The organism is Prevotella sp. kh1p2, assembly GCF_900111525.1.
Lineage (GTDB): Bacteria > Bacteroidota > Bacteroidia > Bacteroidales > Bacteroidaceae > Prevotella.
In genome coordinates this window covers 57672-115342 of record NZ_FOHY01000010.1, presented here as the reverse complement: position 1 = coordinate 115342, position 57671 = coordinate 57672, and the positions used below count along the sequence as shown (strand labels likewise).

General features: G+C 48.4%; 43 protein-coding genes and 7 tRNA genes (2 of these 50 cut by a window edge). 17 read left to right on the top strand and 33 right to left on the bottom strand.

Going from position 1 to position 57671, the window contains the following annotated elements; all coding sequences use genetic code 11:
* On the top strand, nucleotides 1-161 hold the final stretch of the coding sequence (locus BMW31_RS07645; protein WP_091823519.1) for a hypothetical protein. It extends 628 nt beyond the left edge of the window; 161 of the gene's 789 nt are visible here — the last part of the coding sequence; its start codon lies beyond the left edge, outside the window; its stop codon occupies nucleotides 159-161.
* A 179-nt stretch (nucleotides 162-340) separates the two neighbouring features.
* Here the strand turns inward: BMW31_RS07645 and BMW31_RS07640 are convergent.
* The 8 genes from BMW31_RS07640 to BMW31_RS07605 form a co-directional block, all read right to left on the bottom strand.
* Nucleotides 341-412: transfer RNA gene (locus BMW31_RS07640), tRNA-Glu, on the bottom strand.
* Nucleotides 413-447: 35 nt separating this feature from the next.
* A tRNA-Ser gene (locus BMW31_RS07635) sits at nucleotides 448-535 on the bottom strand.
* A gap of 464 nt (nucleotides 536-999) precedes the next feature.
* A complete protein-coding gene (gene nqrF / locus BMW31_RS07630) occupies nucleotides 1000-2268 on the bottom strand; it encodes an NADH:ubiquinone reductase (Na(+)-transporting) subunit F (protein ID WP_091823514.1) in 1269 nt (422 codons plus the stop codon).
* 8 nt (nucleotides 2269-2276) lie between these two features.
* Nucleotides 2277-2903, bottom strand: coding sequence for an NADH:ubiquinone reductase (Na(+)-transporting) subunit E (gene nqrE / locus BMW31_RS07625; protein ID WP_091823510.1), 627 nt, complete (start codon nucleotides 2901-2903; stop codon nucleotides 2277-2279).
* A gap of 26 nt (nucleotides 2904-2929) precedes the next feature.
* Nucleotides 2930-3559, bottom strand: coding sequence for an NADH:ubiquinone reductase (Na(+)-transporting) subunit D (locus tag BMW31_RS07620; protein WP_091823507.1), 630 nt, complete (start codon nucleotides 3557-3559; stop codon nucleotides 2930-2932).
* A gap of 23 nt (nucleotides 3560-3582) precedes the next feature.
* The gene (gene nqrC, locus BMW31_RS07615) at nucleotides 3583-4308 is read right to left on the bottom strand and encodes an NADH:ubiquinone reductase (Na(+)-transporting) subunit C (protein ID WP_091823568.1); all 726 of its coding nucleotides are present in this window, start codon (nucleotides 4306-4308) and stop codon (nucleotides 3583-3585) included.
* Between the two features lie 7 nt (nucleotides 4309-4315).
* Nucleotides 4316-5479 carry an NADH:ubiquinone reductase (Na(+)-transporting) subunit B gene (locus tag BMW31_RS07610; RefSeq protein ID WP_091823503.1) on the bottom strand — a complete coding sequence of 388 codons (1164 nt, stop codon included), beginning with the start codon at nucleotides 5477-5479 and terminating at the stop codon, nucleotides 4316-4318.
* Between the two features lie 5 nt (nucleotides 5480-5484).
* Entirely contained in the window at nucleotides 5485-6837 is a 1353-nt protein-coding gene (locus BMW31_RS07605; protein WP_091823500.1) for a Na(+)-translocating NADH-quinone reductase subunit A, read from the bottom strand.
* A 1221-nt stretch (nucleotides 6838-8058) separates the two neighbouring features.
* Here BMW31_RS07605 and BMW31_RS07600 point away from each other — a divergent pair.
* The 3 genes from BMW31_RS07600 to rho all read left to right on the top strand — a co-directional run bounded on the left by BMW31_RS07600 (nucleotide 8059) and on the right by rho (nucleotide 15951).
* A complete protein-coding gene (locus tag BMW31_RS07600; RefSeq protein ID WP_255404887.1) occupies nucleotides 8059-11496 on the top strand; it encodes a translocation/assembly module TamB domain-containing protein in 3438 nt (1145 codons plus the stop codon).
* Nucleotides 11497-11954: 458 nt separating this feature from the next.
* Entirely contained in the window at nucleotides 11955-13724 is a 1770-nt protein-coding gene (rpsA, locus tag BMW31_RS07595) for a 30S ribosomal protein S1 (protein WP_091823493.1), read from the top strand.
* 265 nt (nucleotides 13725-13989) lie between these two features.
* Nucleotides 13990-15951: a transcription termination factor Rho gene (gene rho, locus BMW31_RS07590; protein WP_091823488.1), complete on the top strand. Its 1962-nt coding sequence runs from the start codon at nucleotides 13990-13992 to the stop codon at nucleotides 15949-15951.
* Nucleotides 15952-16393: 442 nt separating this feature from the next.
* Here rho and queC read toward each other — a convergent pair whose 3' ends face one another.
* Entirely contained in the window at nucleotides 16394-17047 is a 654-nt protein-coding gene (queC, locus tag BMW31_RS07580; RefSeq protein ID WP_091823480.1) for a 7-cyano-7-deazaguanine synthase QueC, read from the bottom strand.
* 177 nt (nucleotides 17048-17224) lie between these two features.
* Between queC and BMW31_RS07575 the strand changes: the two genes are divergently transcribed.
* The 6 genes from BMW31_RS07575 to BMW31_RS13290 all read left to right on the top strand — a co-directional run bounded on the left by BMW31_RS07575 (nucleotide 17225) and on the right by BMW31_RS13290 (nucleotide 23708).
* Nucleotides 17225-18475, top strand: a complete 1251-nt coding sequence (locus BMW31_RS07575) for a phosphoglycerate kinase (RefSeq protein ID WP_091823478.1) — start codon at nucleotides 17225-17227, stop codon at nucleotides 18473-18475.
* Nucleotides 18476-18725: 250 nt separating this feature from the next.
* Nucleotides 18726-20420, top strand: coding sequence for a putative transporter (locus BMW31_RS07570; RefSeq protein WP_091823475.1), 1695 nt, complete (start codon nucleotides 18726-18728; stop codon nucleotides 20418-20420).
* A gap of 189 nt (nucleotides 20421-20609) precedes the next feature.
* Nucleotides 20610-21563, top strand: a complete 954-nt coding sequence (locus tag BMW31_RS07565; RefSeq protein ID WP_091823472.1) for an OadG family transporter subunit — start codon at nucleotides 20610-20612, stop codon at nucleotides 21561-21563.
* Between the two features lie 6 nt (nucleotides 21564-21569).
* Nucleotides 21570-22025, top strand: coding sequence for an acyl-CoA carboxylase biotin carboxyl carrier protein subunit (locus tag BMW31_RS07560; RefSeq protein WP_091823469.1), 456 nt, complete (start codon nucleotides 21570-21572; stop codon nucleotides 22023-22025).
* A 3-nt stretch (nucleotides 22026-22028) separates the two neighbouring features.
* Nucleotides 22029-23186, top strand: a complete 1158-nt coding sequence (locus BMW31_RS07555; protein ID WP_091823466.1) for a sodium ion-translocating decarboxylase subunit beta — start codon at nucleotides 22029-22031, stop codon at nucleotides 23184-23186.
* A gap of 270 nt (nucleotides 23187-23456) precedes the next feature.
* The gene (locus BMW31_RS13290) at nucleotides 23457-23708 is read left to right on the top strand and encodes a hypothetical protein (RefSeq protein WP_094149000.1); all 252 of its coding nucleotides are present in this window, start codon (nucleotides 23457-23459) and stop codon (nucleotides 23706-23708) included.
* Between the two features lie 526 nt (nucleotides 23709-24234).
* Here BMW31_RS13290 and BMW31_RS07545 read toward each other — a convergent pair.
* From BMW31_RS07545 to dnaN, 6 genes are all read right to left on the bottom strand, one after another.
* Nucleotides 24235-24309: transfer RNA gene (locus BMW31_RS07545), tRNA-Arg, on the bottom strand.
* A 135-nt stretch (nucleotides 24310-24444) separates the two neighbouring features.
* Nucleotides 24445-26127, bottom strand: a complete 1683-nt coding sequence (locus BMW31_RS07540) for a tetratricopeptide repeat protein (protein WP_143049172.1) — start codon at nucleotides 26125-26127, stop codon at nucleotides 24445-24447.
* A 13-nt stretch (nucleotides 26128-26140) separates the two neighbouring features.
* Nucleotides 26141-27799 carry a DNA repair protein RecN gene (gene recN / locus BMW31_RS07535; RefSeq protein ID WP_091823460.1) on the bottom strand — a complete coding sequence of 553 codons (1659 nt, stop codon included), beginning with the start codon at nucleotides 27797-27799 and terminating at the stop codon, nucleotides 26141-26143.
* A gap of 11 nt (nucleotides 27800-27810) precedes the next feature.
* On the bottom strand, nucleotides 27811-28686 hold the full coding sequence (locus BMW31_RS07530; protein ID WP_410524435.1) for a type IX secretion system protein PorD: 876 nt from the start codon (nucleotides 28684-28686) through the stop codon (nucleotides 27811-27813).
* Between the two features lie 73 nt (nucleotides 28687-28759).
* Nucleotides 28760-29614 carry a 3'-5' exonuclease gene (locus BMW31_RS07525; RefSeq protein WP_091823454.1) on the bottom strand — a complete coding sequence of 285 codons (855 nt, stop codon included), beginning with the start codon at nucleotides 29612-29614 and terminating at the stop codon, nucleotides 28760-28762.
* A 98-nt stretch (nucleotides 29615-29712) separates the two neighbouring features.
* Complete coding sequence (gene dnaN / locus BMW31_RS07520; protein ID WP_091823451.1) at nucleotides 29713-30837, bottom strand: DNA polymerase III subunit beta; 1125 nt, start codon at nucleotides 30835-30837, stop codon at nucleotides 29713-29715.
* A gap of 187 nt (nucleotides 30838-31024) precedes the next feature.
* On the opposite strand from dnaN, the gene BMW31_RS07515 reads away from it, so the two are divergent.
* A complete protein-coding gene (locus BMW31_RS07515) occupies nucleotides 31025-31435 on the top strand; it encodes a DUF3127 domain-containing protein (protein ID WP_091823448.1) in 411 nt (136 codons plus the stop codon).
* A 548-nt stretch (nucleotides 31436-31983) separates the two neighbouring features.
* On the opposite strand, the gene BMW31_RS07510 is transcribed toward BMW31_RS07515, so the two are convergent.
* The 10 genes from BMW31_RS07510 to nspC form a co-directional block, all read right to left on the bottom strand.
* Nucleotides 31984-33009 carry an esterase-like activity of phytase family protein gene (locus BMW31_RS07510; protein ID WP_091823445.1) on the bottom strand — a complete coding sequence of 342 codons (1026 nt, stop codon included), beginning with the start codon at nucleotides 33007-33009 and terminating at the stop codon, nucleotides 31984-31986.
* Entirely contained in the window at nucleotides 33002-33607 is a 606-nt protein-coding gene (locus tag BMW31_RS07505; protein WP_091823442.1) for a 4'-phosphopantetheinyl transferase family protein, read from the bottom strand. Before BMW31_RS07505 ends, BMW31_RS07510 begins: the two co-directional genes overlap by 8 nt.
* Before the next feature lie 2 nt (nucleotides 33608-33609).
* A complete protein-coding gene (gene gldE, locus BMW31_RS07500) occupies nucleotides 33610-34875 on the bottom strand; it encodes a gliding motility-associated protein GldE (RefSeq protein ID WP_410524434.1) in 1266 nt (421 codons plus the stop codon).
* An 80-nt stretch (nucleotides 34876-34955) separates the two neighbouring features.
* Complete coding sequence (locus BMW31_RS07495; protein WP_091823436.1) at nucleotides 34956-35369, bottom strand: single-stranded DNA-binding protein; 414 nt, start codon at nucleotides 35367-35369, stop codon at nucleotides 34956-34958.
* A 45-nt stretch (nucleotides 35370-35414) separates the two neighbouring features.
* Nucleotides 35415-35966, bottom strand: a complete 552-nt coding sequence (locus BMW31_RS07490) for a hypothetical protein (RefSeq protein ID WP_091823434.1) — start codon at nucleotides 35964-35966, stop codon at nucleotides 35415-35417.
* A gap of 28 nt (nucleotides 35967-35994) precedes the next feature.
* Nucleotides 35995-36067, bottom strand: a tRNA-Gly gene (locus BMW31_RS07485).
* Nucleotides 36068-36081: 14 nt separating this feature from the next.
* Nucleotides 36082-36165 (bottom strand) — tRNA-Leu (locus BMW31_RS07480).
* Nucleotides 36166-36189: 24 nt separating this feature from the next.
* Nucleotides 36190-36274, bottom strand: a tRNA-Leu gene (locus BMW31_RS07475).
* 45 nt (nucleotides 36275-36319) lie between these two features.
* A tRNA-Gly gene (locus BMW31_RS07470) sits at nucleotides 36320-36392 on the bottom strand.
* 110 nt (nucleotides 36393-36502) lie between these two features.
* Nucleotides 36503-37657, bottom strand: coding sequence for a carboxynorspermidine decarboxylase (nspC, locus tag BMW31_RS07465; protein ID WP_091823565.1), 1155 nt, complete (start codon nucleotides 37655-37657; stop codon nucleotides 36503-36505).
* Between the two features lie 144 nt (nucleotides 37658-37801).
* Here nspC and BMW31_RS07460 point away from each other — a divergent pair, with 144 nt between their 5' ends.
* The 3 genes from BMW31_RS07460 to BMW31_RS07450 all read left to right on the top strand — a co-directional run bounded on the left by BMW31_RS07460 (nucleotide 37802) and on the right by BMW31_RS07450 (nucleotide 39985).
* Nucleotides 37802-38410 (top strand): thiamine phosphate synthase, encoded by a 609-nt coding sequence (locus BMW31_RS07460; RefSeq protein ID WP_091823431.1) that lies wholly within the window; start codon nucleotides 37802-37804, stop codon nucleotides 38408-38410.
* Between the two features lie 44 nt (nucleotides 38411-38454).
* Nucleotides 38455-39393 carry a ribose-phosphate pyrophosphokinase gene (locus BMW31_RS07455; protein WP_091823428.1) on the top strand — a complete coding sequence of 313 codons (939 nt, stop codon included), beginning with the start codon at nucleotides 38455-38457 and terminating at the stop codon, nucleotides 39391-39393.
* A gap of 202 nt (nucleotides 39394-39595) precedes the next feature.
* Nucleotides 39596-39985, top strand: a complete 390-nt coding sequence (locus tag BMW31_RS07450) for a DUF1573 domain-containing protein (RefSeq protein ID WP_091823425.1) — start codon at nucleotides 39596-39598, stop codon at nucleotides 39983-39985.
* Between the two features lie 449 nt (nucleotides 39986-40434).
* Here the strand turns inward: BMW31_RS07450 and BMW31_RS07445 are convergent, their stop codons facing one another.
* The 8 genes from BMW31_RS07445 to rmuC all read right to left on the bottom strand — a co-directional run bounded on the left by BMW31_RS07445 (nucleotide 40435) and on the right by rmuC (nucleotide 51817).
* Nucleotides 40435-41076 (bottom strand): hypothetical protein, encoded by a 642-nt coding sequence (locus BMW31_RS07445; protein ID WP_091823422.1) that lies wholly within the window; start codon nucleotides 41074-41076, stop codon nucleotides 40435-40437.
* Nucleotides 41077-41081: 5 nt separating this feature from the next.
* Nucleotides 41082-42725, bottom strand: a complete 1644-nt coding sequence (locus BMW31_RS07440) for a dipeptidase (protein WP_091823419.1) — start codon at nucleotides 42723-42725, stop codon at nucleotides 41082-41084.
* An 8-nt stretch (nucleotides 42726-42733) separates the two neighbouring features.
* The gene (locus BMW31_RS07435) at nucleotides 42734-44380 is read right to left on the bottom strand and encodes a M23 family metallopeptidase (RefSeq protein ID WP_091823415.1); all 1647 of its coding nucleotides are present in this window, start codon (nucleotides 44378-44380) and stop codon (nucleotides 42734-42736) included.
* 22 nt (nucleotides 44381-44402) lie between these two features.
* Nucleotides 44403-45395, bottom strand: coding sequence for a DUF4296 domain-containing protein (locus BMW31_RS07430; RefSeq protein WP_091823412.1), 993 nt, complete (start codon nucleotides 45393-45395; stop codon nucleotides 44403-44405).
* On the bottom strand, nucleotides 45392-46057 hold the full coding sequence (locus BMW31_RS07425; RefSeq protein WP_091823409.1) for a lipoprotein signal peptidase: 666 nt from the start codon (nucleotides 46055-46057) through the stop codon (nucleotides 45392-45394). The genes BMW31_RS07430 and BMW31_RS07425 overlap by 4 nt, the downstream gene beginning before the upstream one ends.
* Before the next feature lie 3 nt (nucleotides 46058-46060).
* The gene (locus BMW31_RS07420) at nucleotides 46061-46441 is read right to left on the bottom strand and encodes a TraR/DksA family transcriptional regulator (RefSeq protein WP_091823406.1); all 381 of its coding nucleotides are present in this window, start codon (nucleotides 46439-46441) and stop codon (nucleotides 46061-46063) included.
* Between the two features lie 27 nt (nucleotides 46442-46468).
* Entirely contained in the window at nucleotides 46469-50110 is a 3642-nt protein-coding gene (ileS, locus tag BMW31_RS07415) for an isoleucine--tRNA ligase (protein ID WP_091823403.1), read from the bottom strand.
* Nucleotides 50111-50383: 273 nt separating this feature from the next.
* Nucleotides 50384-51817, bottom strand: a complete 1434-nt coding sequence (gene rmuC / locus BMW31_RS07410) for a DNA recombination protein RmuC (protein WP_091823400.1) — start codon at nucleotides 51815-51817, stop codon at nucleotides 50384-50386.
* A gap of 733 nt (nucleotides 51818-52550) precedes the next feature.
* On the opposite strand from rmuC, the gene BMW31_RS07405 reads away from it, so the two are divergent.
* The 3 genes from BMW31_RS07405 to BMW31_RS07395 form a co-directional block, all read left to right on the top strand.
* Nucleotides 52551-53423, top strand: a complete 873-nt coding sequence (locus BMW31_RS07405; RefSeq protein WP_091823397.1) for a sigma-70 family RNA polymerase sigma factor — start codon at nucleotides 52551-52553, stop codon at nucleotides 53421-53423.
* Nucleotides 53424-53541: 118 nt separating this feature from the next.
* A complete protein-coding gene (locus BMW31_RS07400) occupies nucleotides 53542-55581 on the top strand; it encodes a DUF5686 family protein (protein WP_091823394.1) in 2040 nt (679 codons plus the stop codon).
* A gap of 55 nt (nucleotides 55582-55636) precedes the next feature.
* Nucleotides 55637-57671, top strand: partial view of a UvrD-helicase domain-containing protein gene (locus BMW31_RS07395; protein ID WP_091823392.1) — the 5' portion only. It continues 1283 nt past the right edge of the window; 2035 of the gene's 3318 nt are visible here — the first part of the coding sequence; it begins with the start codon at nucleotides 55637-55639; its stop codon lies beyond the right edge, outside the window.

Here is a 57671-nt window from a genome sequence, read left to right as displayed (position 1 = left end):
ACTTCTTCTCTTTTGTGATGTATCTGCTTGACTGCGGGGTACAAGAAGCTCTCTATCTGGATTTGGGCAAGGGTTTCTGGCATGACAACGCAGGAGCCACACACCCACTGAAGAGCAATGGGAAAAGCTACAATACCAACTGGATAGTTTTCTATAAATAAAGCTATCTGCCAGCAATCAAACAATAGGAACAGAGAAGCGGAAAGGAAAAGCAGGCAGTAGGGAAACCCTACTCCTGTGCCAGGATTGAGTATCACGTAGCCAAACAGTTACGTAAACCAGCCTTATCTTATAGAAAGAAGAAACCTCTGCTACCGGCTAATGGTTGCAGAGGTTAATGTAGTCGATAGGGGAATCGAACCCCTATGCCAAGATTGAGAATCTTGTATCCTAACCATTAGATGAATCGACCGCATGTTGCATTCTCGACAGCCTGACTTCCCGAAGCGGAAGGAGGGGGATTCGAACCCCCGGTACAAGAAATATGTACGGCAGTTTAGCAAACTGCTGGTTTCAGCCACTCACCCATCCTTCCAGTCAGGGCTCGCAAACCGAGTTGCCAAGCATATTATCTCAAATGCGTGTGCAAAGGTAACGGTTTTATTTTGTTCCGCCAAATGTTTTGCGATAATTTTTCTCTTGTCTTCCTTTTTTCCGGGTACAGGAAAGCAACTGCTTATCCCCTATCCTATTCTTTGCGGAAACAAAAGTGCAGTGAGGTTTTCCGGCCTCACCCAAAAGCCTTTCCATGAGGTTATGATGCGGCAGGTTCAGGGTTGTGGAAAATCGCTTGACGGAACTTTCGACAAGTGTAGAATAATCGTGTGACAAGTGTCAAACAATCGTGCGACACCTGTCGAAAGTTCGCGAAGCATATCTTTAATGCCTCTGATGGGCACATTCGGCACACAGACAAACAGAAAAAGGCGCACAACCTGTTTAAAGTCGTGCGCCTTTGTGGATTGTAGGCTCGTTGCAGCATTGAGCCTGTGGGGGTGCTTATCCGAAGTTATCGTACATAATACTGTCCTGTTCAACGCCCAGGCTGTCGAGATAGTCGGTAACGGTCTTTATCAGCATTGGAGGCCCGCAGAGGTAATACTCGCAATCTTCCGGTGCCTCATGGTCCTTGAGATAAGTATCACGGATGCAATTCACGGCAAAACCGGTGTAATAGTTCACGCCAGCTTCGTCGGCCTTTGGGTCTTGCCGGTCAAGCGACAAATGGAAATGGAAATTGGGATATTCCTTTTCCAGCTCCCAGAAGTCTTCCAGGAAGAATGCCTCGCCCAATGCACGCGCACCGTAGAAGAAGTGCATCTCGCGGTCACGGGTGTGGAGGGTCTTGAGCATGTGCATAATCTGCGAGCGCAAAGGGGCCATGCCTGCACCACCGCCAATCCATATCATCTCCTTGCCTGAGGTGAAATCAGGATGGAAATCGCCATAAGGACCGCTCATCATCACCTTGTCGCCGGGCTTCAGCGAGAAAATATAGGAAGAACCTATGCCTGTAGGAACATTCTGAAATCCTACTTGCGGACGGGGGAGGAACGGTGTGGTGGCAATACGCACGGTGAGGGTTATGATGTCGCCTTCGGCCGGATAATTGGCCATGGAATAGGCACGGGTGGTTGCTTCGGGGTTGTGGGCCTTCAGGCTAAGGATGTTGAAGTTCTTCCATGCGCCAATATAGTCATCGCCAATATCGTTCTTGTCGAAGTCCTTGTCGTAGTCAATCGTATCGTATTCGGGTATCTTAATCAACGCATACGAACCGGGAACGAAGTCGAGATGTTCACCGGGAGGCAGCGCAACCTTGAATTCCTTGATAAAGCTGGAGACGTTCTTGTTGGAAATGACCGTGCACTCCCACTCCTTAACGCCCAGTATGCTCTCCGGAATCTTGATGCTGAAATCTCCCTTTACCTTGCACTGGCAGCCCAACCTCCAGTGATCCTTGATTTGTTTGCGTGTAAAGTGCGGCCGCTCGGAGTCCAAAATCTCTCCACCACCTTCCAGCACCTGCACTTTACACTGTCCGCAGCTGGCCTTGCCGCCACAGGCAGATGAGAGGAAGATGCCATTTTCATTCAAGGTTGACATCAGGCTATTGCCCTGTTCCACACTTAGAGTTTTGTCGCCGTTGATGAGGATGTTTACCTTACCGCTCGGCGAAAGATATTTCTTGGCTACAAGCAGTATAACAACCAGCAGCAGTATTGTTAACAGGAATACTCCTATACTTAATAATATAAACTGTCCCATACCTTATTTTAGATTTTAAGTCCGGAGAAACACATCATGGCCATAGCCATGAGGCCTACCGTGATAAATGTAATACCCAATCCCTGGAGCGGTTTGGGAACATCACTGTACTGCAGTTTTTCCCTGATGGCGCCCATCGAAACAATGGCCAGTGTCCATCCCAGACCACTACCGATGGCGTAGGCTATGGAATCCCAAACGCTACCTATGTACTGGGTGTTGGCCGGGTCGAGGTTAATGCGCTGCTGCATGAAGAGCGATGCGCCCATGATGGCACAGTTTACGGCTATAAGCGGCAGGAAGATACCCAGCGCACTGTACAGTGTGGGCGAATACTTTTCTACGGCCATCTCTACCAGCTGGACAATGCCGGCTATCACTGCGATGAAGAGAATGAAACTCAGATAGGATAGGTCTACGCCTGGAATAAGGCAATCGGGTCCCAGAACTTTGGTCTGGAGCAGATAGTCTACAGGCACGGTAACAAGCAACACAAATGTAACTGCCAGGCCTAAACCCAGCGAGGTCTTTACGTTTTTACTTACCGCAAGGAATGAGCACATTCCAAGGAAGTAAGCAAAAATCATGTTATCGACAAATATCGACCTGAAGAATAAACTTATAACATGTTCCATGATGAAATTCTATTGTCGTAACTACTTTATTCCTGATTTTCTTTATAGAAGAATGCACGATGCACCCATATTACACAACCAATGAGAATGAGCGCCATAGCCGGCATTGTCATCATTCCGTTGTTGATGTAACCGGCATCGTAAAAACTCTGCGGAATAATCGTAAAACCAAGTAAGGTTCCCCTGCCAAGCACTTCGCGTACGGCACCTACAATCACCAGGATTATCGCATAGCCTAATCCGTTGCCTATTCCATCCAAGAATGAGGGCCAAGGCTTGTTCATCATGGCGAAAGCTTCCAGTCGCCCCATGAGAATACAGTTGGTAATGATAAGGCCAACGTATACAGACAACTGTACGCTTACATCATAGGCAAATGCTTTCAGCACTTGTGACACAATGGTTACCAAGGCTGCTACGACTACCAGCTGCACGATGATGCGGATGCGCATTGGTATCGTGTTGCGGATAAGAGAAATAATCACGTTCGAGAAAGCGGTGATAACCGTTACTGCCAATCCCATTACAATAGCGGGCTTAAGCTGCGAAGTGACCGCCAACGCCGAGCAGATGCCAAGCACCTGCACCATAATGGGGTTGTTGATGTTTAACGGTTCGAGGAGTACCGCATTATTTTGTTTTGAAAAAAGTCCCATACAAATACTGTTAATGATTTGGTTTACTTATCTTGAAAGAACTTCAAATATTTGGAAAGACCATCGTGCAGCATCTCTGTTACACCGTTTGAAGTCAGGGTTGCACCGGTAACGCCGTCTACTTGCGTAGTCGGGTCATCAACCTTCTTGCTAACCGACAGGGCTATGCCCGCAGTGCCGGCGCTGGAAAAGAGCTTCTTGCCGGCAAACTTTTCTTGCCAGGACTGATTGTCTTTTATCTCCGCACCCAGTCCTGCAGTTTCGCTTTCATGAGTGAAATAAGCCCCGTACACGGTAGCCTTATCTTCATTGATGGCAATATAACCACTGATAGGCCCCCAGAGCCCCATACCGTAAACGGGTATTACATATTTTGTTTTCCCTTTTACGTTACAAATGTAAAGAGCCAGTTTACCAGCCTTGAAGTCGGCACTGTTCAAGGTAAAGCCGTCTTTCTCGCCGCCGGCAGTACCGGGCTTGAGGACCTTGCCTGATGCGTCAATTATCTCGTCGGCAATAATTACCTCTTTATACATTTTGGCTGCATCGGCATCATTGAGTCCTCTAAGGTTCAGTGAATTAAGTATCTGCTTTTTCTTGTCAAGCGCCACGTTAGCATCCTGAACAGGCTTCAAGGCTTGAAAGACGAACGCCAGCAAGAAAGCAACCACTACGACTATTATCGTAGAATAAACAATAGTATATGTATTTGAATTAGTATTCAAACTCTTTTTCTTTTCTTCTGCCATAGTTCGGTTACTCATTAGTAGTTAAACGGTTCAAGCGCTTGCTGATGTTGCGCTGCACGACACAATAGTCAATCAGAGGAGCCAACATGTTCATCAGCAGGATAGACAGCATCATGCCTTCCGGATAACCCGGGTTAAGAACACGAATAACGATGCCCATTGCACCTATCAGTGTTCCATATATCCATTTACCCGCTTCGGTACGGGCAGAAGTTACGGGGTCGGTAGCCATAAACACAGCTCCGAAAGCAAAGCCTCCCAGTACGAGATGCTCATACCAATGGATAGGCGTTGCTCCGTCAAGCTCAAACAAAGCTGCCACGACACTTCCACCAAGGAAGACACTCAACATGGTTTTCCAACTTGCAATATTAGTCCACAAAAGAATGAATGCTCCTATTGCAATGGCTATGATGCTGGTTTCGCCAACCGAGCCAGGGATAAATCCTAATATAGCATCACTCAACGTAGCATCAGGCGTGATGCCTTGTCCTATCTGTCCTAAGGGAGTGGCTGCGGTGAAAGCATCTGGCAACGTATTGCCAAGTCCAAAAATCTTGTCAGTAGCTACCCAGACAGTATCACCACTCATCTTGGTCGGATAAGAAAAGAATAAGAAAGCTCGGGCAATCAAGGCAACATTGAATATATTCATACCTGTGCCACCGAATATCTCTTTTCCAAAGATGACTGCAAACGCTATGGCAATAACAAGAATCCACAGTGGCGTACTAACCGGGATAATCAAAGGAATCAGAATACCCGTAACAAGATAGCCTTCTTGGATTTCTTCTCCTTTCCACTGCGCCCATGCGAATTCAATGCCAAGTCCTACTATATAGCTAACAAGTACCTGAGGCAAAACAGCCAGGAAGCCATAGCCGAAGATTGACCAAAAGCCAGCTTCATTCAATGTACCAGCAGCAGCATAGTTCTGATATCCTACATTGTACATACCAAATAGTAATGCCGGGATTAGCGCCATTACCACAATACTCATAATTCGCTTCGAGTCGATCGAATCGTGAATGCTGACTCCTGTTTTGGAAGTATCGTTGGGTACATACAGGAATGTTTCAAAGCCATCATAAACGCTCTTAAAGGCATGAAACTTTCCACCTTCTTCAAAAGAAGGTTTTATCTTATCAAGATAATTTTTTAATGCGCTCATATATTTTATGCGTTTTCTTTACGTAACATGTTTAATCCGTTCCGAACTATCTTCTGAAGTTCGAGCTTGGAAGAATCCACAAATTCAGCGACAGCAAAATCTTCGGGAGCAACTTCATAAATTCCCAGTTGTTCCATTTTGTCTATATCACCGGCAATGATAGCCTTGATAAGATACTCTCCATAGATATCCATAGGAAGAACCTTGTCATATTCCCCGCTCATAATCATGTGCCGCTCACCTCCTTTTATGCGAGCATCAAGGTCGTATTCCCTATTCTTGCCAGCAAGCCAGGAGAAATAACTGTGCGAAGTGGAGAATTGTTTTGTACGTGGAAGCATCCAGCCAAACATCTCGTCGGCATTATCACCTTCGGGTATGGCCGTAACTTCAGAAGTATGAGCGCCTAAATAATCTGCCATATCGGTAATTTTGCCCGTTAACGGATTTCCGTTAATGAGCCTGACATGCTCTGATGATTTCAGTTTCCCATTCAATATATGATCTAAGGATGTTCCAACCAACACATCTACATATTCCGGGCTTGTAATCTCACTGCCGGCAACAGCTACCGTGCGGGTTAAATCAACTCTGCCTGTTAGAAAGAGGCGACCGAAGAATATCACAGATGTTGGCTCAACCGTCCACACAACTTCGCCCTTATTGACTGGTGACAGATGATTTACCTGTACTCCTACATTGCCAGCGGGGCAAGGACCATCAAAGATATTGATTTCAACATTCTTGGCAGATGTCAACGTTTCTGATTTCTGCTTGCTGCCTATTCCCAGGAAAGTCTTGGCAACCTTCGACAGTGCTGATAGTCCTGTCTGAAACGCAAGCTCGTTTCCTTTAAGTTCGATCTCAAAATCTCCGGCCAGAGGCATATCTCTCAATGCAGATACAAAGATTGCCTTAGGCTTGCTTTGGGGATTTGCAGACACAGCATAAGGCAATTGATTGATATATCCGAACAAGCCAGCATCAAGCAAGGTCTGCACAACTTCATCTGCACTCAGCGCATCGACGTTCTTTTGTCCGAACTCTGCATACTGTTGCTCGTCATCTGCCTTTACTTTGACAAAGAGAACTTTTCGTCTCTCGCCCCGCAAAACCTCCGCAACAGTTCCACTAACAGGAGAAGCGAACTTCACTTCGGGATACTGTTTGTTTACGAACAAGGCATCTCCAGCTTTGACAGTGTCACCTTCATGGACGACAACTTTCGGAATTACCCCCGTAAAGCTGTCTGGTGTAAGCGCATATTCGACAGCCGGCCCCAATCTCCGCCTCTCTCCTTTTGCTTTCCCTTTCAGGTTAATGTCTAAGCCTTTACGTAACTTAATTACATTCGCCATAAAATATGATTTATATTATTTGTGATTTATTTCTTGTTCCAAATCCATCTTGTTTGTCGTTGCAAATATAATATAATTTAGGCATTCATAAAAGAAAAAAATGTGAATTATTTCCATTTGAGATATTTTTAATGTAAATTTGTGCCGCCTATATAAAAGTAGGAATAGCAAATTTATTAAACATATTTATTGAGAAGACTAAAACATATCATAACTGCGATTATTTGGATAGTAGCATCCATCTATTTCGCAGCTGTCATTTTGCTGCACATTCCGGCAATACAAAGCATTGTTGGAAAACAGGTTGCCGCCATGATTTCTGCAAAATTAGGCACAGAGGTTACAATTGGCAATGTCAGCCTTGGCTTTTATAACCGCATCATTATTGATGACATAGATATAAAAGACCAAGATAAAAAGGACATGCTGGCTGCTACACGCATCTCTGCAAAGTTCGATTTTATCAGGCTATTCAAAGGAAAAATAGCCATAACGTCTGCCCAGCTGTTTGGTTTGAATGCGAAGCTAAGCAAGAAAGACCAAGAAGCAAAGCCTAATTTTCAATTTGTTTTAGACTCTCTGGCTTCCAAGGACACCACTTCCCACACACCGTTGGATTTGGAAATCAACTCTCTTGTCATTCGCCGTGGCAGAATCAAATACGACCAACTCGATGTTCCAGTTATTCCGAATGACTTCAATTCAAATTCAAAACATCTTGATATTGAAGGATTAAGCGGCCATTTCATTGTAAACAAACTGACAGACGACTCAATCAATGTAAACGTAAGGAAGCTGAGCTTAAAGGAGAAAGCGGGCTTCGAGCTCAAATCTTTAACTTTTAAATTCCTTGCCAACAAACAGACTGCCTCCGTTCAGGGTTTCCGCCTGGAATTACCGCACTCTCTCATCGCTTTGGATAGCATCCAGGCAGTGTACAGATTTGATGGAAAGAGACTACAATTTCCCACTTTAGAGTATCAGGGAAGTATATCTCCATCTACTATAACTCCTTCAGATTTAAGCTATTTTACATCCTCACTCAAGAATTTCAGAAACCCGATTACACTGTCTTCTGATTTCTCAGGTACCAGTACATCTATCCGAATCAAGAATTTACAAGTCGGTTCCAAGACTAACAGCATCAACCTGCAAGCCGATGGCTCTGTCAGCAATTGGGATTCCAAAGCTCGTTGGGCAGCACTCATTACGCATTTAAGGATGAGTGCTGCCGGCATTAAATTTGTAACAGACAACTTAGGCCAGAAGTTTGAGATACCCGTTTTCGTGACCCGATTGGGCAACATCCACTTTCAGGGCAACGTAGGCGGGTACGGTGCCGACATTGCTGCGAAGGGTATTCTGCATACCGAAGCTGGAAATGCCAATGTTGCCATAGGCAAGCATAACAGGCATTTCTCCGGAAGAGTGGAGACGCAAGGACTGAATTTAAAGCAAATACTTGCCGACAACAAATTCGGGCACATTGCTACAAGAATTAACGTAGACGGTACTTTGCCTGCAAACAAGCACCAGAGCCCTTTGATAAAAGCTAAAGGAGACATTTCGCAATTTACATATAACTCTTACACTTATAGGGATATAACGGTTGACGGTACCTATCATGATGACATACTGGACGGCCTGTTCCGAATGGATGACCCCAATGGAAGAGTTGATGTAAAAGGTAAGCTCAACCTGTCTGCCAAGAGTGCTGCCGCTAACCTGACAGCGCACGTAACGCATCTCAATCCTTCTGCACTTAAAATCAGTAACAGATGGCCCGGCGCAGTCTTCGGTTTTGACTTAAAGGCAAATGTTACGGGCAAGAACTTAAATACGGCAAAAGGCACCGTTGACTTGGATAACTTCTCCATGACGGCACCCGAGAATAATTACCAGCTGGCCAAACTGCACATTGACTTACACGAGCAATCGGGCGTTCACAATATCCTGATGAGCAGTGATTTCGGCCATGTGGATATCAGTGGCCAGTATGATTACAACACCATTGCCCAAAGTCTGACCAATCTCGTTGGTAGCAAGTTGCCAACTCTGCCCGGTCTTCCGAAGCTCACATCAAGAAGAACCAACAATTTCGTTATAAACGCAACAATTGAACAATCGGACTGGCTTCAGCAGATATTCAATATACCCATTAATTTGCGGTCTCCTTTAACCGTAAAAGGTTTCCTTGACGACAAGAAACGCGAAACTGATATCGTGTTGCAGGCTTCCGACTTCAGCTACGGCAACCATGTGTTCGAGAAAGGATACTTGCATATCACGACACCCGAAGACACACTTCGGCTCAACGCCCATGTCAGAAAACTTGACCTCCAAGGGCATGGCTTCTATTGGAACGTGCAGGCCGCAGCAGCAGATAACACGCTTAAAACAGCCATCACCTTTAATAACAAAAGCAAGAACCTGTTTAAAGGGCAGGTCAATGCCGAGTCGCAATTCTACAAAAACCCGGCAGGAGTTTCAACGGCTCACGTCAACATACTCCCTTCACATATCTTGGTCGGGGATTCTACATGGCAAATCAAGCCTTCGGAGATTTATTACAGCCAAAATCATCTGGATGTAAGGCGTTTCCTCATAGAGCGTAACGGCCAGCACTTGCTTGTATATGGAACTGCAACCAAAAACAGAACCGACAGTCTGACGGCCGAACTCAAAGACTTGGATATCAGCTATTTACTTAACTTGGTTAATTTCCATGCCGTCAGCTTCGGCGGCCTTGCAACCGGCAAAGCCTGCGTATCGTCCGTATTCTCAAAGCCCGAAGCCCGCGCCGAACTCATGGTAAACGACTTCACCTTCGAAAACGGCCGGATGGGTGTACTGGAGGCAAAGGTTAACTACGACAACAAGAAGGGGCAGATAGACATCAGCGCCCTGGCCAACGACACGATTAATCGCAGCACGCTGATAGCGGGCTACGTATCGCCGCAACGCAACTACATCGATTTGGATATCACTGCAAGGAATACCCGGGCAGAGTTCATCGAGAGTTTCTGCGGCAGTTTCATGCGTGATACGGATTTGAGCGCCGACGGAACCGTAAAACTCTACGGGCCGCTCGATAACATCAATCTTGTCGGTGAGCTGGTTGCAAACGGTAGCCTGTGGATTACGCCCCTGAACACGAGGTACTGGCTCAAGAATGACATTATCAGGATGGTGCCCGATGAAATCGTCTTTTCCGGCGACAACATCTACGATCGCAATGGCAACCTCGGCATTGTTCAGGGCAAACTCAAGCACCAGCATCTTACGAACCTAAGCTACGATCTGAACATAGCAGCCGATAACCTCCTGGCCTACGATTTTCCCACTTACGGCGACGAGGTTTTTTACGGCCGCGTTTACGCCACCGGCAACTGTGCCATCAAAGGTAAAAGCGGAGAAGTTAGTTTAGACATCAACGTTACTCCCGAAAAGAACTCCTTTATAGAATACAATGCGGCAAGCCCCGATGCCATCAGCAGCAACGAATTCATACACTGGAGCGAGCGCGACAGCCTTGGTGATGACGGCCAATCGCCGGATGGAGATTCGATAAAAGAGAACCACCGCACGCCCGAAGAGGATGATTTTGTTGATATTCCGACCGACATACGCCTCAATTTCCTCATAAACTGCACCCCTGACGCAACCTTGAGAGTGCTGATGGATAAGCAATCGGGTGATAAGATTACGCTCAATGGCAACGGAGTAATACGTGCCACCTATTATAATAAGGGGGCTTTTGACATGTATGGCACCTATCTGGTAGACCACGGTTCCTATGGCTTGACTATTCAGAACGCCATTCGCAAGAATTTCCAGTTCAACCAAGGCGGAACAATCGTCTTTGGCGGCGACCCCTACAACGCTACTCTCAACCTCCAGGCACAGCACATAGTGAGCGGCGTCAGCCTCTCCGACCTGAACATAGGCCGCAGTTTCTCCAACAACAACATCCGTGTAAACTGCCTGATGAACATCTCAGGAACTCCCGGCATGCCCAAGATAGACTTCAACTTCGACCTGCCAACTGTGAACAGCGATGCCAAGCAGATGATTTACAGCCTCATCAACAGCGAAGAGGAAATGAACCAGCAAGTTCTTTACCTGCTTGCCATTGGCAGATTCTACTCCCAGACGGGCAACAACGCCGCTGTAAGCGGAGGGAGTCAGCAAAGTCAGACATCACTGGCCATGCAGAGTCTGCTGAGCGGTCAAATTACCCAGCAACTTAACAACATGCTCTCTACCGTGGTAAAGAACACCAACTGGAACCTCGGCGCCAACATTTCTACCGGCGATGAGGGTTGGAACAACGCCGAGTACGAGGGGTTGCTTAGCGGCCGGATGCTCAACAACAGGCTGCTGTTCAATGGGCAGTTTGGCTATCGGGACAATGCCAATGCCACCACAAGCTTCATCGGCGACTTCGACCTTCGCTACCTTCTCTTCCCCAACGGCAACTTTGCCATCAGAGTCTATAACCAGACCAACGACCGTTACTTCACCCGTAACAGCCTGACCACCCAAGGATTGGGTCTTATCCTTAAAAAGGATTTCAATGGTTTCAGAGACTTGTTTGGCTGGAAGAGGAAGAAAAAGGTACAGCTGCAACCAGATACGCTGCAATTTAAAGCGAAATAACAGCTCGGTTGCTTCTCCCCCTCGCGCCCGTTGGCACTTCCTCCTTTATCAGCATCACTGCCTTCTTGGTGCAAAAGCTATGCTTCGTGAACTTTTGACAAGTGTCGCACGATAGTTTGACACTTGTCACACATGAATACGACACTTGTCAAAAGTTGCGGCAAATGGCTTTCTGCACCTTAATTCTATTCTCTTCAAACCCACGGAGATGCCATTCGGGCGCACGGTTCCCGTATTCTGCGCTCCACACGCTACACCCTGCGACAGTTGCAAACCTCGGTTTTGCCGTTCAACTTGGTTGTTAAAAAACCATAATACTACCAAAACTCCGCTTAAGTAATTGAATACAAACCAGATAAAATAAGTAACTTTGCACCCGATTTGGGCACAGAAGGCTCATTTCAACAGAGTTAATTAACATAAAGTCCAACTTTATTAATTTAAAACATTTATTTTTTATGTCAGAATTAAAGAACGAAGGTCTTCAAGACTTCAACTGGGAAGAATTTGAAAATGACCAGAACGTAAACGTCAACAAGAATGAGCTTGAGAAAGCTTATGATGAGACACTCAACAAAATCCAGGAACATCAGGTAGTTGAGGGCACCGTAATCTCTATCGACAAGAAAGAGGTTGTTGTCAACATCGGCTACAAGAGCGACGGCATCATTCCCGCTTCAGAATTCCGCTACAATCCTGAACTCAAGATTGGAGACAAGGTTGAGGTTTACGTAGAAAGCCAGGAGGACAAGCGCGGACAGCTTGTGCTCTCCCATAAGAAGGCCCGTCTGGCCAAGAGCTGGGACAAAATCAACGAAGCTCTGGAGAAAGAAGAAGTTATACAGGGTTACATCAAGTGCCGCACTAAGGGTGGTATGATTGTTGATGTGTTCGGTATTGAAGCATTCTTGCCCGGCAGTCAGATTGACGTTCATCCTATACGCGACTACGATGTGTTCGTAGGCAAGACCATGGAATTCAAGGTGGTTAAGATTAACCAGGAGTTCCGCAACGTCGTTGTTTCTCACAAGGCTCTCATTGAGGCTGAGTTGGAAGCACAGAAGAAAGAGATTATCTCACATCTTGAAAAGGGTCAGGTACTCGAAGGTACCGTTAAGAACATTACTTCTTACGGTGTATTCGTTGACCTCGGTGGTGTTGACGGACTCATCCACATCACTGACCTCTCTTGGGGCCGCGTAAGTGACCCGCATGAAGTGGTGAACCTCGACGAGAAAATTAATGTCGTAATTCTCGACTTTGATGAAGAGAAGAAGCGCATTGCCCTGGGTCTCAAGCAACTTACACCGCACCCATGGGATGCTTTGGATGCTAACCTCAAGGTGGGCGACCACGTCAAGGGCAAGGTAGTTGTCATTGCCGACTACGGAGCATTTGTAGAAATACAGCCGGGTGTTGAAGGTCTCATCCACGTAAGTGAAATGTCGTGGAGCCAGCACCTGCGTTCTGCACAGGAGTTCATGCACGTTGGCGACGAGGTTGAGGCAGTTATCCTTACTCTCGACCGCGAGGAGCGCAAGATGAGCCTGGGTATCAAGCAGCTGAAGGAAGACCCTTGGGAGACTATCGAGCAGAAGTATCCTATCGGCAGCAAGCATACGGCCAAGGTTCGCAACTTCACCAACTTCGGTATCTTCGTTGAACTGGAAGAAGGAGTTGACGGACTTATCCACATCAGCGACCTCTCTTGGACCAAGAAAGTAAAGCATCCGTCAGAGTTCACCACTGTTGGTGCCGACATCGATGTAGTAGTTCTTGAGATTGATAAGGAGAATCGCCGCCTGTCTCTCGGCCACAAGCAGCTGGAGTCCAATCCTTGGGACACCTACGAGACCATCTACACTCCCGGCTCTGTTCATGAAGGCAAGATTACAGAGATGATGGATAAGGGCGCTGTCGTAACACTCAACGAGGGCGGCGAAGGCTTCGCCACTCCCAAACACCTTGTTAAAGAGGACGGAACTCAGGCCCAGCTGGGCGAGGAACTTCCCTTCAAGGTTATTGAGTTCGTTAAGGAGACCAAACGCATCATCCTCTCCCACTCCCGTACTTTTGAGGAGGGCAAGGATGACACCAAGTCTGCACGTCGCCACAATGCACCTAAGAAGGCTGATGCTCCTGCCATCAACAACGTTGCAGCTGGTACATCTCTGGGCGATCTGGATGTTCTTGCCGAACTGAAAGAGAAGATGGAGAAAGGTGAATAATCCGTTTGCCTGTCCAAATTGAGATGTCAGACTGGACTGCTTACCGGCAACCGGCTTCCGTTCTCAATTTTACAACATAGCTTAAGGGCTGATTCTTACAAAGAGTCAGCCCTTTACTTTTAATGAATGTTAACCGTCTCATATTTCTGTTGGTGAAGAGCAACTATCTCAACTAATTTTACTAACTTTGCGTCCGATTTAATACGTATCCGTTGTTTCTGCTCTGGAAACAGCGCTTTCAATCAAAACATTCATTATACAATATATGTATAGCAAAGAAGAACTATTATCTAAAGATATCTCCGAACTCGAAGATATTGCTACAAAACTTGGTGCCAAATTTGAAAAAGACTCCGATACAGAGCAGCTTACCTACACTATTCTGGACAAGCAGGCTGAGGATGAAGGCAACAAGAACCCCTTGGGGACAAACCGAAAAAGAAGAACCCGCATCATGAAGAAAGAAACCGACCGCGTTTATACGGTGAATGGCAAGGAAGGAGAGAACTTTGACTTGAAGAAAAACAAGGTCTCTGCCGAACAGCCTGCACTTTTCAAGGACGAGTCCGAGCAGCAGGCTGCCGCCTCAAAAGCATCCTCACCAGAGGAACAACTGGCCGCCCTGCCCAAGCACAGAGGCCGCAAGACAAAGAAAGAGCTTGAGTTGCTGGCTAAGATTGAGGCAGAGAAGACCAATCCGGAGGAAGAAGAAACGCAGGCTGAAGAGCCAAAGTATGCCGAAGAACCAGCAGATAAGGAAGTTGATATTATTCCGGAAGCAGTACCAGAAGCGGCCTTTGCCACCCCCGAAGGCGACAATGCAGACGACGACAAGGAAAACCTCATAGCTCAACTTCAGGCCAAAATCAATGCTCATAACGAAACAGCAGACGACAAACATGAGGCTATTGCCGAGGGTATATGGGAGGATGACCCGGGCGACGGAACTGATTTTATCGTAACGGTCGACCTGCCCATCGAAGATCAAGGCATCGTTCCCAATTACGACATGTTCGACAATCCCACTTCTCCAGTGGCCTCTCCCGCTCCGTTCTACCAGCAGCCTGTTCCCCAGTCGGCAGCTCCATCGTCGCAGTTATATGATTTTTCCGACATCATTACGGCCAATGGCGTCATCGAAATCATGCCCGATGGCTATGGATTCCTGCGTTCCAGCGATTACAACTACCTCTCATCGCCCGATGATGTCTACGTGTCGGTCAATCAGATTAAGCACTACGGCCTCAAGACCGGCGACGTAGTGCAGTGCCATGTGCGTCCGCCGCATGAGGGAGAGAAGTACTTTCCACTCACAAGTATCGACAAGATTAACGGCCGCAACCCTGCTGAAATCAGGGACCGGATACCCTTCGAGCACCTTACTCCCCTCTTCCCCGACCAGAAGTTTACGCTGTGCGGCGAGAAGAAAACCACTAATCTCTCAACGAGAGTGGTCGACCTCTTCTCACCTATCGGCAAAGGACAGCGTGCCCTGATAGTAGCACAGCCCAAGACGGGTAAAACCATCTTGATGAAAGACATTGCCAACGCCATAGCCGCCAATCATCCGGAGGCTTACCTCATGATGTTGCTCATCGACGAACGCCCGGAAGAAGTAACCGACATGGCCCGTACCGTAAACGCCGAAGTCGTGGCTTCCACGTTCGATGAGCCTGCAGAGCGCCACGTAAAGATTGCCGGCATCGTGTTGGAGAAAGCCAAACGAATGGTAGAATGTGGCCACGACGTGGTTATCTTCCTCGATTCCATTACCCGACTGGCACGTGCCTACAACACTGTAAGCCCTGCCAGCGGCAAGGTTCTTACGGGTGGTGTAGATGCCAACGCCCTGCAGAAGCCCAAAAGGTTCTTTGGCGCAGCCCGCAATATTGAAGGCGGAGGCTCGCTTACCATCATAGCAACGGCCTTGATAGACACAGGCTCCAAGATGGACGAAGTTATATTTGAGGAGTTCAAGGGTACAGGTAACATGGAATTGCAGCTCGATCGCTCGCTTTCTAACAAGCGTATCTTCCCGGCTGTTAACCTGGTTGCCTCCAGCACACGCCGTGACGACCTGCTGCAGGACAAGACGACGCTCGACCGCATGTGGATTCTGCGCAAGTATATTTCTGACATGACACCTATCGAGGCCATGAACACCATTCACGACCGCATGGAGAAAACGCGCGACAACGAGGAATTCCTGCTGTCCATGAACGGCTAAGCATGGCTTGCCGGTTACAGGAAAATAAAAAAACTCCTGATATCACATCAGGAAGCGACGGATATAAAACCATTCCCGACATCAAAAGGGAATGGTTTTTATTTTTGATTGCCGTCATGAAGCTATGCCTCGGGAACTTTCGACAAGTGTCGCACGATCGTGTGACACTTGTCGAATTCATGTGCGACACTTGTCGAAAGTTCCCGGAGGTATATCTTCGGCCCTCTGAAGTGTATCGGAAAGCACTCCTCATCTATTTGTCAATCCGTCTGTTGAATGTCAACTGACATCAGATTAATGCCGAGTGGACAGAAACAAAACTCCGGCTTTGAGAACGCGCAACCGGAGTCAGATGTCTTGCAGGCACCAGCCGACTGCTGTATTTGGTATGAAGCTGCGTTTTCGCAGGGCTTGCAGCTTCTCTCAAAGCTACATCTCTACCCTACTCCTCGTATTCCGTTGTATCGGCAATTCCGGCATCATGCAGCGCTTCCTTTCGTTCCCGGCAGGTACCGCACTTGCCGCAATGCTTCTCGCCGCCCTTGTAGCAGCTCCATGTTTCGGCATAGTTAATTCCGAGAGCGTTGCCTCTACGGGCTATGTCGGCCTTGGAAATGTCGGTATAAGGAGCCCAGACTTCAACCTTCTCGAAGGTTCCGGTCCTGGTAGCTGCCGACATGGCGTTTACGAACTCAGGCCTGCAGTCGGGATATATGGTGTGGTCGCCTCCGTGATTGGCCATCATCACCCGGCGCAGCTGGTTGCTCTCGGCTATTCCGGCGGCAATGGCAAGCATGATGCCGTTGCGGAAGGGCACCACGGTTGATTTCATATTCTCCTCGTTGTAGTTGCCTTCGGGAACGGCTTCGGAACCCTCCAGGAGCGAGCTTTTGAAATACTGATGAATAAATCCCAGGTTGATGGTGATGTGCCTGATACCCAGACGCTCGCAATGCAGCTTGGCATAAGGAATTTCGCGGGCATTATGGTTGCTCCCATAGTCGAACGAAATGCCTAATGCAATGCAGTCCTTGAACTCGTAGAGCATGGTAATACTGTCCATGCCGCCACTTACTATAATCACTGAATCTTTCATCTCCTTACGTTGTTTCATGCAAAGTTACGAATAATCTGCTAAAATGTAAACTCTACGTGGCATTATCAGAAGGTTGTGAATTAAATTAGTAAAAACTCCGGATGTACACATGAAATCTCTAATCTTTTTATTAACTTTGCATGCAAAGAGACTTTTAATTTTAAACATTTATATAAAATGAAAATCGAACAATTTAACTTTGCCGGCAAGAAGGCTATCGTTCGTGTAGACTTCAATGTGCCATTGGACGCTAATGGTAATGTTACTGACGACACGCGCATACGCGGCGCACTTCCTACTCTTAAGAAGGTACTGGCCGATGGCGGCGCACTTATCATGATGAGCCACATGGGCAAGCCCAAAGGCAAAGTAAAGCCGGAGCTCTCACTCGGACAGATTGTAAAGAATGTTTCAGCTGCGCTGGGCGTTGACGTAAAGTTTGCTCCCGACTGTGCAAAGGCTGATGAGCTGGCAGCAGCCCTCAAGCCGGGCGAAGCTCTGCTGCTGGAGAACCTCCGCTTCTATCCCGAAGAGGAAGGCAAGCCTGTAGACGTTGAGAAGGGTACGCCCGAATACGACGAAGCAAGCAAGGCTATGAAGGACAGCCAGAAAGAGTTTGCCAAGAAACTGGCCTCCTATGCCGATGTTTATGTAAACGACGCATTCGGTACGGCACACCGCAAGCACGCTTCGACTGCCGTTATAGCTGACTACTTTGACAAGGATGCCAAGATGCTGGGCTTCCTGATGGAAAAGGAAGTAAAGGCTATCGACAACGTACTGAAGAACGCCCAGCATCCTTTCACAGCCATCATAGGCGGCTCGAAGGTAAGCTCCAAGTTAGGCGTCATCAAGAACCTGCTGGATAAAGTAGACAACCTGATTATCGGCGGCGGCATGGGCTATACCTTCATCAAGGCACAGGGCGGCCAGATAGGCAAGTCTCTGCACGAGGACGATTTGATGCCCGAGGCCATCAACGTAATGAATGCGGCTAAAGAGAAGGGTGTAAACCTGAGCCTGTCGGTAGCTACCGTTTGCGGCAAAGACTTCTCTAACGACACCGAGCGCAAGGTATTCCCCATCAATCAGATACCTGATGAGTGGGAAGGAATGGACGCTTCGGAAGAGAGCCTGGCTAACTGGAAGCAGATTATACTGAACTCCAAGACCATACTTTGGAACGGTCCTGTAGGCGTTTTCGAGCTTGATAACTTTGCGCACGGCACCGGCGAGATTGCCAAATACGTTGCCGAGGCTACACAGGAGAACGGAGCATTCTCGCTCGTAGGCGGCGGCGACTCTGTTGCAGCAGTCAACAAGTTCGGTTTGGCCGATAAGGTTTCGTATGTATCTACAGGTGGCGGTGCCATGCTCGAAGCTATCGAGGGTAAGGTTCTGCCGGGTGTAGCAGCCATCGAAGACTGATTCTGAACAATGACAACATGGAAAATAGCGAATGAAAAATCATTCGCTATTTTCTTTGTCAGCTCCGGCAGCAGGCTTCGGGAAGTGATAATGGCTTTCGTAAACTAAAGATTACAAAAACGCCATTGGCACACCTGCAGGTCTGCTAAAAGCCGTTTATTCATAGGAATACGCTCAAATTATCATACATTTGTTGTTTTTCGCGTAGATTTATTCGTAATTTTGCACGAAGAATTGTCAGTAACATTTTATGGATTGGTTAGTTAATCTTTTTACGACCACCGATTCCGTGGCTCACATCGCCCTACTCTATGCAATCGTAATTGCCGTAGGCGTACTGCTGGGCAAGGTCAAAATAGGTGGTATCTCATTGGGAGTAACATTCGTGCTGTTTGCCGGTATCCTTGCCGGTCACATCGGTTTTACGGCTCCGGTCAACATTCTCACGTTCATGCAGGATTTCGGTTTAATCCTGTTTGTGTTCATGATAGGCTTGCAGGTTGGCCCGGGCTTCTTTGAAAGTTTCCGTAAAGGCGGCATTACTCTCAACATGCTTTCAGCCGGAATGATTTTGTTGAACATCGGAGTGATGTTTGCCTGCTATTACATCTTCTTCGATACAGATAACGCCAACAACCTGCCAATGATGGTAGGAACACTGTACGGAGCCGTAACCAACACTCCCGGACTGGGTGCGGCCAATGAGGCACTGACTTCGGTCATCACAAACGGACACGTGCCCCAGATTGCTTCGGGCTATGCCTGCGCCTACCCGCTCGGCGTGCTGGGTATCATCGGCGCCACCATAGCCATCAAGTACCTTTGCAGTATCAACTTAGAACAGGAAGATCAAGAGCTCCTACAGGCCGAAGCTGAGAACCCTCATGAGAAGCCCCGCTTAATGCACCTCAAGGTGGATAATGAATATCTCGCCGGTAAAACCTTGCTTCAGGTGGCTAACTTCTTAAATCGCGACATCGTATGCTCGCGCATTCTCCACGACGGTAATATCAGCATACCTAACAAGGACACTGTTTTCGCAATGGGAGATGATGTTCTTATAGTCTGCGCAGAAACTGATGCTGAAGCCATCCGGGCATTTATCGGGCCGGTGGTAGACGAGCCTTTCCCCGAGGATAACGAGAAACAGCTACTTATCTCCAAGCGAATTGTAGTTACGAACCCGGCCATGAACGGCAAGACTCTGGGCAAAATGCACTTCTCGAGCGTTTATGGTGTTAACGTAACACGTATCACTCGCCAGGGAATGGACCTCTTCGCAGGCCGCAGTCACCATTTCCACGTGGGCGACAGGATTATGGTTGTAGGCCCGGAAGACAACGTGAACAGAGTTGCCGACCTGATGGGGAACTCCGTCAAGCGACTGGATGCACCCAACATTGCCACCATCTTCATCGGAATTATTGTTGGTATCCTGTTCGGTAGCCTTCCTTTTGCCATTCCGGGCATGCCTGTACCGCTCAAGCTCGGTATTGCCGGCGGCCCGTTGATTATCGCAATACTGATTGGAAGGTTTGGTTACAGAATGCACCTTGTTACATACACAACCACTTCAGCCAACATGATGCTGCGCGAAATAGGACTTACGCTCTTCCTGGCCAGCGTGGGCATCAAGGCTGGTGCAGGCTTCTGGGAGACTGTTGTACAGGGAGATGGACTCAAATATGTGTACACCGGCTTCCTTATCACCATCATTCCGATACTGATTGTAGGAACACTGGCACGGCTTAAGTTCAAGTTCAACTACTTTACCATTATGGGTATGATAGCCGGAACTTATACTGACCCGCCCGCTCTGGCATACGCCAACTCCGTGTGCTCCAAGGAAGCACCGGCCGTAGGCTACTCTACGGTTTATCCACTGAGCATGTTCCTCAGGATATTTACGGCCCAGATTATCGTTTTGTTCTTCTGTGGAGCATAGCTAAATCTTACGGTCAGTAACCCTCGTATCCGCAAAATACTGGTACAAAGCAGCCGAATTGCTTGCTGTTACCAGTATTTTGCGGATATATTATTTTTACACAACACCGTACAATTTGTGCAGTTTAAATTTTGGTGGCTATCAAACTTTTTATTATCTTTGGAGCATTAATCTATTAGCGTTAGCAATATGAAGAAGCTGGAACTACTTTTTTATTTCGTTCTCATGAGCGCTCTCTCAGTTCTCGCACAAGGGGCACGGAACATAGTCATCAATGAAATCATGACGCAGAACACCGCGAACCTGACCGATGAATACAATGCACATCGGGCGTGGATAGAACTGGCAAACACATCCTATTCAAGCTATAATGTCCGAGGTATGTTCATTACAACCAACAGAAAGGCTCTGGACGAGAAACTCACGCCAGTACAGCGTATAGGCCTGATGAACATTATCCCGGACGAAGAGGAATTAACCAACCTGAAAGCACGTCAGCACTCTGTATTCTTCCTCAACTCTTCTCCCACCAAAGGAGTACAGCATCTGTCGGCGCAGGCCTTTCCCGGCCAGCCTGTATGGATAGCACTATATGACGGTAACGGTATAGACCTGATAGATTCAGTAAGCGTACCGCCATTGGCAGCCAATACGTCCTACGCCCGCATACACGACGGAGCCGGCAAGTGGGTAATCAAGGCTCCGACAGCCGTCACTCCGGGAACCGACAACTTCATTCAGGTAACGGAAAGCAAGGTTACAAAATGGAAAAACAGCGATCCTTACGGGGTTGCTATCTCCGTGCTCTCAATGGGAATTGTGTTTTCTTGCCTGGCCCTGCTCTATGTTTTCTTCAGTCTGTTGGGTTCCTATATGGAGCACAAGCAAAGACTAAAGGCCGCGACCGAGAGCCATGCGTCACTGATGGCAATCCTCAAAGCAGGCAAGAAGATGGCAGACACCGGCCACAAGACCAATGTAATCCTGAAAGACGGCCTTAAAACAAAGGGTATAGACAAGGAAATATACATCGCTGTTATCTCTCTGGCCTTGCAGGAGTATCTGGAAGACCAGCATGACATGGAGAGTGGCATCATTACTATCAAACCGAAACATACAAATTGGAACAACCTAAACAGATAAACGATTATGGCTAAGTATCAATATAGAGTCCAGGGCCTCGACTACGAGGTAGACATCAAGGAGGTAGAGGGCAATATTGCCAAGGTGAGCGTAAATGGGATTGATTTTGAGGTGGAACTCAAGCAACCTGCAAAGCCAAAGAAAAAGACCGTGATTATTCAGACAGCCAAGCCCGTTGACAATATGAACAACGACGGCATGATTGACATGAAGCGCGACACCGGCGCAAGGGCAACCGTACCGGCAAGCGGAACACCCGTACTGGCACCGCTGCCAGGCACGGTGACCAATATAAATGTAAAAGTAGGACAACATGTAGCCAAAGGAGATACGGTAGTTGTGCTTGAAGCCATGAAGATGCAAAACAACATTGAGGCAGAAGTAGACGGAACCATAACCTCCATACCCGTTAGTCAAGGTGAGGCTGTCATGGAAGGAAACATCTTGGTAACAATAGGATAGCGTATGGGATTCTGGGATTTAATAGCGACAAATTTCAACGATTTTCTCACTTACACAGGCTTTGCCAATGCAAGTGCAGGAAATCTCATCATGATAGTAGTGGGCGGCTTCTTTATCTATCTGGCCATCAAAAAAGATTTTGAGCCGCTGCTGCTGGTGCCCATCGGCATGGGAATTATCTTGGGTAACATCCCATTTAGGGCCGATGCAGGCTTGGAGATTGGCTTGTACGAAGACAACTCCGTACTCAACATCTTCTACCAGGGCGTGCGCCAGGGCTGGTATCCGCCACTGGTGTTCCTGGGCATCGGTGCCATGACCGATTTCTCTGCACTCATCAGCAACCCTAAACTCATCCTCATTGGTGCTGCCGCCCAGTTCGGCATCTTCGGAGCATACATGGTAGCATTGGCTTTAGGCTTTGAACCCAACCAGGCGGCCGGCATCGCCATTATCGGCGGAGCTGATGGTCCAACGGCCATCTTCCTAAGTTCAAAGCTCAGCCCCAACCTGATGGGAGCCATTGCCGTGTGCGCTTACTCCTACATGGCGCTGGTTCCTGTCATTCAGCCGCCCCTCATGCGCATGCTAACAACCAAGCGCGAGCGCGTTATCAAGATGAAACCGGCAAGACAAGTGAGCCAAACGGAGCGAATCCTCTTCCCCATCATCGGCTTACTTCTTACAACCTTTATCGTTCCCTCCGGACTGCCGCTGCTGGGCATGCTCTTTCTTGGCAACTTACTCAAGGAGAGCGGCAAGACAACCCGGTTGGCCAAGACGGCCGGCTCGGCACTTAACGACATCGTGGTAATACTTCTGGGCCTTACCGTTGGTTGCTCAACGCAGGCATCAGAATTCCTGACGCTCAATACCATCAAGATATTCTTGCTGGGAGCTTTGGCCTTTATTATCGCTACGGCAAGTGGTGTGCTGTTCGTAAAACTGATGAACGTTTTTCTGTCCAAGGACAAAAAGCTCAATCCACTGATAGGTAATGCCGGCGTGAGTGCCGTACCTATGGCTGCAAGAATATCCAACAACCTTGGGTTAGAGTACGACCGGCACAATTTCCTGCTCATGCACGCCATGGGGCCAAACGTAGCAGGCGTAATCGGCAGTGCTGTTGCTGCCGGAGCCTTATTGGGTTTCCTCTCCTAACACCGCTCTGTGTACACCGCATGAAGCCCTATAGAAGACCTTGATATGATAAACTTCTCGTCTCTGTCTGCCACTCAACAGAACTTTCGACACTTGTCACATAATCGTGCGACAGGTGTGAAATAATCGTGCGACAAGTGTCGAAAGTTCACGAAACATCAAATTTGCACCCCAAACAACCCCATGCCAAGACCAAAAACGGCACCATGAGCAATCAATGACCGCAGTAATTAATCCACAAATTGAGAGATATTACCCTAATAAAAACAAATGGATTTATTAAAGGATTTATACACAAACGTTATCTCTATGGATGAAGCCAATGATATTTATGAAAATATAAGAGGCGATATTGATAATGGCGTATATGACAGTTTGCTCAATAATGGCAAAACAATAGACCTTGCATCTCTTTTGGGGATGGATGAATATGAATATACTGCATTTTGTCAAGGCGCTCTATTCTCAATAATTGCAAAATGGCGATACGAAGGATGGCCGTGTAAGTGTTGCAAACACTAATCAATTCATTGATTATAAACAATACTATTGGTTAGTTCAAGAACTTGACAATGGAGGTTACGGACTCCTGAAACTTTAAGGTAACCCATTGCTTCTTGAGCAAATAAAGAACAAAACATAATTAAGAGATATAAATGCAATGGCATTCAGAATGACAAGGTGAAAAAATTATCAATGAAGATACTGATTAACAGACACCATCTTGGAGAAATAGAGAATGTAGAGCAACTGTACCATTCCATAATAAAATAGAATTTTGGCGTAGATTCTTATATCGAACTCTCGCCCTGATAGGCTAAAAGGACAAAAAGAAATGATTTTACTGTGTGCTAAGAATAACTTTTTAAAAACGTTACATGTAATCCGAAGTATCCCCGACATGTATCTTTAGTTCCCTTTCTGCGCTATCTTGCCAAGGGTTTTACTTCGGCAGAAATCCCTCAGAACCAACATGGTAGGGCATAAGTATCTTGTTACAAACAGAAAGAGGAACCTTTTTTCAAAAGTTCCTCTTTTTATTGTTTCGTGATTCCGTTGGGGTTCGAACCCAAGACCCACAGCTTAGAAGGCTGTTGCTCTAATCCAACTGAGCTACGGAACCAAACTGACTGCAAAGGTAATCATTTTGGTTGATTTCTGCAGGAAGTCCGGTTGACGTTGTTCGTTGGCTTAACTAATTTTAACCCTATGGGCAAATGATTGAGATTAGCTATCGGTAATCAGACACAGCGGCAACTTATCTGTATTTTTTCAAATATTCATCAGCTCTTGGGTCACCCAGTTCTTTAGCCTTGTTCAGCGCTTCAATGCCTTCTGTTTTCTTCTTCTGGTGGATGAGAGCCACACCTTTAATAACATAGCCATCGGTACTCTTGGGGTTTAACCGGATGCTGGCATCAGCGCTCTTGACTGCATCGTCCAGCTGGTTGAAACGCAGATGCAAAGAAGCTTTTTCGGCCCACAAAAGAGGATTCTTATAGTCAAGGTACACTGCCCGATTGATATCGTTTACAGCCTGCTGGTACTGGTGAATTTTCAGCTCGGCTTGTTCTCTGGCGAAGTAGAAATCACTGCTGAGCGGACGCCCCTGCATCAGTGAGTCATATTGGTTGAAGTCGTCTACAGCCTTACGGAACTCTCCTGCATTGAGCCATGCGTTGCCCCGAGCCAGCACATAAGGGGCTCCTACGGCGTTTAAGGGTTGCGGACTGGCAGCAATGGCGCTGTCGAGCAATGCCATGAATTCGTTTTGCGGAGCCTTGAGCTGCTGTTTGCATTGTACAGCCTCGTAGAAAAACTCGCCACTGCGGATATTGCTCTTGGTGAGCGCCATGAACATGTCATAGGCCGTTTGGTACTCTCCTTTGGCAAAGTAAACTTGTGCCTGCTGATGTTGGTAAGTTGGTAACGCATTAATGGAGTAAGCCTGCTTGGCTTCATCAAGTGCTTTATCTAAGCTCCAGGCAGCAAACGGCTTGTCGGCCTTATAAATCTCTTTTTGGAAAATGAGGCGTGAATAGTTGGAATGAGCTTCATCCTTTTTGGCAACTTTTTGGATAGCAGTTTCCATTGTGGCTGCTACATTGCTGAATTGGTCAGCATTCAGCTGGCTTTGTGCGCGTTGTGTATAACCATCGATGCTTGTGGGGAATTGGGAAATAAAGGCATCCACATATTTCACATGCAGCATCGAGTCTGGCTGTTGAGCCGAGAGCATCAGCATGATCTGGGCCTGTTCGGGCGACTGAGGGAAGTCTATCCGGATGGACGTTTGCCTTAGTACAGAGCTGTTAATGGCCAATCCGTTTTCTACCTTGAAGCTGTTTGCCAGCTGTGCGTCAGTTGCGTAAACATCTGAACCCGTCTTGCTGTGTTGTAACAGACCTATGACTTCTCCCTTTGCATTGACAAACGGGCAGCCTTCTGCATTCTCCGGAACGGTGCTTGAGAAGATATAATAGGTGTATTTATCCATGAATTTCTCCGTGTTCTGCACATTCCGCTGACTGATATCAGCCTTTCTGACAGAATAGCCAAGCAGCCATGCTTTGGAACCTTTGGGCGATGGAACCGTTGCCACACGTGCTCCTGCAGTACGCCCTTTGACACGGAACTTGCAGACATCGTAGAGTTCGTTGGCGCCAATAACGGATTCTACATCCATCTTGTTGCCTTTAGCGTCGACAACAACTGCAGAGGAGGCTCCCACAAACGGCTTCCAAATTCCAATAGCCTCGCCGGAATTGCCAACGAATACTCCGTGACTGGAGGCCAGAATGCTGCCATCGGCCTTGAATGTTGTGAGTGTGAATACTGAATTGGCCGCATCCTCAATCTGCGCAAATGCCGTTGTACACAGCATGAGCATTAAAGCTATGAGGGCAGACGACTTGATAACGAATGAATTTCTATGTTTCATAAGATGATTGTTTCTACTTTGTTTTCAATAGTTCCTTAGCATTCTCAATGGCCGCCGGGGTTACATCGCTGCCACTCAGCATCTGTGCTATCTCGTCAATGCGCTCTGCAGGAGTGAGCATAGTCATGCGGCTAACGGTTCCTTCTTGAGTCTCAGCTTTAGAAACCTTGTAGTGCGTACTTCCTAATGCAGCTATCTGGGGCAAATGGGTGATGCTGATGACCTGCCGCTCGTGGTTGCCCATCTCTTGCATTATCTGCGCCATTTTCTCTGCAACACGTCCGCTTACGCCGGTATCAATCTCATCGAAAATAATGGTTGGAAGTTTCACCGTTCCGCTAATCATGGCTTTGAGCGACAGCATTACCCGCGCTATCTCACCACCCGACGCAACAAGTGCAACCGGTTGCATGGCCGTACTGGTGTTGGCACTGAACAGAAAGGAAACCTTGTCAATACCATTATCGGACAAAGGCTTTGTGCCCAGTTCAACTTTGAACCTTACATGTGGAATGCCAAGGGGAACAAGACGCTGCTGCATCTCCTTTTCTAACGTGACGGCTGCTTTCTTTCGGAGTGCTGTCAGCTTTTCTGCTTGCTGGCGGCAGGTACGTTCAAGTTCGTCAACTTCCTGTTGTTTGGCCTGGAGTTGCTCGTCGCTATGATTGAGATGCTGCTGTTGGGTTTTCAATTCTGCCAAGATTTCAACCAGCTCCTGCTCTGTGCTGACATGAAACTTCTGTTCCAGAGAGTAGATAGCGTCCAACCGCAAATTCAGCGTATCCAGCTCTTTGGGGTCGAAGTCAATGTTTTCTAACTTAGAACTTATTTCCTGAGAAATGTCTTTCAGCTCGATGTAAGAAGAAGCCAGACGGTTCGCCAACTCTGCAATATCAGGATAAACGTGCTGAATGTCATGCAGGCGGGCTGTTGCTGCTTTAATTTTCTGGACTGCACCATCATCAGCTCCCAAATGGTTGTCAGCTTCGAAAAGACTTGATTTGATTTCTTCCGCATGACTCAAGGTTTCTATACTTTGCTCCAGCTCCTCTTGTTCGTCAGCTTGCAGGTTGGCTTTCTCAAGTTCATTGACCTGAAAGTTCAGGAATTCCTCATTCTCACGGCTTTTCTCAATTTCCTCTTTGAGCGTTCCCAATTCCTGTAAAGTCTTGTGATAAGCCTTGTAAGAAGCCTGATAGTTCTTGAGCTGGGCACTGTCATGTGCCAGAATATCGACTACACTCAACTGAAAATCCTCCTTTTGAAGCAAGAGATTTTGATGCTGACTATGAATGTCGACCAGTTGTTCGCCCAGCTCTCGCATCGTAGAAAGAGGCATGGGCGTGTCGTTGATGAAAGCCCGGCTCTTGCCATTGGCAGATATTTCACGGCGGAGAATGGTGTCATTGGCATCGTAATCGATGTCTTTCTCCAGGAAGAAATCCTCCATGTTGTAGTTCGAAAGATTGAAATGGGCCTCGATGGTGCATTTGTCTTTTCCGGCCTTAACCTGCTTGGAATCTGCCCGGTTGCCCAGCAGCAGTCCAATGGCACCCAGAATAATACTTTTACCGGCACCCGTTTCGCCTGTTATGACTGAAAAGCCGGGGTTAAAAGGAATGTTAAGCTCATTGATGAGCGTATAGTTTTTGATATATAGTTGCTTGAGCATATCTCTGGTTACTATTCTTTGATTTTATCCCATGCAGAACTTTGGCTTGCGTTGATGCTGAACAGGATTTCGTGTACAGCCTCTTTCTCTTTCTGCGTGCCCTTACCCTGATAGATGAAAGCCAACTCGTCGCGCTTGAAATCGGTCCATATTTGCGGCAACATGCTCATGGGTTTGTCCTGGTGGCATTTCTTCAGGTTCTCCAGTGCTGTCGTGACGTTGGCCCGTCCGCGTTCGGCATTAGCTGCCATCTCATCCAGTCCGTTACGATAATAATCGTACTGAAGCTGACGGAAGGGACGCATGGCTCCGTCCAGATAGTCGTTGATGATAGCAAAACGGTTGCGATCGTCTTCAAAAGACTTCCACCCCGGAAAGTTCAGTGCCTGCGCATTGTTCACGATGTTCATGCAGTGCTGCAGTACGGCCTCGCCGCCGAATGGTGCAAAGGAGTCGAGATCGAGTCCGATAATCAGGTAAGCATAGTAGGCAAACAGCGCACTCAGCTGGTTGTCAATCTGTTCTTCGTTGAAGTTCAGCTGGTCAAACTGTGCGAACTGAAAAGTGAAATCATTGTCCGTATTGCTGTACAAAGTTGTTGTGTAGGCTGCGTTGTACACAGGCCTGTTTACTTGCACGATGGCACGACACGTAAAGGTATTGGTCGAAGCGTCGTACTTGGTTACCGTGATGTTGAAACTGCAGGCTATACGCTCGTTTTTCTGGAACTGCAGGTTAGTCCACTGTCGGTCGTTGACAAACTGCATCAGTGTTTCTTGCAGATTTGAGAAGATGCTCTCGTCGGTTCCTTCAATTTGCGCATGGTTGATATTTATCTTGGCATTCAGCTCCTGTGCCTGACTATGCGAAGTCAGACAGAGCAGCATGACCAGTAGATAAAAGTACCTGTAGCGTAACTTCATCCTTCAGTGCGGTTGTTAATCGGCTGTTATCGAACCGTTATTTATTGTTGAACTCGCTGAGCCTGATGCGTGTGAGCACTTGCTTTGTGTCGTTCGTAAAGTCGGAGGCAAGCATCCAGCTATAGTAACCAGGGTCTCTACGCAGTACATCCTTAACGGCCCAACCCTTATATTTACCGAAATTAAAGACTTCTTGCTTGCGCGGATTACCTTTCTCGTCGGTCAATGCTTCACCATCCTTGCCTGTCATAGGACTCCAGACTATACGGCCTGCAAAGTCTACGTTATCGTTGAGTTTGGAAAACTCGGCCAAGTAATCCATGTCATTGGGCAACGCACGGTCGGGTTCTTCGGCTGTCTCGGGGTTGTACTTGTCCAATTCTCCCATCAGTACGCGGTAGGTAGCCTCGGTATCTTGGTCTGCGCGGTGGGCCTCAAAATCCTCTTCCATCTTCCTGCCACAAAAGAATTTATAGGCTGCAGCCAGATTTCGACGTTCCATCTTGTGGTAGATAGTCTGTGCGTCAATCAGCCTGCATTTGTTGAAATCAAAGTCTACACCCGCCCGCAGAAACTCTTCTGCCAGCATGGGCACGTCGAAGTGATTGCTGTTGTAGCCTGCAAAGTCACAGCCCTTGAATTTTTCGCTCAAAGACGAAGAAAGCTCCTTGAAAGTAGGAGCCGTTGCCACTTGCTCGTCCGTGATGCCTGTCAGCGCAACCACCTCGGCCGGTATGGGGCGTTCGGGGTTCACGAAGATGTTTTCGCGTTCCTCCTTGCCGTCGGGATGTACTTTTATATAAGATATCTGGATGATTTTATCCTTTACGAGGTCAAGTCCTGTAGTCTCCAAGTCGAAGACTATCAGCGGCTTTTTAAGATTGAGTTTCATTATTCAGAGCTTTCTGTTTATAGTTAATGGCCTGTGGTTAAGCTACTCGTTATCAGCGTGCTATAGCCACAAGCCATTATCTGTTAACTGTTAGTTTACTAATCGTTGAGCAGCATCGGCATGATGAGCATCAGCACATCGCAATTCTCCGGCTGGGTTACTGGTACGATGATGCCCGCGCGGCTTGGGTCTCCAAGGCTGATGGTAACTTCTTCACTGTCGAGATTACTCAATATCTCGGTCAGCGAACTGCCCTTAAAACCAATATTCATAGGCTGCCCGGTATAGTCGCAGGTGATGTTTTCCTTGGCACTTGTGGCAAAGTCAATGTCCTCCGACGATATTTCCAGATTTCCCATTTCCAGATGGAAGCGCACCAGCAGGCTGCTCTCACTGGCAAACGGCAACACGCGGCGCAATGCACTAAGCAGCACCTTGCGGTCTATTACGAGCTGGTTGGGATTGTCTGTCGGTATCACCTTATTATAATTAGGGAACCTGCCTTCGATAAGACGGCACGAAAGGACGCCATCTGCAAAACGAACCTCGGCATTGCGGTCATCGAACTTGATGACAACATCGCCGCCGTCTCTGCCCAGCACGTTCTTCAGCAGGGTTGCGGGCTTCTTGGGCAGGATGAAGGATGCAGGCGTATCGCTCTTGATATTGAAGTTACGGTTGCGAACCAGCTTTTGTCCGTCGCTGGCAACGATGGCCAGACCGTCGGCCGTCAGGTCGAAGTAGACACCATTCATAACCGGACGAAGTTCATTTTGCGCCGTTGCAAAAAGTGAACGCGAGATGTTGTCGCTTAGCACGCCCGAGTCTATGGTTATGACTGTAGCGCCGTCGGGTATTGCCTGTGTGTGAGGATATTCGCCGGCATTCTGTGCCGTAAAGTGGTATATACCGTTCTGGTACACAACCTCAACGGTAAACTTGTTGATGTCCACATTGAATGTAAGTGGCTGTTCGGGCAGCTCCTTTACAGCATCCAGAATTGTGCGATTGGGTACGGCAAATTCACCTTCGCCTTCGCATGTGTCGAGTCCGATGGCAGACTGTATCACGTTTTCACTGTCAGAAGCAGTGATGCTTAGCTGATTGTTGCGGACTTCGAACAGGAAACAGTCCAGAATGGGCAGGGAGTTCTTACTGTTGATGACCCGTGAGAGTGATTGCAAACGGCTGCTGAGCGCAGTACTGGATAAGGTAAATCTCATTAGTATTTGAATTTTAGTTGTTTTTACTTTTTGTTTATTAGGTACAAAAATACAAAAAACCATTGTGCAAAGCAAAAAAATAACATGAAAAGTTTCTGTTTTTAGAACTATTTTATTAATTTCGCAATCGAAATGGTTTAAACCCACACATCGGGAAAAAGCTACAAAACAATAAACTTTAAATAAGATGCAATTACAAGGAAGAGTTATCGCCGTTTTACCGGAAAGAAGCGGTACTTCGGCTCGTACGGGTTCCGAATGGAAGTCACAGTCGTTTGTCATTGAAACACATGAGAATTACCCCCATAAGATGGTATTCGATGTTTTTGGTGCTGACAAACTCCAGAGCTTCAATATCCAACTTAATCAGGAGATTTTGGTTTCATTCGATATTGATGCCCATGAGTATAACGGCCGCTGGTTTAACAACATCCGCGCCTTTGCCGTACAGCAGGTAGACCCCAATACAGTTGAGGCAGCCGGAGTGCAGCCCGTACAGCAGGCCGGTGTTATTGGTGCAGCGCCCGCCAACGGTGCCCAGGCTCCGTTCCCGCAGCAGCCGGAGGCAGCCGGCAGTGCCGACGACCTGCCATTCTAAGGCTCCCGCAAGCTGCCAAAGCAGTATTATAGCCCTACCCTTCCGTCCTGCAGGCGCGCCTAATTACCATCTTTGGATGGAAGAAGATAGATATTAAAGGGTGTGAAAAATTGAAGTGAACCCCAAAAGTCATTTGTCTAACTTTTGGGGTTCACTTCGTTATTTACACACCATGCGCCCATGAAGCGTATAGAAACAGCCTTTTCTAACTGGCAAGTGTTTTTGATTGCATTCTTCTTTCCAAGTAATTTGAAGAATATTACACTACGGAAATGAGGAAATCCTATTCAACCGGGCTCTTGAAAACAACTTATCAGAACATTTACAGCTAATGCTTCCGCCCTCAACCGAGTATTCGCTGTAAGCCATTGCATTACAAGCGATTGCCAGCTCTAATTTCATTGGGATTTACATAGCTATGCTTCAGCGTCCTTGGAGCTATCGGTCAAGGATGTTGAAGCATAGCTTCTGGCACCTTGAAGCATAGCTGCAACAAGGCGGAATGAAAACATCAACTTTTCGGAAGACTCGAATTCAGCGAATTCGAGTTACTTTAGGATTAGCACCTTAAACCAATCTTGTAAGATGCCGGCATATTGATTCTGTGAATCGGCGACAAGAATCAGCACCTGAGAACCATCGTGCAGTCTCGGACCTAAGCACATTCCTTCGTAGTTGGCAATGTCGTAATCAAGCAGCCCTACACTCGTTTGCCATTCGTGTACAAGGGTCTTTTCAAGGAAGGGGCTATGTACGGTCAAGGTGTTTTCGGTAGAAAGGCTTTGACCCAAAGCCGGAAAGACTTGGAAGAGCTTGCAGTTTACAAAGGAGCCCAATTTTGATTCTGCCACAAAGAACTCCCTTTCCAACACCAGCAGGGAGCCGTCGTCCAAAGCGACTAACTCCGGTACGCCATGTGTACACAGTCCGGCGCTTTGATTCATCAATGGCTCATCCATCTGGTAGGCATACTGCTTAGCGGGCTGCAGACTTTCATCAAACGCCTGCAGACGAATGCGGTTCCTGGCAAGAGGCGCCCCATCGGCCTGTTCTCCATCGCCTGGCAGCGTGCTTTCATTACAAGTCCATAGCATTTTCGTTGCACTCGAATACGTTAAGGCTTCAAAACCGAGATTAGCCGAGGCTTTATGAAACAACTTGGGGATGGCTGCTTCCCGGCCCGTCGGGATTCCATCAAGCCCGTACTCTTTTATTGCCATGTCGCCCTCGCCGCTTATCAGGATTGTTTGGCGAGCCGCCAGATAAGCGATACCCTCCTCGTCACGGTTTGGTTTGTGTGAGCTTCTGAAGCCTAAGTTCACAATCTGGCTGATATTTCCGGTTATGGAGTCGATGGTTATTTTAAAAACAAAGAAGCCGTCTTCCGGTGCCTTGTCGCTAACTACTGCGTATTCATCATTTCCTATATAGGTAATCCCACTATAATTCCCTGCAGGAACATTCTCGGCAAAGGATTTTTGCCCGCCTTCCCTTACAAGCTGAATGTGTGTTTGGCCATTCACAGGCTGCAACAAAACGCCACACAGCAATATTGAAAACAAAATTCTATACATAAGCGAATGTCAATACGAATGCGTCAGTAATCATATATTCAACCGGCTGGCTCTTTTTCTGTTTCAAATCTTCTACCATTATCTGGCCGGACGGATGGACATGGAACGGGAGCAATCTCATTTCAAAGTACTGCAAGTCTTCCTTTGAAAAGAGCTTATAAACGGTTTCCTTGGCACACCAGTTAACCAGCTGTATGTCAAGTGAGGAGGAATCTTCATCAGACCGAATAAACTTGGAAACCACCCTGCTCACCCTGTTGCTGTAATATTCTATGTCTATACCTACCTGGTGGGTTTTGGAGAGAATGAGGGCAGCATAGCCTCTGGTATGGCTAACGCTGATGTTCCAGTCCCGGACAACTGGTTTGTCGTCGGCATTGTGTGTTATTCGCAACGAAGTGTCACCGGTCATGTGGAACAAAAGCGAATAGACGGCAAGCATCTCCAGCTTACGCATCTCCGAATGGATATTCTCTAATCGTGGTTTCAGGAAAGAAAGAGCAGGCTGCCGACTGAAGAAATCCTCTACGCGCTCATCTATCTTCCATATACCAAGTTGAATATCATTAGCCGAGTTTTCTGTTTTCTGCCAGAACATGCTTACTCCGTTTCGTGTTTCTCGTCATGTACTATGACCTTGACTCTGCTAATCCGACGTTCCTCAATGGCCATTATCTCGAACGAATAGTTCTTGTAGTCTATCCGTTCGTGCACGCTTGGAAAATCGCCTTTCAGCTCCAGCAACAAGCCCGCCAGCGAGTCGGCCTCACCTTCCACCTCGGCAAATTCGTCATCGTCAACATGCAGTATCTTGCAGAAGTCCACTAACAGCGTTTTGCCTTCGAATATATAGGTGTTGTAGCTGATTTTTGAGTACGTTTTTTCTTCCTCGTCGTATTCGTCGTTAATCTCACCAACGATTTCTTCGAGAATATCCTCCAACGTAATCAGTCCGCTCGTTCCGCCAAACTCATCAACTACGATAGCCATGTGGACTTTGTTATCCTGGAACTCCCGGAGCAAATCATCTATCTTCTTGGTCTCGGGAACAAAGTAGGGAGGACGTATCAAACTCTGCCAACGGAAACTCGCAGGCTTTGACAAATGCGGTAACAGGTCCTTGATGTACAGTACGCCCCTGATGTTGTCACCGTTATCCTGATACACGGGAATGCGGCTGTAATTGTTTTCGACTATACATTTCAGTACGTCAGCAAAGCTGCTTCGGATATCAATGTCAACAATATCCTGGCGGGTAGTCATTACTTCCTTGGCCGTTTCATCGCCAAAGCGGATGATTCCCTGCAACATGCTTTGCTCGTCCTTGATTTCTTCCTTATCCGTAAGTTCCAAGGCCTGCTCCAGGTCATCCACACTAAGCTGCCTATTCTCTTTCTGCACAACCTTTTCTGCCAGCATGCCACTCCTTATCAGAATGGTTTCCAACGGCCAAAAAAACTTACGCAGGAAGAGTATTCCATTCACCGCCTTACGACAAAACTTCAATGGATTTTGCCTGCTGTACACCTTTGGCATGATTTCTCCAAACAGCAGCAGCAGGAATGTCAGGAAAACAGTAATGCAGAGAAACTCTGCCCACTGGGCCCGAAACTTCACCAACGAACTGAAAATGTAATTGCAGAGCATGATGATGGTCACATTCACAAAATTGTTGGTAATAAGAATGGTGGCCAGAGTACGTTCCAAATCTTCGCGCAACATTTGTATACTTTTATCGCGTGGATTCTTTTCAGGGTTCAAGGCTTCAATATCCTGAGGTGATAAACTAAAGAAAGCGATTTCCGATCCGCTTGCGAAGCCTGACAATAAAAGAAGAACAGCAGCTAACAAAGCTGCTATTACCACACCCGGAGTTATGGGCTGAAATGTTACGAGTGAGCCTATTTGTTGTAAGTTGATAAAATCCAAACTATAATCGCTATATGTTAGAACGGCAACGATTTATCCTCTGCCTCGTTTTGAGGCTGCGATGCCTTATCTGCAACGGCACTGCTACCGTCCGTCGTTGCAGAACGAGGAGTGAGCATCTCCATGTTTTCGACCAATATCTCTGTCACATAACGCCGTACGCCGCGTTGATCATCGTAGCTGCGATAGCGAATACGCCCTTCTACGTACAGCTTATCGCCTTTATGAACATACTGCTCAACGATTTTGGCCATCTTCTTATAAAAAACGAGATTATGCCAATCCGTGTGTTCCGGCACTTTCGTACCATTCTGCAGTGTATATCCTCTTTCTGTTGTAGCGAAACTCACTTGGGCTACAGCCTGGTCTGCCTCATAGTACCTTACATCGGGTTCCTTGCCCACATTTCCTATTAACATTACCTTATTCATGGGAAAAACTATTTAGAAAGTGGTATTTGTCATCCAAATAAAAGGCTATTTCCACATTCCCAGATAACGGAAACGGAAATTCTTGCCTTTAGCCGAGGGAAACTGACTTCTGCTGTCAACGCGCTCACGGAGATGTTCAACCATCCGGTTGTAACAATCCTGACCTGACTCAGCCTTGCATCTCACCTCAAAGTGAGTGTCTCTGTATTCATGCTTTCCGGTTGCAGGTATCATCAATACACGCTTGAAATCAAGCGAGCCTTCGTACCAGCCCGGACGGAGTTCAGTAAGTTTCGTCATGGCAGTTGCAGCCAGGTCGCGGCGGTCTTGTATTGCTGCCGGTGCGGCAGGATGAAGAGCCTTCTTCTGTTTGAAGTCAAGCATTGTAGGAGCCGTTGTCTTAATGATAATAAAATAGACACGCGGTCTTATCTTGTATCTTTTGGGATAGAACACATCACTGTCCACATAGTCACGGATATCTGCTTCCAAGTCTGGAGTCAGGTCTATTTCTTGAATACTATGCAGAAAATCTATGGCTTCATCGGCATTGGAAACCAATGTCTCCTTATCAAAATATCTTAAATATAAATTCATTGATGGTGTTATGTTTCTCCTAAAAATGAGCGGCAAACGGGACTCGGACCCGCGACCTCGACCTTGGCAAGGTCGCGCTCTACCAACTGAGCTATTGCCGCAAAAACATTTTGTGTGAAGAGGAGGAGACTCGAACTCCCACGAAACAATTTTCACTACCCCCTCAAAGTAGCGCGTCTACCAATTCCGCCACCTCTCCAACAAAAATAACATTCTGAATAAATGGTGCCCAGAACAGGACTCGAACCTGCACGTCGTTAAACACACGCACCTGAAACGTGCGCGTCTACCAATTCCGCCACCTGGGCAAAACAAGGAGAAATACCTCTCTTTTGTCTTTATTCAGAATGTTGAGCGGCAAACGGGACTCGGACCCGCGACCTCGACCTTGGCAAGGTCGCGCTCTACCAACTGAGCTATTGCCGCACTATCCTAAGTGTTAGGAACATTTCTCTAAATGCGGTGCAAAGGTAACGCTTTTTTCTGACTTTGCAAATTTTTAGGTCTGTTTTTTTTCTAAAATTCCTCTTTTTCTGTTAATCCATTCTGTTTTTGTAATCTTCGTAGGTGAATTGCTTCAATACTTCAAGATTTCCATCTTCGTGCAGCAAGCCAATAGCAGGAAGACTTATGCCATTGAACATATTGGTTTTAACGGTAGTGTAATGCAGCATGTCCTCAAAGATGATGTTCTCTCCTATCTCCAGTTCGTGGTCAAACTTCCACGAACCCATAAAATCACCGCTCAAGCAGCTGTTGCCGCCGAGCCGATAGCTGCCAGGAGCACCGTCGGCTGTTATCTCTGCCCCCCGAACTGTCGGCATATAGGGCATTTCCAGACAGTCGGGCATGTGGCAGGTAAAGCTCACATTCAATATTGCGGTACGGATATCGTGATCTTCTACTACGTCTACTACCTGTGCAACGAGCGGACCGGTCTGCCATCCAAAAGCGCTGCCAGGCTCCAGAATAACATGAAGATGGGGATAACGGGCATGAAAACCATTCAGAAGCCTCACCAGGAGATCAACGTCATAATCCTTACGTGTCATCAGATGCCCGCCACCAAAGTTTATCCACTTCAGCTGCGAGAACCATCCGGCGAAACGAGATTCTATGTGTGCCAGCGTGCGTTCAAACACATCGGCTCCGCTTTCGCAATGGCAATGACAATGGAACCCCTCTATCTCTCGCGGAAGCCGGGCCGGCAGCCTGTCAGCTGTAACACCAAAGCGGGTTCCGGGGGCACAAGGATTATACAAATCTGTTCCAACTTCCGAATATTCAGGATTAACCCTTAATCCCAAACTCACCGTGGGGTTGGCCTTCCGGGCTGTATCCTTGAATCTCGAAAACTGCGAAAAGGAGTTGAAACTCAGATGGCTCGAACAGCGGGCAATGGCTTCTATCTCATTTTCAGTATAAGCCGGAGAGAATGTGTGCGTAGGCTCACCGAACTCCTCAAAACCAAGGCGCGCCTCGAAGAGTGAGCTGGCAGTTGTTGCATGGATGTATTCTTTGAAAATGGGAAACGTCTTCCACAGCGCATAGGCCTTGAAGGCAAGTATTATCTCCACGTCGGCAGCAGCGGCCACACGACTGATGAGCGTCAGGTTGCTGCGCAGTTTCTGCTCTTCTAATATATATATAGGTGTACGAACCTCTGCAAATGTTTGAGGATTTACTTTCATCTTTTCAGTTCCGTTTTGATACATCGACCCATCGAACACAAGTCCTGATTTCTTTTTTCTGCAAAGATAGCTTTTTATATTGGATATAATTGCAAGATTAAAGGAAAATTCTTACATTTGCAAAGTAAAAGTAACAGATGTAAGATGAAGCTTGTTATACTGACAAAATCTACATTCTTCGTGGAAGAAGACAAAGTTCTTGCCGCACTCTTCGATGAGGGAATGGATAATCTACACCTGTACAAGCCCGGCACTTCCTCCATTTTTTCTGAGCGGCTGTTGTCCTTATTGCCAGTTGAACACCACAGGAAGATAACGCTCCACGACCATTTTCAACTCACCCAAAGCTATCATTTGGCAGGCATTCATTTGGACACGCCCAACCAGATTGCACCTGAAGGATACAGAGGCCGCATAGGCCGCACCTGCACTGACTTGTTCAAACTCAAAGAGATGCGAAAGCAGGCAGACTATGTGTTTCTGAAAAACATCTTCGACTGCATAGAAACGAAAGAGGAAACGGCAACTTTCACCATCCCGCAGCTCGAAGAGGCCGCTGCCGCCGGCATGATAAACAAGAAGACATACGCCCTGGGCGGCATCACACCGGAGAACATGAGCATCATGCGGTCGCTTGGTTTTGGCGGTGTCGTGGTGTGTGGAGACTTGTGGGAGAGGTTCGACGTTCACAGCGAAACCGACTTCAGGAAGATAGTTACCCATTTTACCCGTCTGCGTAAAGCTGCCGGTTGACCAACAACAGATTAAACTTCTATAAATTATAAACGCTACACGAAATGAGTGAAAATAACTCTTTTTTGGTATTCTCAGGAACAAACACGAGATACCTTGCAGAAAAAATCTGCGCAAGTTTAGGTTGTCCACTTGGCAATCTGGTTGTTACCAGATTCTCGGATGGTGAATTCGCCGTATCTTACGAGGAGTCCATTCGCGGCAAGAACGTATTTCTCGTACAGAGCACCTTCCCAAATTCCGACAACCTGATGGAGCTTTTGCTGATGATTGATGCCGCCAAGCGCGCTTCGGCTCGCCACATCATTGCTGTAATCCCCTACTTCGGATGGGCTCGCCAAGACCGCAAGGACAAGCCGAGAGTGAGCATAGGGGCCAAGCTCGTAGCCGATCTGCTGAGCTGCGCCGGCATCGACCGGCTCATCACCATGGATCTCCACGCCGACCAGATACAAGGCTTCTTCAATGTTCCTGTCGACCATCTCTATGCCTCCGGCGTACTGCTGCCCTATGTACAGAGCCTCAAGCTGAAGGATTTGGTAATTGCCTCGCCCGATGTTGGCGGATCAAAGCGTGCCAACACCTACGCCAAGTACCTGGGATGCCCGCTGGTGCTGTGCAACAAGACACGTGCACGGGCCAACGAAGTAGAGAGCATGCAGATAATCGGCGATGTGAAAGGCAAGAATGTCATTCTGGTTGACGACATGGTAGATACGGCCGGCACTATCACCAAGGCTGCCAACATCATGAAAGAAGCCGGGGCCGTGAGCGTACGGGCACTCGCATCGCATTGCGTAATGAGCGGTCCAGCTTCCGAACGCGTGCAGGACTCGTGCTTGGAGGAGATAGTTTTCACCGATTCCATCCCCTACACCAACCGCTGCTCAAAGGTTAAGCAGCTCTCCGTGGCCGATATGTTTGCCGAAACTATACGGCGCGTAGTGAAGAACGAGAGCATATCCTCGCAATACCTTATCTAACCGGCAATCTCCCAAAAGTATCATACCGACGCCACTCGCTGCAAGCAGCGGAACCAACGCCGGTATGGTGTTTTTGCCGTTACAGGCAGCGCCAACACCGAAGCTGTCCCGGGGTTAATAATATATAAAATACGAACGTAAACACAGCAGCTATAACAACTTTTATTAACTTTGCACCAGCAAGTTCAGAAAGGAATAGAAGATGAAAAAGATAATCTCCATCGTGATCATGCTGGTAGCATGTATCACCATCTCTGCACAGCAAAAGCAGGCAGAAATCAAATTTGACAAAGTCACACACGACTTCGGAACCTTCAGCGAAGCTACTCCCAAGCAGGAAACCGTCTTCACGTTTACCAACGTGGGCAGCGCTCCCCTCATTATCAACCAGGCCGTGGCAAGCTGCGGCTGCACCGTTCCTTCTTACACGAAGGCCCCCATCCAGCCCGGACAGAAAGGGCAGATAAAGGTTACTTACAATGGTAAGGGCAAGTTTCCGGGTCATTTTAAGAAGAGTATCACCATTCGCACGAACGGCGTTACCGAAATGACACGCCTCTATATAGAGGGCAACATGAAGGAAGCAAACTAAAAACATAGATTCCAAACAAGACATTGCAATCTGAAAAAGACGAACCCCGGAAGTTATTCATTTAACTTCCGGGGTTTTTCGTTGTTACCACGCAGAGGGTCAACTGCCTGTTGGCAAGCCCGCGCCTGCACCCGATTGCACCCTGTCTGTTGCCACCACCGCATCTGTTACCCTCCCACTCTCTCGCTGATAAGCACAAACACACATCGCTATCTTCCTGCTTCCGGGGGTCCGTGCGCTTCATTCCAAGGTGCTTTCTTTTGATGTCACGAACTTTCGACAAGTGTCGCACAATCGTGCGACAAGTGTCGAATTCATGTGTGACATTTGTCAAAAGTTCCTGAAGCATAGCTATTGCACCCGAACGGCATGCTTTTGGAACGAGCAGAGAGCAAACAAAAGGCGTGCAATTCCGAATATATTGCACGCCTTCCACACACTGCTGACGGCTAATCCGCATCAGCCAGCTCGCGTAACGTCTTCCCGTAGTAATAATCTTCTTGGAATAACGGCGGGACCGAAGTGGCTGCCTGCTCGGTCACCGCTACACACACCTGCCCATACCAGCGGGTTGCACCCATGCCAAAAGCCAGGAAGCCATACGCCGGAACCTTGCCGCCGTGCTGGCGGACGAACTGGTACAGTTCCTTCTGCTTCTTGGGCAGGTAACCTATCAGCAGTCCTTTACCGTTGTAAACGCCGATGGGATATTTCTCAAAGTTATCCTGCTCCAGTGCCTGTGCGCAGCCATTGAAGCGCCCTATGACCGACAAGGGCATGTTGCGGTAGAACATGCCGGCCATTGGATACTGACAGAAGCCGGGCAGAACATCCAAGCTGATGTCCTTCTGGCCGAAATATGCGGGATTAAAGTATGGATATTGTTCGAAAGGTTGCTTTCCGTCCTGTTTGCGGTAGGTATTAATGGTATCCAAGTCGGTCTGCAGCCGTTTCTCTGCCTCAGCTTTTTCTCTCTGCCGCTTGCGTTGTTCGGCTTCGGACTGCAGCTTCCGCGCCTTCTCCTCCCTGCGGTAGAAGAAGACGTAAACGGCCACTATTGCCAAGATTACGATGATACCGTACAGAGCCATAGCGTTTATTTTTGAGGGGCAACGAACTTGTCGCCGGTGGTTTCGGCCACTTTCTTGCGGAACTTAGCGGGAAACCCTTGCCGCTCCACCGTAGCTCCGAGACCGGTTTCTGTTCGGACAAACACGCCATTCTTTTCCGGTTTTACAACCATGTCGTTGTATTTTACTATCAGATAAGTGGCGAGCGACTTCCAGCGGGCAAGCATCTGCTGCGCTTTCTCGTTGCTATACTCGTTTAAGTAGCGCAGGGCTGCAGCCTTGTCCGACTGGTAGAGCCCTTGTGCCTTGGCCTCAATGGCCTGCTGACGGGCAAAATAATCATTCTCCAAGCTGTCGCGCACTTCCTTCAGTGAGCCGAACATCTGGCTGTAGCGCGGGTAAACCATGTTGCTAACCCAGTTGCACACCCAGTAAGCATTCCTGTCCGAGAAAGTCAGGCCATCAACTCCCGGAGTGTTGTAACATTCGGGCTGGGTGGTATTGCCACAATAAACAGGCGTGTAGGCCACCATGTTGCCGTCGTCGTTGCCGAACCACAGCACACCTCCTATCTCTCTGGGCAGCCACGAACGCATCTGGGCTACATAGCTGAAACCTGTCTGCTGGGTGCTGGTAGGCCGTTCGCAGAAATATTCCTTGTCGCCTACCTTGTAGGACAACGGGGTGGGACGATAGGGCATCTCCCAGATACCGCCGCCAATATCTTCACCATCGGTGGCCAAGGGGGTGCCTTCATAGTGGTCGCGCATGCAAGTCATGATGTCACGCACGCTTACCTTGCGGTTGGGAATGATGTAGAGCGGCATGTCCTCGGCATTGGGATCCTTGCCCAGAGCCCACGGTAGGTACCGGTCGAACTTTTCGTCGAAATGGCGGAAGAAGCTCCACACGCGGGCGTCGCAGAAACGACGGCCGGAGAAATCAGGCTTGGCGTAGGCCATCTTCCAGTTGAAGTCGGCGTCTTTACCCGTAAACCAGCCCTTGCTGCGGGCAAACTTCACCACGTCCTTGGAGTAGAGAACGTTCTGCTTGTCCTTCATGTCAAACTTCCCTATCCTGCTCTGGTTGGCATGCCCTGCTATGGCATTGTCGGGAATCCTCACTGCAACCCACACGGTTCCGTTGCTACCGGGGCCCTTGCCTTGCATTTCCATCATCCAAGCCTCGTTGGGATCGCATATCGTAAAGGTCTCACCCTCGCTGTTGTACCCGTAGGTGTTGGTCAGGGTTGCCATGACCTGAATGGCCTCACGCGCCGTTCTGGAGCGCTGCAGCGCAATGTAAATGAGCGAACCATAATCGATGGTACCCTTGGGGTCTATCATTTCTTCGCGGCCCCCGTAGGTAGTCTCGCCTATCGTAACCTCGTATTCGTTGATATTGCCAATGACATTGTAAGTCTGCGCGGCCTCGGGTATGCTGCCGTGATATACCTTGGTGTCCCAGTCGTATATCTCCCGCCGGTCGTTCTTGGCGTGAGTAGCGGCGGGATAGTGGCAAAGTCCGATGAACAGACCATAGTTGTCGGCATTATAGGAACAGATGACAGAGCCGTCGGCACTGGCTTTCTTTCCCACGATAAAGTTTGTACAAGCCTGTGCGGCGATTGTTGAGACCAGCATCAGAGCTGACAGAAACAGTTTCCTCATTGTGCTTATTAGTATTTGAAAGTTGTTGTATAGGTTCTTGTGTTACGTCGGCTGTCCCATGCCTTGAATACCAGACGGTGGGTTTTGCCCGTCTTGTGAATGGGCGTATCTGCCAGGCGGCATCGCACCCACGGGCTCTTAGGCACTTCTTCGAAGAGGACAAACTGCCCGTCGACATACGCCTCGTAGTCGTCTACCCCGCTGCCAGAATCTGACAAGCCTACAGTGAGCTCGTTGCCTATGCTGACGGGATGAATGAGCGGTGGCTGGTCGTCGTAGGCGAGTTCATAGGTTGCGCCCATCTCTCGTGCCTTTCCGGTTACCCAGATGCCTTGCTTGGTGGATGTAACCTGCCCGCCCATATACCTGTCGCTGCCCCAATGGCTCACAACATACAGTTTTTGGGGATTTGCAACGGGCTTGTTGAGACGCAGCGTTATCTTGCAGTAGCTGAACAAAGGATAGGAACCGCTCATCATCCGATAGGCATCGCTCAGCTTGCCCGGCTGATGCTTGATGACGGGAGACAGGTAAATATCGTCTTCCACCTGCCCGGACGGAATAAACAGCGACATGCCCGGTAGCTGGAAGTTGTTGCACTTGCTATAGGAAATGTAACGGAGGGGGCTATGACGGGATGCGGGAATGCGAATGGGAACTTTCTTGCCCGTAACGGTAAAGGTATATTCGCTGACGTTGCCTTTAAAATCCATGAGGCGATAAGTGAAACGGTAATCGCGCTCCTCCGTAAAATTTACGATGCCGCGGTTGCCGTCGGCCCAAAGGATAGGGAGCTTGTTGCCTGGCAGAACAAAGGATTTCATGTACCACACGTTGTAACGCAGGAAGTGTTCATAGTCGCCCCAAGAGTTTACCATCATGTTCATGGCAGGCGGAATGCCGTTTACATCGCTTCTGAAAACGGGCTTGCCGTCAACCAGCAGTTCCGTTTTCCGGACTCCATAGCGGTTGTAGGTAATTTCCATGTAATCATTGGCCCAGATTCCGAAACCCACCTTGCCCCATGCAACGAACTTACGAGTGAGGTTATGGGATGTGAAGTTGTAGTTTGTCTTGGCGGAGCTACCCATAAAGACGCCTTCGCCCGGTACGGGATAAGCCATGAAAGCGTGCCCCATAGGCTTCAACCCGTCTGTTACATGGCCGCCGATAAACTCCAGTGGGTCCATCATCTTCCAGGTGCGGGTTTCGTGTATTTCGAGATGAAGATGCGGAGCCTGTGAGCTGCCCGTGTTTCCACTGACTGCTATCAGCTGGCCTCGGGCTATCGGGATGTCAGTAGGACGGAATTTGAAATCACCACGGGCCCGCTTGCGTTCATACCGGATTTTGTTCACCATGGCCGTTATCTGGGGAGAGAACTTCTTGAGATGGCAATACACTGATGTATAACCTTCGGGATGATGAACATATACGGCGTTGCCATATCCCCCGATACCAATGGTAACATTGGAGACATAGCCGTCGCCGATGGAGAATATCGGCTTGCCTTCTACCCCGCCCGTCTTTACATCTGAGCCGCCATGGAAATGGTTGGGACGCGGCTCGCCGAAGTTGCCGGCAAGCGCAATCTCATAATGAACGGGGGAACCATACGAAATAATGGCCAACAGAAGGTTTACTAATAAATGCAATGCTGTTACGTTTAAGTTGTACTCACTTTACCAGACTCCTGCGCGGAGCAGGCAGAGACTTTCTTTCCGGGGCAGAGATTTCGGCAACCGGGGGAACCGGCCGTGCTCTTACGGAAGACGCCGGACGGCGTGCCATTCCCTCATTCCGCGTATCGGCAGAAACTGGAGCCTGCTGATTGGCTCGGGTTTCCTCTATTCTGTTCAGTGAATCCCTGCGGGCGGCCTCTTCCTTTGACTCGTGCATCCTTACCAACTGAATATTGCTGACGAACATCAGCTGCAAGGTAGACGTCGTTATGTCGGCCGACTGCCCTTTATTCAGCAAGAAGAAGCCTTTTATGTTCTTTATTCCTATACGGCCGAAGTCATTCAACCGAACGGAGTAATGGTTAGTCGAAGTCAGGCGGATGTTAGTTGACGCTACGCTGTCGTTGGAAAGTGTCATGGCCAGCACGGCAATGCCATCGCGCGCACCGTTCTGATAGATAAAGTCGGCATCGAAGTTCATCATCAACGCATCGCCCTTGTGGAAAGCCGTATCGCCTTTAATCGTGAAGCCCGACTGGTTGAACGGTGCCTTTGTAAGTAAAACCATGGAACGGGCACCGGTCCAGATATTGGCCGTATCGCCTGATGCCGACAAAACGCCATACTTGTTTAAATCGGATGCCGAGGCACCCATTGATTCGGCTTCGTCCTGCAGTCGCTCTGTCAGGCTGTTGTAAATCTTATATAATCTGTCGGTATGGCGGCTGTAGTATTGCATGGATTCGTCGAACTCCTGCTGTGTGATGCCATGCTTCTTCAACACTCCAGCAATATAAGTCTGCTGATTCGCATTCTGTACAGCTGTGGAGTTAGACATGGCAAGAGCAATGTGATAATCGTACAGCACATCTTCCAGCTCGCCTGGTTGCAGGTATTCATCAGGTACTGTCGGCTTACAGGATGTAAACACGATGGCTGATACTGCCAAGACAAGCAGCAGATGAATAAAAGCCTTTGGTTTGTTCATTTCTCCTCCGCGTCATTGCGTTGCTCTGATGTCGATTTTTTGAAACTGATTGTTTCCAGATCTTTTCGACAGAAAATAAGCAGCAATACCATACCCACACTGATACAGGCATCAGCAAAATTAAAGATAGGAGAAAAGAAGATGAAGTCCTGTCCGCCCCATATTGGCACCCAATCGGGCCAGGTAGTCACTATCAACGGAAAATAGAACATGTCTACAACCTTTCCGGTAAGGAAACCGGCGTATCCTTCGCCAAAAGGAACGACTGTGGCCACGCTGTACGGAGTGGATGCCGAAAAGGTTAAACCATAAAAAATAGAGTCGAACATATTGCCGGCAGCACCTGCCAAGACCATTGACAACAGCACAATGTAACGGGTACGGGCATGAGATTTGACCTGTTTGTGAATGTACCAGCCTATCACACATATTGCCGCGAGGCGGACAATACTCAAGAAGAGCTTGTTAACAAAGGTCATTCCGTACGCCATACCACTGTTCTCAATAAAGTCTATGTAAAACCAATCGGTTACGTGGATAGATTCACCCAAGTACATGTTGCTTTTAACGGCAATCTTGATAATCTGATCGATTATCAGGATTGCCACTATAAGGAGAACCGACAGACGTCCGTCCGACAATATTCTTATAGATTTCTTCATCTTCTACTTCTTGCGTGCATTCTTGGACGCCACGCTCAAGGTTGCATGCGGCACTGCCCGCAGACGCTCCTTGGGTATTAACTCACCCGTTATACGGTCAATGCCGTAGGTCTTGTTCTGTATTCGCAGCAGCGCAGCCTCAAGTCCTTGGATAAACTTCTGCTGACGCTGGGCCATGGTAACAAGTTCTTCCTTGGTCTGGGCATCGCTGCCCTCCTCCAAAGCCTTGTAGGTGGGCGAAGTGTCAACAACGTCGTTAGAGTTGTTATGCATCAGCTGATCCATCAGTTCTTTGTAACTGCGGCGGGCCAACACCAACTTTTCTTCTATGATAGCGCGAAACTCATCCAGCTCTTCATCGCTATAGCGTGTCTTCTTTTCCATCAATATCTATTGTGTTTAAGTAATTGATCAATCCTTGGCCACGAATATATTCAGCTTGAAATCATCAAACTCAACCTCGTTGCCATCGTTAGCTTCAACGGTAAGCGTGTCTGCAAGCGTCTGGCTCTTGATATACTCTCCGTAGGAACTGATGGCCGCATCCGTCTGTGCCTGTGGTGCTACCATTACCCGAATACGGTCGGTGATTTCAAAGCCTGCCTCCTTGCGAAGGTTCTGAATACGGTTGATAAGTTCGCGGGCCATACCTTCGTTCCTTAAATCATCGGTGAGTTCCACTTCCAAAGCCACTGTCAGGTTGCCTTCGTTACTTACAAGCCACCCGGGAATATCCTCGCTGATAATCTCAACATCGGCGGCATCAATCGTAATCGCCTGTCCTTCGAGCTCCATTGAGTAGCTGCCGGTAGTTTCCAGCAAAGCAATTTCCTCTTGGCTCAAGGCATCCATTCTGGCAGCAACAGCTTTCATCAGCTTGCCATACTTCTTGCCCATCACGCGAAAGTTGCACTTTACTTTCTTCACAAGCACACCTTGGCCTTCCACAAAGTTCAGTTCTTTGACATTGACTTCGTTCTTTATCAAGTCTTTTACAGCTTCAATGTGTTTCTTCTGTTCCTCATCGGTTGCCGGAATCATGATTTGCTGCAGCGGCTGGCGCACCTTGATGTTGACTTTCCGGCGGAGAGCCAGCGTCATGCTCGTTATCTTCTGCGCCATATCCATACGCGCCTCAAGCTCTTTGTCTATCAGATTTTCATCGGCAACGGGATAATAATCCAAATGCACACTTGCCTTCTCGCCGCCCAGGTCATGATATAACTGGTCGGCATAGAATGGTGCAAACGGAGCCAACAACTTGCTGACGGTCATCAAACATTGGTAGAGCGTATTGTAAGCCATGAGCTTATCATCGCTCATCTCTTTGCCCCAGAAGCGCTTACGGTTCAAACGTACATACCAGTTGCTGAGATCCTCGTTAACGAAGTTATCTATCAGTCGGCCAGCACGGGTGGGGTCATAGCCGTCAAGCTCACGTTCAACGTCTTTGATAAGCGAGTTGAGCTTCGACACTATCCAACGGTCAATCTCCAAAGCACCAGACATAGGAGTGGTCTCCTTGGTTGGCTCGTAGCCGTCAACATTGGCATAGAGGGCAAAGAAGCTGTATGTATTATACAAGGTGCCGAAGAATTTGCGCCGAACCTCATCCACTCCTTCCGGATCGAATTTGAGATTATCCCACGGCTCGCTGTTGGTCATCATGTAGAAGCGAACAGCATCGGCACCATATTTATCTATCATCTCAAACGGATTGACCACATTGCCCACGTGCTTGCTCATTTTATTGCCCTTGGCATCAAGCACAAGCCCCGAAGAAATCACATTCTTAAAGGCTACCGAGTCAAATACCATGGTGGCAATGGCGTGGAGTGTGAAGAACCAGCCACGCGTCTGGTCTACTCCCTCGTTGATGAAGTCGGCCGGGAAGAATGCAGGAGGAACCGGGGTGCCCTCATACGAACTGTGAACCAGCTCATCGCGGTATGCGGCTTCGCTCTTACCCGTAGCCTTCAATGCCTCGGCATTGATTTCGCCTTCAAACGGATAATGGAGCTGCGCATAAGGCATAGAGCCCGAATCGAACCACACGTCAATCAAATCTGCTTCCCTGTACATTGGCTTACCTTCGTCATTAACCAGTACGATATAATCTATATACGGGCGATGGAGGTCTATCTTGTCATAGTTCTCTTTGGAATAATCTCCTATCACGAAACCGGCATCCTTCAGCGGATTGTTATTCATGACACCTGCCGACACGGCTTTCTCTATCTCCTGATAGAGTTCCTCTACGCTGCCTATACATTTCTCATTACGATTGTCGTCGCGCCAGATGGGGAGTGGTGTCCCCCAGAAACGGGAACGGGAAAGGTTCCAGTCGTTGAGGTTCTCGAGCCAGTTGCCGAAACGGCCTGTTCCTGTCGACTCGGGTTGCCAGTTGATGGTCTTGTTAAGCTCAACCATGCGCTCCTTGCAGGCTGTATCCTTGATGAACCAGCTGTCGAGCGGATAATAGAGAATAGGCTTGTCGGTACGCCAGCAATGCGGATAGTTGTGCACATGCTTCTCTATGCGGAATGCCGTGCCCTCCTGCTTCATCTCCATGCACAGCACGATGTTCAGGTCTTCTGCCTTGTCGGAGGCTTTCTTGTCCCAGACACCGTTCTGGTTAAATTCGGGCGCATAAGCATTTTTCACGTAATCGCCGGCATGATGACCATAAGATTTCGCATCTACGCTCTTTTCAAGGAAGTTGCTGTCCAGCTCGTCCATCACATAGTACTTGCCCTGCAAGTCTACCATGGGGCGGGTTTCGCCCTTCTTTGATATCAGATAAAGACCAGGAACGTTGGCATCCTTGGCTACTTTGGCATCATCGGCACCAAACGTAGGGGCAATATGCACAATGCCCGTACCGTCTTCGGTCGTTACATAGTCGCCTGCAATGACGCGGAAAGCCTCCTCGCTCATTTCGACAAACGAGTCGCGGCCGTCTTCACCCACAAAAACCTTGTCGGGATGCTGTGCTGCATAGTCGTTCACAAACCCGGGAGCGTACTCGCCCGTTTTCTCTGTAGGCTTAACCCAGGGCATGAGCTGCCGGTAGTGGAGGCCTACGAGGTCGGTCCCCTTGTAATGTCCTACAATCTTATAAGGAACATATTTGTCGCCATGCTGGTACTCGGGCAGTTCTCCCCCGTCAGTTATTTCGCCTTCGGGTTTCAGATATGCGTTTACGCGAGCCTCTGCCATGATGATGGTAATGGGCTCTGCATCGTAGCCGTTATAAGTCTGTACGGCTACATAGTCAATCTTTGGCCCCACGCACAGCGCCACGTTAGAGGGCAAAGTCCAAGGCGTCGTGGTCCATGCCACAAAATAGGGCTTGCCCCATTGCATCCACTCTGCCTTTGGGTCGGTTATCAGGAACTGCGCCGTAACGGTAGTATCCTTTACGTCGCGATAACATCCGGGCTGGTTCAGCTCATGACTCGACAAGCCCGTACCTGCTGCCGGCGAGTAAGGCTGGATGGTATAGCCTTTGTAGAGCAGCCCCTTGTTGTAAATCTGCTTGAGCAGCCACCAGATTGTTTCTATGTACTTGTTGTCGTAAGTGATGTAGGGATTGTCCAAATCGACGAAATAGCCCATCTCTTCTGTCAGCTGGCGCCATTCCTGCGTGTACATCATTACGTTCTCCCTGCACTTGCGGTTGTAGTCCTCAACCGAGATATACTTCTCTGATGCTTTGTTGTCTATATCCTTTTTGGTGATACCAAGCTCTTTCTCTACGCTCAGTTCAACGGGAAGTCCATGGGTATCCCAGCCAGCTTTACGCTTTACCTGGAAGCCCTTCATGGTTTTATATCGGTTGAATGTATCCTTGATGCTGCGGGCCAGAACGTGGTGAATGCCCGGATGGCCATTGGCAGAGGGAGGTCCTTCGAAGAATATATACTGCGGATTTCCCTCTCGCTCGTCAATGCTACGATGGAAAACGCCGTTCTTCTCCCACTCTGCTAATACTTCTTTGTTTGTTTCGGTCAGGTTCAAACCATTGTGTTCGGCAAATTTCTTAGCCTTCATAATTCGTTTATCTTATTTCTATATGGTTACATAATTCAATGCAGGCATCCCCACTCATCAGACCCGTTTCGCTTGGCAGCATTGCAGGCAGCCTGAAAGGCAGGGAAACCACCTCTTTATTATAGCGTGCAAAGATACTAAAAAAGTCTAAACTCAACAAATAATATACGTTTTTTTAAGATATGGGCAGCCGGGCCGGACAAAAGCCTTTACAGGCTTGTATTTCCGAACAAAACAACCCGCGCTGCAACATCTTGCTCCGGAGCCCGCCAACTATTGCTTGTCTTCTATTTCCTCTTGGGCCTCATCCTCCACATCGGGCAGTTTCCGCTTGCGTTTGGGGTTCTGTTGAGCGCCGTACTTGATGAGTTTGTTGGCTGCCGTGATGATACTCTTGCCGTTTGAGGCAGTCGAATGCTTCATGTCTTCGAAGGCATCGGTGGTTTTGCGAAGTTGCTCATCCACATTCAGAAACCGCTCATAAAACACCTGAACGCGGTCTACTATCATGTTGGCCGCATCGATAATGTTCTGCTGGTTCTCCACCTGGCGCACCTGCTTCCACGTCAGCGCCAGCACCCGCAGCATCATGTACAGGTTCTGACTGCCCGATATGACGACTCCTTCCTGGTAAGCGTCCTTCCACAGGCGTGGGTCATTGCTCAAGGCCAGCTGCAAGGCACTCTCCGGATACACGTACATAAACACGAAATCGAGTTTCTGATGCCCGTCGCGTATATAGTTGCTGTAATTCTTCCGGGCCAATTCCTTCACGTGGCTGCGCACAGATGCAATGTGGCGTTTTAAGGCCTGTTCACGCTGTTCGTCGGTATCGGCGTTGTAATAGTCGGCATAGGCCGTGAGCGAAACCTTGGAGTCGATAACCACATCACGGTTATCGGGGAAGTGAAGCACCACGTCAGGTATCATGGCCTTGCCCCTCTCCTCTTCGCGAACGATGTTTTCCTGATTGTCCTTCAGCGTAACCTGCTCCTCAAACTGTACGCCTTCTTCCAGCCCCATAGCCAAGAGCTTCTCTCGGAGATTGAATTCACCGAAGCTGCCTTGCGTCTTGTTCTCGCCCGTCAGGGCCTTGGCCAGCTTGTCAGCTCGTTCGCCAACCTCCTGTGCCTGCCGCAGGTTTTCCTTGATAGAGGCATCCAGGCGCTCCATGGTCGTGGTTTGCTGGCGGTCGCTTTTCTCAACGGCTTCCTTCATTTGCTTTAAGTTCTCGTGCAAAGGGTTCAAAATAGCCGACAACTGCTCGCGATTAGTGGCCGACAATTCATCCGAACGCTGTTTCAGAATTTCTTCCGACGAGGTTTTTATCTGCTCCTTGATAAGGGCCGATTGCTGCAGCATCTGCTCCCGGTGCTGCTCTTTGATGGCGGCAAGCTGCTTTTCGTAACTATCCTTCATCTCTGCCAGCTGTTTTTCCCGCAGCGTCTCGGCCTTGGCCAGCTGCTGCTCGTAGTCGTTTTTCAGCTCGTGCTGCGCATCAGCTGCCTGCCCGCGAGCATTCAGCAAATCCTGCGCAGCCTTGTCTCTTGTCTCTTTCAACTGCTCCTGCAGTCCGTCCAATTTACTTTGCAGCACATCGCGCTGGGCGGCAACGCTCCCTACCTGCTCGCCACTCTTGCTGCGGGCGAGCAGATAACCAATAACGATGCCTGCCACCAATGCTATAACGGCCAATACAATTTCCATCGGTGTAAGTTTTTAAAATTATGCAAATATAGAAATAATCCGTGGATTGAGCAAACCAATTAGTGAAACATTTCTTCTTCCCAGAAGCTTTTCCCGATTAGGAAAATTGACAAATCCGGCACTTCCCAATAATATAACAGACAGATAAATACAAATATATAAAATACATTAAACCAAATATTTAAACACTAATATTGAAGTATTAGTTTAAAATAAATGAAAGTAAGGGCTTCTGAAGGTATGTACGGTGAGTGACATACAGATGCTTCGGCAATTCCATCAGTATTCTTCGGGAACTTTCGACAAGTGTCGCACGATTGTGTGACAAGTGTCGAATTCATGTGCGACACTTGTCGAAAGTTCCCGAAGGATATCTTTTGCGCCTCGGAGCAATGTGTTCCGGTACCCGCATGGACTGCCTTTTTACCCGAACCTGCACCTGCGGCACACCACACCAGGCGGACTCAGCTGACTGTTTCTTTACAAAACTGATGCGTATCAGCACGCAAACATGATGGCAGATTTATCGGAAACTACCGCTCCTACGGCCCTGTCAAACAGGCGGTGATGACGGCACGGGGTCCCGGTGGCTGCGTTTTAAGTATTTTTATAACAAAATAATCGCCCGCAATGACACAACTTTGCAATATTTTTTGTAACTTTGCAGAGTTTTACGGCTGCGTTTCATTTAAGCAACTGATTATCAGGAAATTAGAAAGTTAAGGTAGATAAGATGAGACAATTAAAAATCCAAAAAAGTATTACCAACCGTTCGAGCGAGGCGCTGGACAAGTACCTCGTGGAAATTGGACGTGCTCCGCTCATTTCGATTGATGAAGAGATAGAATTAGCTCAAAAGATCAAGAAAGGCGGTCCGGAGGGTGAACGGGCCAAGGACAAGCTCGTTACGGCCAATCTGCGTTTCGTCGTATCTGTAGCCAAACAATACCAACACCAAGGACTCACGCTTACAGACTTGATAGACGAAGGAAACATAGGCTTGATAAAGGCTGCGCAGAAGTTTGACGAGACGCGCGGCTTCAAGTTCATCTCGTATGCAGTGTGGTGGATTCGCCAGAGTATTCTCCAAGCAATAGCAGAGCAGAGCCGCATTGTGCGCCTGCCGCTGAACCAGGTTGGCTCGCTGAACAAAATCAACCACGAGATTAACAAGTTCGAACAGGAAAACCAAAGACATCCGTCGGTATCCGAACTGTCGGACGCCACGAATATAGACGAGGAGAAAATAGGCCAAAGCCTCATGGCCGACGGCCACCACGTGAGCATCGACGCCCCCTTCCAGGACGGCGAGGACAACTGTATGCTCGACGTGATGCCCAGCGGCGACGACAGCAGAACCGACCGCCAGGTAGACCATGAGAGCATGGCGCTGGAACTGAACCAGGTGCTCAACAAGGTACTCAAGGACCGCGAGATAACCATTATACGCGAGTGCTTCGGCATAGGCTGCCACGAGAAAGGCCTCGAAGAGATAGGCGACCAGCTGGGACTGACACGTGAACGCGTGCGCCAGATACGCGAAAAGAGCATTGCCAAGCTGAGAGACAGCGGCAATGCCAAGATTCTCATGAAGTATCTGGGCTAACCCCACTCCGCTAACAGCAGGAAACAAAACCTCACGAATGAACTTTCGTGAGGTTTTTTCGTGCTAAATCCTGCCGCTTTGTTTACCAAAGCGGAATATATTTGCTATCTTTGCAGCTATGAAAAGCGTGAAATACATAACGGAATGCCTTCTTTTCATGCTCGCCACACTGAAATGCACGGCCGCAAATGATGTCAGACCCGACAGCATGATGCTTGCGCGCATCTGGAACTACAGGCATACCATAGACACCACACGCCTTGATTCGGCAGCTACCTACGCCTATACCAAATTCTTCATCGACGTAAAAAGGCGCAATCTGTTTCTGCTGCCCGTGCCCACGATGTACCGAATTGCCCACGGGCCTCGCAGGAAATACGTGGGCGAGTTGTTCAGCAAAGTCACCATGAAAGGGCTGGACAAACCCGAGACGCACACCATGGTGGTGCTGACAACGGTTCCGCACCACAAGAAGACGATGCCCACCATGCTGAAATACCTGACGCCCAACATCTATCAGGAAACCATCATCGAGGACTATCTGCTGTCGCCATTCAACCGTATCAACAGCCCTTACTACAAATACTCGGTACTTTTCATGCTCAACGGCACGGCAGAAGTAGGCTTCTCGCCCCGGTTTGACAACACGCAGCTGGTTTCGGGCTCTGCCGTAGTTGACTACGAGACGGGGCGCATCATCAGTGGACATCTGGAAGGAGAATACGACATGGTGAAGTTTCACCTCTCTTTTACGATGGGAACAGACGGCCAGCTCTCGCTGCTCCCCACCAGCTGCCGCCTGAGGTCGCAGTTCGACTTCGTTGGAAACAAGATTACCGCCAGTTACGATGCCTATTACCGGTTGCCGTCGACTATCAACGACTCCATACGCAACCTCGAGGACCTGCGCACCATGGCACAAGTCCGCCCCAAGCCGCTGAACCGCGACGAAGCCGCACTCTATCAGGAATATTACCGCCCCATCGTTACCAAGGACACAACCATCATGAACGCCAAGAAGGAAAGCTGGACCAAACGCGTGATGTGGGACATGATAGGCGACCGGCTGCTTAACAAGATACAAACCAACTACGGCCCCAACAACCAGGGATTGTTCCGTATCAATCCGCTTTTCAACCCCCTCTACATGGGATATAGCAAACGGCGCGGCTTTTATTACAAGTTCGACGTGCGGAGTTCGTATAACTTCAATGACAACACCCAGCTCTACGCCCGCTTCAAATCAGGCTATTCGTTCAAGCAGAAGCAGTTCTATTATAGGTTTCCTATAGAATTTTACTATAACAAAAAGCGCGGAGCCTTTCTGAAAGTTGAAATCAGTAACGGCAACTGGATTAGCAATGGAGAAATCCAACAAAAGGCAATGGACATACTGGGAGACTCGTTGCAGCCGGGAGAAAAGAGCGGTTACTTCAAGGACTTCAGCGTAACAGTGGTTAATAACTTCAACATCTCGGACAAGTTCGGCTTCGAATTCGGCCTGATAGCGCACCGTCGCTCGGCCGTAGACAAGCACTTCTACCGGGCTGCTGGCCTGAACTCGTCGTACATCTCGGTTGCTCCTTATCTGGAACTGCAGTACAGGCCGCTCGGCTGGAACGGCCCGGTAATAGCGGCAGACTATGAGAGAAGCATCAAGGGATTGTTCGGAAGCACCATGGCTTACGAGCGTTGGGAATTCGACGGACAGTATATACACAACCTGAACCGCCTCCGTTTCCTCTCTTTCAGACTGGGTGCAGGCTTCTACACCATGAAATCTAATGCCACGTACTTTCTTGATTACTCCAATTTCAGGGAGAACAACATCCCCGGAGGATGGAATGATGACTGGAGCGGGGAATTTGAATTGCTGAAACACGACTGGTACAACTCTTCACGTTACTACGTGAGGGCCAACGTTACCTACGAAACTCCCTTGCTGTTCACTACCCGGATACCGCTGGTTGGTCATTTCGTAGAAAAAGAACGGATATATGCCAGCACCTTGTTCGTAACTCATCTGCACCCTTATACGGAGCTGGGATACGGCTTCACCACCCGTTGGTTCTCCACAGGACTGTTCTTGGCCAACCGCAACTTCAAATACGAAGGCTTCGGAATCAAGTTCGGCTTCGAGCTGTTCAGGCATTGGTAGGGCTGCCGACCATACAGGCATCAGTAATAATAGCAACAATTTATCGCATCATAACATGACATCAACACACAGCAATGACAAACCGCTGACCGTTTACAAAGCCAGTGCCGGCAGCGGAAAGACCTTTACGCTGACATTGCAATACATCAAGCTGCTGATACAGAACCCGCAACATTATCGCTCCATACTTGCCGTAACCTTCACCAACAAGGCTACGGAAGAAATGAAACACCGCATACTGAGCAAACTGTACGGCATAGCACACCAGCTGCCGGATGCTGCCGACTACATGGACAGAATAGTCAAGGACTTGAACCTCAGCCAGCAAGCAGTTTCCAAGAACGCAGCAGAAGCCATGAGCCTGCTCATCCACCACTACAACTACTTCAAGGTAGAAACCATCGATGCCTTCTTCCAGCAGGTACTGCGCAACATCGCACGGGAACTTGACTTGAACGCAAAGCTCAAAGTCAGCCTGAACGACAACCAGATAGAAGAGAAGGCCGTAGATGAAATCATTGAGAACCTGAGAAAAGGCAGTCAGGAACTCGACTGGATTATCGAATACATCCGCGGCAATATTGACGAGGAAAAGCAGTGGAATGTGATTGCCGACATCAAGACTTTCGGCAGGAACATCTTTAAGGATTACTACAAGGAACACAGCAAGGAAATAGACAGAATAGCAGAAGATGCCAATGCGTTCTCAACTTTCAGTCGGAAGATGCAGCGACTGATGACTGATGCCAGGAACAACCTCATTGCCATCGGAACTGATTTCTTCAGTCGCATCGCCGAACACGGCTACAGTGAGAGCACATTTGCCAGCAACGCATGCGGTTTCTATGCCCGTCTGCGCGATTTCAAGAAAGAGATATTCGATGACGACAAGGCTTTGGGCGCTACCGGACGGCAACTGCTGGACAATCCGGAGAAATGGTTACGGGCTGCAGACAGGAAGAAGAACCCGGATGCCGACCTTCTCCGGTTTGCAGAAGAGCTCACACTGCAGCTTAACAAGGACAACGAAAAGCGCCGGGAACTCGTCAGGCAGTATTATTCGGCCATGCTCACAAAGGCCCACCTCAACCAGTTGAGGCTGCTGCACTCTATCGAGAAGATGGTAGAAGAGCTGAACCGCCTTGCCAACAGGTTCCAGCTAAGCAACACGCAAAGTCTGCTGAACCAGCTCATCGACAAGGACGACTCTCCTTTTATCTATGAAAAGATTGGCGGAAGGCTGCGCTTCATCATGATTGATGAGTTTCAGGACACGGGCAGAATGCAGTGGGAAAACTTCAAGGTGCTGCTCAAAGAATGTATCAGCAGGATTGAGAACATCGGCAGCATCATCGTGGGAGATGTCAAGCAGAGCATCTACAGATGGAGAGACGGCGACTGGAAGCTCCTGAACGACATTGATACGGCCGGCGATTTCTTTACCGAACAGCTGGATATCAAACCGCTGCAGACCAATTACCGTTCATCGGACAATATCATACAGTTTAACAACGCTTTCTTTGAAGCAGCCAGACAATCGGCCTACGACAATGCCGCTTCCGACCCGAAGGGCTATGCGGAGCTGGCAAAAGCCTATGCCGACGTTGAGCAACTAATCCCGGCACAGAAACAAAAGCTGAACCGCGGGTTGGTAGAAGTCCGGCTTCTGTCTCAAGAAACGTATGAAGAACAAACGTTATCGCTGGTAGAAGAAACTGTCAGAATGCTTCTCGAGCAGGGAGCAAGGCAAAAAGACATCGCCATTCTGGCCCGCAAGAACGATGCCATACAGCTCACTGCCGCCTATCTTGCCGAGCATTTGAGAGACCTTCACGTCAACATCGTGTCCGACGAAGCCTTTCGCCTGGACGCGTCCGTGGCCGTCTGCATGCTCGTAAACGTCTTTCGCGTCATGGCAAACGAAGACGAGGCCCTCCTGAAAGCAAACCTTGCCAAAGACTACCAGGTCTATGTGAAACACAATGAGCATGTAGATGAAGACCTGCTGAGCCATGCCCGGAAGGAGAGTGGCCGCAATGCGAACGACCAGCCGATATACTCCGACAGCTTCGACGAGCTCTTGCCGAATG

What these genes read in the sequence shown, in the direction of transcription:
- nqrF (WP_091823514.1), bottom strand. Translation starts at nt 2,268, where the DNA reads ATGGGACAGTTTATATTATTAAGTATAGGAGTATTCCTGTTAACAATA.
- nqrE (WP_091823510.1), bottom strand. Translation starts at nt 2,903, where the DNA reads ATGGAACATGTTATAAGTTTATTCTTCAGGTCGATATTTGTCGATAAC.
- BMW31_RS07620 (WP_091823507.1), bottom strand. Translation starts at nt 3,559, where the DNA reads ATGGGACTTTTTTCAAAACAAAATAATGCGGTACTCCTCGAACCGTTA.
- nqrC (WP_091823568.1), bottom strand. Translation starts at nt 4,308, where the DNA reads ATGGCAGAAGAAAAGAAAAAGAGTTTGAATACTAATTCAAATACATAT.
- BMW31_RS07610 (WP_091823503.1), bottom strand. Translation starts at nt 5,479, where the DNA reads ATGAGCGCATTAAAAAATTATCTTGATAAGATAAAACCTTCTTTTGAA.
- BMW31_RS07605 (WP_091823500.1), bottom strand. Translation starts at nt 6,837, where the DNA reads ATGGCGAATGTAATTAAGTTACGTAAAGGCTTAGACATTAACCTGAAA.
- BMW31_RS07600 (WP_255404887.1), top strand. Translation starts at nt 8,059, where the DNA reads ATGAGTGCTGCCGGCATTAAATTTGTAACAGACAACTTAGGCCAGAAG.
- rpsA (WP_091823493.1), top strand. Translation starts at nt 11,955, where the DNA reads ATGTCAGAATTAAAGAACGAAGGTCTTCAAGACTTCAACTGGGAAGAA.
- rho (WP_091823488.1), top strand. Translation starts at nt 13,990, where the DNA reads ATGTATAGCAAAGAAGAACTATTATCTAAAGATATCTCCGAACTCGAA.
- queC (WP_091823480.1), bottom strand. Translation starts at nt 17,047, where the DNA reads ATGAAAGATTCAGTGATTATAGTAAGTGGCGGCATGGACAGTATTACC.
- BMW31_RS07575 (WP_091823478.1), top strand. Translation starts at nt 17,225, where the DNA reads ATGAAAATCGAACAATTTAACTTTGCCGGCAAGAAGGCTATCGTTCGT.
- BMW31_RS07570 (WP_091823475.1), top strand. Translation starts at nt 18,726, where the DNA reads ATGGATTGGTTAGTTAATCTTTTTACGACCACCGATTCCGTGGCTCAC.
- BMW31_RS07565 (WP_091823472.1), top strand. Translation starts at nt 20,610, where the DNA reads ATGAAGAAGCTGGAACTACTTTTTTATTTCGTTCTCATGAGCGCTCTC.
- BMW31_RS07560 (WP_091823469.1), top strand. Translation starts at nt 21,570, where the DNA reads ATGGCTAAGTATCAATATAGAGTCCAGGGCCTCGACTACGAGGTAGAC.
- BMW31_RS07555 (WP_091823466.1), top strand. Translation starts at nt 22,029, where the DNA reads ATGGGATTCTGGGATTTAATAGCGACAAATTTCAACGATTTTCTCACT.
- BMW31_RS13290 (WP_094149000.1), top strand. Translation starts at nt 23,457, where the DNA reads ATGGATTTATTAAAGGATTTATACACAAACGTTATCTCTATGGATGAA.
- BMW31_RS07540 (WP_143049172.1), bottom strand. Translation starts at nt 26,127, where the DNA reads ATGAAACATAGAAATTCATTCGTTATCAAGTCGTCTGCCCTCATAGCT.
- recN (WP_091823460.1), bottom strand. Translation starts at nt 27,799, where the DNA reads ATGCTCAAGCAACTATATATCAAAAACTATACGCTCATCAATGAGCTT.
- BMW31_RS07530 (WP_410524435.1), bottom strand. Translation starts at nt 28,686, where the DNA reads ATGCTGCTCTGTCTGACTTCGCATAGTCAGGCACAGGAGCTGAATGCC.
- BMW31_RS07525 (WP_091823454.1), bottom strand. Translation starts at nt 29,614, where the DNA reads ATGAAACTCAATCTTAAAAAGCCGCTGATAGTCTTCGACTTGGAGACT.
- dnaN (WP_091823451.1), bottom strand. Translation starts at nt 30,837, where the DNA reads ATGAGATTTACCTTATCCAGTACTGCGCTCAGCAGCCGTTTGCAATCA.
- BMW31_RS07515 (WP_091823448.1), top strand. Translation starts at nt 31,025, where the DNA reads ATGCAATTACAAGGAAGAGTTATCGCCGTTTTACCGGAAAGAAGCGGT.
- BMW31_RS07510 (WP_091823445.1), bottom strand. Translation starts at nt 33,009, where the DNA reads ATGTATAGAATTTTGTTTTCAATATTGCTGTGTGGCGTTTTGTTGCAG.
- BMW31_RS07505 (WP_091823442.1), bottom strand. Translation starts at nt 33,607, where the DNA reads ATGTTCTGGCAGAAAACAGAAAACTCGGCTAATGATATTCAACTTGGT.
- BMW31_RS07495 (WP_091823436.1), bottom strand. Translation starts at nt 35,369, where the DNA reads ATGAATAAGGTAATGTTAATAGGAAATGTGGGCAAGGAACCCGATGTA.
- BMW31_RS07490 (WP_091823434.1), bottom strand. Translation starts at nt 35,966, where the DNA reads ATGAATTTATATTTAAGATATTTTGATAAGGAGACATTGGTTTCCAAT.
- nspC (WP_091823565.1), bottom strand. Translation starts at nt 37,657, where the DNA reads ATGAAAGTAAATCCTCAAACATTTGCAGAGGTTCGTACACCTATATAT.
- BMW31_RS07460 (WP_091823431.1), top strand. Translation starts at nt 37,802, where the DNA reads ATGAAGCTTGTTATACTGACAAAATCTACATTCTTCGTGGAAGAAGAC.
- BMW31_RS07455 (WP_091823428.1), top strand. Translation starts at nt 38,455, where the DNA reads ATGAGTGAAAATAACTCTTTTTTGGTATTCTCAGGAACAAACACGAGA.
- BMW31_RS07450 (WP_091823425.1), top strand. Translation starts at nt 39,596, where the DNA reads ATGAAAAAGATAATCTCCATCGTGATCATGCTGGTAGCATGTATCACC.
- BMW31_RS07445 (WP_091823422.1), bottom strand. Translation starts at nt 41,076, where the DNA reads ATGGCTCTGTACGGTATCATCGTAATCTTGGCAATAGTGGCCGTTTAC.
- BMW31_RS07440 (WP_091823419.1), bottom strand. Translation starts at nt 42,725, where the DNA reads ATGAGGAAACTGTTTCTGTCAGCTCTGATGCTGGTCTCAACAATCGCC.
- BMW31_RS07430 (WP_091823412.1), bottom strand. Translation starts at nt 45,395, where the DNA reads ATGAACAAACCAAAGGCTTTTATTCATCTGCTGCTTGTCTTGGCAGTA.
- BMW31_RS07425 (WP_091823409.1), bottom strand. Translation starts at nt 46,057, where the DNA reads ATGAAGAAATCTATAAGAATATTGTCGGACGGACGTCTGTCGGTTCTC.
- BMW31_RS07420 (WP_091823406.1), bottom strand. Translation starts at nt 46,441, where the DNA reads ATGGAAAAGAAGACACGCTATAGCGATGAAGAGCTGGATGAGTTTCGC.
- ileS (WP_091823403.1), bottom strand. Translation starts at nt 50,110, where the DNA reads ATGAAGGCTAAGAAATTTGCCGAACACAATGGTTTGAACCTGACCGAA.
- rmuC (WP_091823400.1), bottom strand. Translation starts at nt 51,817, where the DNA reads ATGGAAATTGTATTGGCCGTTATAGCATTGGTGGCAGGCATCGTTATT.
- BMW31_RS07405 (WP_091823397.1), top strand. Translation starts at nt 52,551, where the DNA reads ATGAGACAATTAAAAATCCAAAAAAGTATTACCAACCGTTCGAGCGAG.
- BMW31_RS07400 (WP_091823394.1), top strand. Translation starts at nt 53,542, where the DNA reads ATGAAAAGCGTGAAATACATAACGGAATGCCTTCTTTTCATGCTCGCC.